This is a genomic window from Spongiibacter tropicus DSM 19543, assembly GCF_000420325.1.
Taxonomy (GTDB): Bacteria; Pseudomonadota; Gammaproteobacteria; order Pseudomonadales; family Spongiibacteraceae; genus Spongiibacter; species Spongiibacter tropicus.
On record NZ_ATUS01000004.1, the window covers coordinates 57,180 to 114,526 of the forward strand.

Here is a 57,347-nt window from a genome sequence, read left to right on the forward strand (position 1 = left end):
TGGCTTGCCTGGTGTGCTTCCTGCTTACTCTCTATTCCCAATGACGGTTAAAGGCTTGGAGAAGCCCTTTCGCGAGGAATACCCTGTGTTGAAAGTTGAGCCGGATCTGGCGCTGGCACGTCGACATCTGGCGAAAGCCAAGGCTGAGCTGGGGCTGGCAGAATGGCCGCCGCTGATGCTGCTGTCGGGAGATAGTCCGCGTGCCCTTCAGGAGGCAGAGTACTACCAGTATCTTTTCAGGCGAGGGCTTGGCCTGGAATTACGTATCGACCAGCAGGTGTTCAAGCAGCGCTTGGAGAAAATGCGGCGTGGGGACTTTGATATTGTTGTGGCGGCGTGGGGGCCTGATTTTGACGACATCATGACCTTTGCCGATTTGTTTGCTTCCTGGAATGACAACAACCGTGGGCGCTATCACAACCCCGAGTACGATAGATTAGTGCGTGCCGCACAGCGCAGCAGCGATGCCAAGCGCCGCTTCGACATTATGGGGCGCCTGCAAGCGTTGATTGTCGATGATGTGCCTATTTTGCCTACCTACGAGAATGCCTCACTGTACGTGCAGCACCCGCAATTGCATGGCGTCAGGCGTGCGGTGTTTGGTGGCGACCCGAGTTTTCGTGACGCCTGGATTGCGCCCTGATGCTGCGGTTTATTCTGCGACGCCTGCTGTCGGGAGCGATCACCATCTGGTTTATCGCCACGGCCACCTTCTTTGCGATGCACGCGGTGCCTGGAGATCCACTGACTCAGGATAAAGCCATGTCGCCTGCGGTAAGGGCGCAGCTAGAGGCGCGTTACGGCTTGGATAAGCCCCTGCCTCAGCAGTATCTGCAATTCATGAGCAATATGCTTCACGGTGATTTCGGCATTTCCTTTACGCAGGAAAATCGCCGGGTAAACGATATCATCCGCGAACACTTTCCCGTCTCGGCGACATTGGGGCTCGCAGCGATCCTGATCGCCCTGGTCGGAGGGGTGGCCGCCGGCAGTGTGGCGGCGCATTTTCGGCAGCGCTGGCCCGATCGTGCCGTGATGTTGCTGGTGGTGGGGGCCATATCGGTCCCCGGTTTTGTGATCGCAGCGCTCGCACAACTGCTGATTGTGCGGTTAAACCAACTGGCGGGCACGACGGTGATTCCCGTTGCCGGCTGGGGAGGCATCGGACATGTCTGGGTGCCTGCGCTGGTGCTGGGGCTGGGTACGCTGGCATACCTCAGTCGGCTCAGTCGCGCGGCCATGCTGGACGTGCTCAGCAGCGACTATATCCTCGCCGCCAGGGCGCGAGGCGTTGCCGGCGCCGGACTGTTCTGGCGACACCAGCTGCGCAATGTCTTGCTGCCAGTGGTGACCGAGCTGGGGCCAGCGGTGGCGGCGATCACTACCGGTGGTTTTGTGGTGGAGCTGGTTTTTGCCATACCGGGGCTGGGCCGCTATTTCGTGCAGGCGGTGCAGCAGCTTGATTACACGGTGATTATGGGTACCACGGTGTTCTACGGTGCCTTTCTGGTGTTGGTCGTGGTGTTAGTGGATATCAGTTATGGCTTGATTGACCCTCGCATACGCTTGGTGGGGGGGCGCGGATGATCCCGGTATTCCGCTTTGCGCCCTGGCAGCCGCCGGTGCCTGGCACCGAACTGTCTCAGCCGACTTCGCAAGTGGCGTTCACGCCCGCGGTTCTGTTGTCGACGTCGATCGTTGTGGCGCTGCTGCTGTTCGTTTGGGCTGGGCCATGGGTGTGGCAATACGACCCCGCCCAGCAATGGTTGTCGCATATTTCTCGGGGGCCGACGCCGGCGATGTCGGCGCTGGTGGTGGACGATACTCGCCCCCCCCGGCTGTCGACCGCGCCGCAGCGCCTGCAAATTGCGGAAAGCACTACCGAACGTGTCGCGCTGCAATGGCCACAGGTGTCTGGGGTCCAGCGTTACCGCCTTTACCGGGCTGGCGCAGAGCAGATTGGTCCGGGACTGCCGCTGTGGGAGGGCAGTGATCGCCATTACGTTGACCGACTGCAACTCAGCTATCGCGTTTATCGCTATACCCTCGCCGATGCCGATACCGGGCTGCTGCTATTTTCGCTGGAAACACGACCAGAGTTTGCCATTTCCGCATTTGAAGCGGCTTTACAGGGGTTGATTCCGGAGGATGCCCGTGGCTTGCCGGAGCGGGTGTTGTTACCGGCGCATCCACTGGGCACCGATGCGCTGGGGCGGGATTTGCTGGCGAGGATGATGGCCGGTGGTCGCAGTTCGTTGTTCGTTGGGATTGTGGCGCCGTTGCTCTACATCGGCTTTGGTTGCGTGTTTGGCGGTTTGGCTGGGTATTTAGGCGGGCGTCTGGACCAATTTGCCATGCGTCTTGCTGACTTTGTCGTCGCCTTGCCGTTCTTGCTTTTCATGATTCTGCTGCGGATCGCGTTCGGGATTGGCCCCGGTGAAAACGGTATTTTACCTCTTATCCTGGCGATGTTGCTGTTGAGCTGGCCGGGAAGCGCGAGATTGGTACGAGGGCAGGTGCTGGCATTGCGAAGCCAGGCGTTTATCGACTCCGCGAGGCTGTCGGGGCGATCGGCGCCATTTATTCTTTATCGCCATATATTACCCAATGTGTTGCCGGTAATTCTGGTGGCGTTTAGCTTTGCCATTCCCTCGGCCATTTTTACCGAGGCGTTCTTGTCGTTTATCGGTATGGGCGTTTCGCCTCCCAGCACCTCCTGGGGCGCCATGTGCAATGACGGTATAAAAACGCTGTTGTCCAATCCCAGGCAGCTATTGCTGCCCGCCATGATGATCAGTATTGCGGTATTGGCCTTCAATACGCTGGGAGACGCACTGCGTGATGCCACTGACCGGCGTAGCGGAGGGGGACGCCTGTGAGCTTGTTATATGTTGACCAGCTGTCTCTGCGTATTGGCGACAATGCCGCGCTGCGAGACGTGTCGTTTTCTCTTCGAGAAGGCGAGTGCCGAGCACTGGTAGGCGAATCAGGTAGCGGCAAGTCGCTGACGGCCCTCTGCCTGCTGGGGCTGGCGCCGCGTGGGTCGCAGCTCTCCGCCAGACAACTGCGGCTGGCGGAAGATATGTTGCCTGCGCAGGGTAGCCGGCAGTGGCAATCCTGGCGAGGGCGGCGTGTGGCGATGATTTTTCAGAACCCGATGACGGCGTTGAACCCAACCCGCACTATTGGCGCTCAGCTTGGCGAAGTCTTTTGCCTGCACCGGGGGATGACCCGGAAACAGGCGAAGCAGGCGTCGATCGCCTTGCTGGAACGTCTTGCGATTCCCCGCGCTGAAGCCCGTCTTTCCAGATATCCCTTCGAATTTTCCGGTGGCATGCTGCAGCGAGTGATGATTGCGCTGGCGGTCGCCTGTCAGCCTCAGTTATTGATTGCCGACGAGCCGACGACGGCGCTGGATGTGACGGTGCAGGCAGAAGTGTTGGCACTGCTCAGGGAAATGCAGCGTGAGCTGGGGACCAGCCTGTTGTTTATCAGTCACGATCTGGGCGTAGTCGCCAATATCGCCGATTCGGTGAGCGTGATGTATGCCGGAGAAACGGTGGAGTCTGCCAGCCTCAAAGCGCTTTTTACCGAACCTGCGCACCCCTATACCACAGCGCTGCGAGCGGCGGTTCCCCAGTTGCACAGCAGCCAGGCAATGCAGGCGATACCCGGCAGCCCGCCGGATTTACGTCAAGCTGTAAAGGGTTGTGCTTTTGCGCCACGCTGCCCACACCGAATGGCAATTTGTGAGGAATCCCCGACCTTTATTCGCACCCCGCAGGGCAGCGTGACGCGTTGTTGGCGTTGGCATTCCGATCATCCAGACAACTGGCGGCTACAGTCATGACCGCGCCACTGCTTTCTTTGCGAAAACTGAGTTGTCATTTTCGGCAGGGCCGTGATTACCTGGCGGCCGTGGATGATGTCAGTCTCGACATATTTGCCGGAGAAGTTCTGGCGCTGGTCGGGGAGAGTGGTTCCGGTAAATCCACGCTGGGCCGTTTGATTGCTGGCCTCGAGGAGCCATCGTTTGGCGAAATGCGGTTTCAAGGTCAGTCTCTGGCCGGGCGGCGTGGACTCAAGCATCAGCGTGGTGCCATTCAAATGGTATTTCAGGATAGTTACGCAAGCCTGGATCCACGTATGCGCATTGTCGACAGTTTGGCGGAGCCCTTGCGCGATGTTCGGCTTCCGCCCGATGCACTGAGAAAGCGGATCGATAGCTGGTTGGATCGCGTTGGTCTGGGGGCACGATTTGCGGACCGCTTTCCCCACGAATTGTCCGGAGGGCAGCGGCAGCGCGCCGGCATTGCGCGGGCATTTATTGCCGAGCCGAAACTGGTGATTTGCGATGAGGCGGTGTCGGCACTGGATGTATCGGTTCAAGCACAGGTTTTGTCCCTGTTGCGCGATATCCAGCGGGATAGTGGAACAGCCATGCTGTTTATTACCCACGATCTGGCCGTACTTCCCAGTTTGGCTGACCGCATTGCCGTGATGTATCTCGGTGAGTTGTTGGAGTTGGGGACGACCGCAGCACTGATTAACGCGCCTATGCACCCTTACACCCGACAGTTGCTGGCCGCGCATCCCGAACCGAACCTGGATGCGCCGTTGGCATTGCCGGTCAGAACCGGCGCCTCGGAGCTGCCTCTGCCGCTGAGTCGCGATCGTGGCTGTCGTTTTGCCAATCGCTGTCCCTATGTCGACGACCCATGCCGTTTGACGCCACCTGTCAGTATTGAGAAGGGCGCCGGGCATTTTGCCGCCTGTCATCGCCTGACTGAGATTGAAGCAGTGGCAGCTTCCGGGGGCTTCGATTAGCATGGATAAAGCACCACGACATGTAAGGAATGCCGACGAATGAATATCAGTATAGAAATCCCGGCCTTGATGGTAATGGCCAGCTCGCTACTCAAGCGTTGCATTCTCGACGCGCAGCGGGTCGAGTCAAAACGCTATTTCAGGGAACTTGAGGCGGGCAACCCCGTACTGCTGAGTGACCTGTCGATGGAGGACGACTCGGTGCTGCGAGTCAGTCTTGAGATGAATGCGTCGGAGTTTTGTGGCCAGCTGAATTACAGCGCGTTTCGAGATCAACTGACGATGCTGATCGACACTTACAGCCGATATTTGAAAGCCGGGCAGGAACCCAAGGTGTTGAGCGACGACAGCGGTGTGCAGCATGTGATCGTTCTGCCCGCAGTCAGCGAGATTCGCGGTCAGCGTAACGCTCTGGTAATGGGGTTTGACCAAAGTCGCCCCGCAAATCTGCGCCTGAAGTTGATGTTTGTAGATGCTGCACAGTTTATGGAAAAGGCCAGCTAGTCGCGTGTTGACAGTGAACACAAATACCGATAGCTTGCCGGGTTTATCGCTATAACTCGCAGTGCGCATGTCGGGATGTAATGCGCACGTACTGGTATGTGAATAACAAGAACGCTAACGAGGGGGCCACCTTGTCTGAGCAGCAACAGCAAATTGCCGAAACAATCAACGCCGCGAGAAAACGGCTGGACCTGGCGACGGATGTCGACCTCCAGCAGTTTTCCAGTCTGGTGGATATGTTTGACTACTGCGTAAGCAGCTATACGAATAACCCTGCCGTGAGCTGTCTGGGGTACACCCTCAGCTACGGCGATCTGGACCGTCTGTCGGCGCAATTTGCCAGCTATCTGCAGCAGCATAGTGGCCTGCAGCCCGGCGATCGCATTGCCATTCAGATGCCCAATATCCTTCAGTATCCGGTAGTGCTGTTCGGTGCATTGCGCGCGGGGATGATCGTGGTTAACACGAACCCGCTATACAGCGAGCGCGAGCTCAAACACCAACTGAACGACTCCGGCGCGAAGGCGGTTGTCGTGCTGGCCAATATCGCAAAAACCGCTGAGGCGGTGGTGCCGGATACTGGCGTGGAAACCGTCATTGTGACGGAAGTGGCCGATCTGCATCCGCCACTGAAGCGCACACTCATTAATGGTGTCTTGCGTCACGTGCGTAAAGAAGTGCCTGCTGTCAGCTTCCGCAAGTCTATCCCGTTGCGTAAAGCGCTGGCGCAGGGCAAATCTGGCAATTACCAAAAAGCACAGCCCAAGGCAGAAGATCTGGCGCTGCTGCAGTACACCGGCGGCACGACTGGTGTGTCGAAAGGAGCCATGATCAGTCACCTGAATTTGATGGCCAATGTGCTGCAAAGTCAGGCGAATTTCACCAGCTACAACCTCGGCATCGGCAAAGAAACCTTTATTGCACCGCTGCCGCTGTATCACATTTACTCTTTCATGCTGGCGTTCCTGGTCATGCTTGAGGGTAACCACTCGGTATTGATTCCCAATCCTCGTGACTTGAACAGCGTTATCAAGGAAATGAAACGCTGGAAGTGGAGCGGCATGAGTGGCATCAATACGCTGTTTGTTCAGCTTTGTAAGCATCCTGAATTTGCCAGTCTGGACTTCTCTGCGCTTAAGGTGACACTGTCGGGCGGTATGGCGCTGACCCACGGGGCTGCCCACGAGTGGAAGAAAATGACCGGTGCGGAAATCTACGAGGGCTATGGTCTGACCGAGACGTCCCCGGTGGTTTCTGTAAACCCCGGCAAGGGCAATCAGGTTGGTACGATTGGTATTCCCTTGCCCGGCACAGATATTCGTCTGGTTGATGACGACGGCAATGACGTGGGCGTGGGTGATCGTGGTGAACTCTGCGTGCGGGGTCCACAGGTCATGATGGGCTACTGGCAGCGTCCTGACGAGACCGACAAGACCATTATCGACGGCTGGCTCCACACGGGTGATGTAGCGGTGGTGCAGGAAGATGGTTTCCTGAAAATCGTCGATCGTAAGAAAGACATGATTTTGGTGTCGGGCTTCAACGTTTATCCCAACGAAATCGAAGACGTGCTCAGCGAGCATCCGAATATTGCTGAGTGTGCAGCGATTGGTGTGCCCGACGAGAAATCTGGCGAAGTCGTTAAAATCTTTGTGGCGCCTAAGGAAGGCAGCATTGATGAAAGCGAACTGAAAGCGTTTTTGCGTGATCGTCTGACGGGCTATAAAATGCCGCGCTATATCGAAGTGCGCGACGAGCTGCCCAAGACCAATGTGGGTAAAGTGCTGCGCCGTACACTTCGCGACGAGGAACTGGCCAAGCGCGCTGCCAAATAACGCAGCACAATGCATTGTAAGGGCGCCCAGGTGGCGCCCTTTTTCGTTTCAGGAAGTTATGTCTGTCATTGATTGGAAAGCACTGAACACGCGCATAGCCCAAGCGTGCTATCGCCCGGACCAGTTTGCCCTGAAGCGCAAGTTGGCGCAGTTACAGCGCCGAAAAGATGAACATATTGAGGCTCCCCTCAACGCACTGTGTGAGCGCATTGAGGCCTCTGTACAGCGCCTCAGCGAGCGTCGGGCGCGATTGCCGTCTGTCAGCTATCCTGATTTGCCGGTCAGCGAGCGGCTGGATGATATCCGTGAGGCTATTGCCAGTCATCAAGTGGTGGTGATTGCCGGAGAAACCGGTTCTGGGAAAACCACGCAGCTGCCCAAGCTTTGTCTGGAAATGGGTAGAGGCGTGAATGGCATGATTGCGCATACTCAGCCGCGCCGCCTGGCGGCACGTACTGTGGCACAGCGTATCGCCGATGAGTTGCAAACCCCGCTGGGTGAGGCCGTGGGTTATCAGGTGCGCTTCCAGGACCAAAGCTCGGCGAACAGCTATATCAAATTGATGACCGATGGGATTTTGCTGGCAGAGATTGCCAAGGATCGTTTCCTCAATAATTACGACACTGTCATTATCGACGAGGCCCACGAGCGCAGCCTGAACATCGACTTTCTCCTGGGGTATTTGAAAACCCTGCTGCCCAAACGTCCTGATCTCAAAGTCATCATTACGTCTGCCACGATCGACGTGGAGCGCTTTTCGGCGCATTTCGATAATGCGCCAGTGATTGAAGTATCTGGGCGCAGCTTTCCTGTGGAATACCGCTACCGGCCGCTGGAGGAGCTGACGCAGGATCAGGACTTGGGTATTGCTGTTGAGTTGGTGCTCAGGGAATTGATGGCGGAGGGTGCGCAGCGCAGCGGCGATACGCTGGTGTTTTTGAGCGGTGAGCGCGATATTCGCGAGGTCGCCAAACATTTGCGCCACGCGCAACTTCCCGGGGCTGAAGTGCTGCCCTTGTATGCGCGACTCAGCAATGCTGAGCAGCAGCGCATCTTTGACCTCAATGGTCGCCGCGGCTGGCGTGTGGTGTTGGCTACGAACGTTGCGGAAACCTCGCTGACAGTGCCGGGCATCCGCTATGTCATTGATGCCGGGACGGCGCGCATCAGTCGCTACAGTGTTCGCAGCAAGGTGCAGCGCCTTCCGATTGAGCCGATTTCCCAGGCCAGTGCGAACCAGCGGGCCGGGCGCTGTGGGCGGGTTGCCGAGGGGATTGCCTATCGGCTGTATAGCGAAGAGGACTTTGAGCGGCGGCCGTTGTTTACCGAGCCAGAGATTCAGCGGACAAACCTCGCGGCGGTGATTTTGCAGATGCTGCAGCTGGGTTTGGGCGATATTCGCCGGTTTCCCTTCGTGGATGCACCAGATGGGCGGCTGATTCGCGATGGTTTTGCATCGCTGGCAGAACTGGGCGCGGTCGATGGTGAGCGCATGACGACGCTAGGGCGTGCGCTGGCTCGTTTCCCTGTCGATCCGCGTATTGCCCGCCTGATTATGGCGGCTGCTGAGCGTCACTGCTTGCGCGAAATGTTGATTATCGCCAGCGCGCTGAGTATTCAAGACCCCCGCGATCGGCCGGCGGATAAACAACAAGCAGCGGACGAAAAACATCGCCGATTCTGGCAGGACGGGTCTGACTTCCTCGCGTATCTGGCACTGTGGGATTACGCCGAAGAACAGCGCCAGAGCTTAACAGCCAATCAATGGCGGCGCCTGTGTCAGAAGGAGTTTTTGAGCTGGTCGCGTATGCGGGAGTGGCGCGAGGTACACTACCAGCTGGTGTTGATGTGTCGACAGCTCACGTTGACGATGAACAAAGACGCGGCCGACTACGAAAGCCTGCACCGGGCCTTGCTGACCGGGTTTCTTGGGCAAATTGCCTTCAAAACCGAAAACCGGGAATACCTTGGTGCGCGCAATCGTAAATTGCGGATTTTTCCCGGCTCATCACAGGCGAAAAAATCTCCCAAGTGGATAGTGGCCGCCGAGTTGGCGGAAACCTCCCAGCTGTTCGCCCGCTGTGTTGGGAAAATCGAGCCAGAGTGGGTGTTTGGCATTAACGACAGCCTGCTCAAACGCCAGTATTCAGAGCCTCACTGGCATAGTCGCAGCGGCAGGGTGATGGCGTATGAACGTACGCTGCTTTACGGCTTGGCACTGCGCGAGCGTCACCGGGTGCACTATGGGCCCATTGACCCGGTTATCAGCCGGGAAATTCTGATTCGGCAGGGGTTGGTAGAAGGGCGCTATCGGGGCAGTGCTGAATTTTTCAAACACAATCAGGCGCTGCGCCGCGACATTCTCGATATGGAGGACAAGGCTCGTCGGCGAGACATGCTGATTTCCGACGAGGAGTTTTATGCTTTCTATGATGAGCGGCTTCCTGTAGGCATTACGACGGGGAAGCAGCTGGAGTCTTGGCTGAAAAAATCCGCCGCGGATACCTCGCTGAGAATGTCGATGGCCCAGATGATGCGCAGCGATGCGGGTGTCGATGGGGCGCAGTTCCCCGATCAAATTTCCTGCGGCGATTATCAATTGAAGCTGAGTTACCACTTTGCGCCCGGTCACGCCGACGACGGTGTCTCGGTCTCGGTGCCGCTGGGCCTGCTGGCGAAAGTGCCTGAGGGACGGTTTGACTGGCTGGTTCCCGGGTTGTTGCGGGATAAATGTATTGCTCTGGTCAAGGCGCTGCCCAAGGCACAGCGCAAGCAGTTGGTCCCGGTGCCAGACTATGTGGATCGCGCACTCACACGGTTGGCGCCCAGTGACGACGCTCTTTTACCGGCGCTGGCGGCACGACTCGAGCAGATCAGTGAGGCGCGTATCGATGTGGCGAGTTGGGCAATGGCGCCGGTCGATGACTTTTATCGCATGAATATTATTGTGCTCGATGACGCCGGCAGGCGTTTGGCGGGTGGACGTGATATTCGCGCATTGAGAGAGCAATTGGCTGTCGAGGTGCAGAAGAGTATTGCAGAGGAGAGCCAGGGCGGCTTCGAACCGCGGCGGTATCGCGAGTGGGTGTTTGATCAGCTGCCGGTAGAGCATCAATTCCGGCAGGCCGGTGCCACGTTGACAGCGTATCCGTGCCTGCGCGACTTGGGTGACGAGGTCGAGCTGGGGCTTGCCGAAACCCTGGAAGAGGCTGAGCTGCAAAGCGAGAGGGGAGTGCTGCGCTTGTTGCTATTGCGCCTGCCGTCGCAGTGCAAGGCGGCAAGGACTACGCTGTTTCGCGATAATACGGCCCAGTTGCAGTTCGCGGCCTGCGGTGTACAGCGCAGGGACTGGATTGAAGCCGGTTTATTGCTGACAGCGCGACAGGTATTTCTGGCGGGGGACAGCGTGCTGCCGAGAACTGCCGAGCAGTTTGATGCCTGTTGGCAGGCGGGAAGGGCCGGGTTTGTTCCTCAGCTGGAGCTGACCTCGGCAATGCTTTCCGACATTTTGGCCGCCCAGGCGGATATTCGCCGGCGTCTGAAAAAACTCAACAGCCTGAGCTGGTTTCACAGTATTACGGATATTCAGCAACAGCTCGATGGCTTGTTCCCGGATGACTTTATGACGCGCGCGGCACCGGAAAATCTGGCGAATTACCCGCGTTACCTCGCGGCCATTCAGGAACGTATCGACAAACTCGACGGGCATTATCAACGCGATCGACAATGCACCCTGACGATTGCGCCCATGCAGGATGCGCTCAATGACGTACTGAGCGCCTCGCCAGGGCTGTGGCGCCAGTCGGCCTTATTGCGTGACTACCGCTGGATGCTTGAGGAATTTCGCGTGTCACTGTTTGCCCAGCGTTTGGGGACGTCTCAGCCGGTGTCCGAGAAGCGTTTAAAGCAACAGTGGCAGGCGGTGACTAAGGCGTTGGGCCTGCCACAGCGCTAAGCGTTTGTGGCATGGGAGGTGTCGATGAGGTGGTGTGTTTGCGCCGGGCTTTAGGTATAGTGGCGAGGTCTGAGTCATGGGAAAACATGTGAACATGTCACTGCCTAAAAGGCTGGTACTTCTGCTGTGCTGCTGCATACCGTTATTGGGGCAGGCCGCTGAAGAGTACGGCAACGATCCCCGAGATCCCTGGGAAGGTTTCAATCGCGCTGTCTTTGAGTTCAATGACGTTGCCGATCGCTACGTGGCTGCGCCGGTTGCGCGCACCTACAAAAAAGTGACGCCAGACCTGGTCGATCAGGGTATCGAAAACGTGTTCAACAACGTCGGTGAGGTTAAAAACTTTGCCAACGACCTGTTGCAGGGTAAGCCGGGTGATGCTCTGGTTGATTTCAGCCGCTTTCTGATCAATACCACCGTCGGCGTGCTGGGAATTTTTGATGTGGCTGGGAAAATCGGACTTGAGCGACAGTCTGAGGATTTTGGTCAGACCCTGGCACACTGGGGGGTCGATTCTGGCCCTTATCTGGTCTTGCCCTTTCTAGGCCCTAGCACGGTTCGCGACGGTCCCTCCCGTCTGGCCGATGGCTATGTATCCCCCTTGCGTGAAGTCGAGCCCTTTACGGCTGACCTGGGGCTGATGTTGCTCGATCTGGTGCAAACCCGGGCCAAGCTCCTGGGTAGTGAAGACCTGATGAGCGGTGACCGATACACCTTCATGAAAGATGCCTACATGCAGCGGCGGGAGTTCCTGATCAACGACGGCGAGCTGCAAGACAGCTTTGGTGATGAAGACTTTGAGTCTTTTGATTTCTAAGCCAAGAGGGCGGCTGTGAATCCTACACAAGCTTGTTGCTTGCCACGCTGTGCGAGGGTGAGTAAAACAGCGAAATGAGCAGACCACTTCGCCATCGGCTGTTACTGATACAACAGGCCGATGATATTCACCAGCAGTTGCTGGGCGCCCTTGAGGCGCTGCAGGTAGAAGTGCTGTGTGTCACCGATAACCGGCAGGCCCTGTTAGCATTTCGCGAGGAAGATATCGATATCGTGATGATTGATATCGATTTGCCCGGCGGCCGCGGTATTGACCTGTTGGACGAGATGGCGGCGGACCCCCGTGAGCTTCCACTGATTGGCGTGTCCCGCCGTAACAGTCTTGCAGATGTTCTTGCGGCAGTTCGTCATGGCGCTACCGACTACCTGTTGTTGCCTCCCGAAAGCCACGATGTGATCCGGCATGCGATGGAGCGCGCGGTAGAGCGCTGTGAATTGAAACGCGAGAACCTCGCGTACCGGCAAAAGCTGGAAAACGCGAACCGCGAGTTGCTGGAAAGCCTTACCCACCTTCAGCAGGACCAGCAGGCCGGTAAGCATGTTCAGCAGTTACTGCTGCCCGATACCCCCAAAGACATCGAAAACTATCGCTTTTGCCACTTTATCCTGCCGTCGCTCTACCTGAGTGGCGACTTTGTGGATTATTTTCTGGTCGGCGAGGATCACGCGGCCTTTTTTGTTGCCGATGTATCCGGCCACGGTGCCAGTTCTGCGTTTGTGACGGTGTTTCTGAAAAACCTGTTTGCGCGCAAGCGCAGTGATTTTCTGCACCGGGGCTCAACGGCCATTCTGTCGCCGGCAAAAATGCTGGCGATAGCCAATCGCGAGCTGCTGGAAATGGGTATCGGCAAGCACGTGACCCTGTGTGTCGGCGTGGTCGACCTGAAGTGTAACCAGCTTTGTTACTCGGTAGCGGGCCATCTGCCGGCGCCGGTGCTGAGTGTCGATGGTCATGCCACCTTCCTGCCGGATCATGACATGCCGGTAGGGCTGTTTGCAGAGGCGAGCTTCACTGATCACATGATCAGCTTCCCGCCGGGTGCCGTGCTCACGCTGTTCTCTGATGGTATATTAGAGGTGTTGCAGCGAGACAGCCTGGCGGAAAAAGAGCAGGCCTTGCTGGACTTGCTCAGTCGTGGACAGTGCTCCTCGACCGAGTTGGCAGAGTCCTTTGGGCTGACGGAGTTGAAAGAAGCTCCCGATGATATTGCGATTTTAGTGGTTTGCAGGTTATAGGCGTATGCAGCCCGGAAAAATTCTGGTGGCCGAACAGGATGGCGCCTACGTCATCAAGTTGATTGGTGATGTGCGCCTGACGCTGTGCACAACACTGGACGAGTTCTTCGATGAAATGCTCGGCAGCTGTGGCTTTGCCAGCGTGGTGGTAGATCTTGCCGATGCCAGCAATATTGACAGCACCACGCTGGGGCTGTTGGCGAAGCTGGCGATAAAAGCCAAGCAGCGTTTCGCTTACGTTCCTGTCATCCTCTCCACCAACCCTGACATCACGCGTGTTCTCGACAGCATGGGCTTCGACCGGGTGTTTCAGATCCGTGAAGAGCCATTGCTCGATGATGAGGATTTGGGAGAACTGCCAGCCCTGCCGGACAGTGAAGACGGCGTGCGCAAGCGGGTCTTGGAAGCCCACCGTATCCTGATGGGCCTGAACGAGGGGAACCGGGCTAAATTCCGCGAGCTGGTTTCTCTTCTTGAAGGGCAGTGTTACTGAGCGTTTGCAGACCGTCTTACTGGTTGTTTTCGCTGATATTCATGGCGTCGCACACCATTAGTTTGGCGCGGATGAATTCGCGGTGGGGCAGATAGATCAGTTCGGCAATTTTGCGAATCACATGCTCTTCGTATTTGTCGATACGGCCGTCCTCTGCGGCGACTTCCCACAAGGCTTTGACCAGACTGAATTTCTCATCGTTGCTGCAGTTGTCGTTAATGTAGCGCGTGAAAGGGTACAGTGAGGTGGTGTCTTTGCCTTGTTCCTGAGTACGGGCCATGAAGGCTTCGATCTCGCCGCTTTCCAGGTGGAAATGGTTCACCATCAGCTCACGAATTTTCTCCAGCTCAGCGTCATCCTGCTGGTAATCAGATTTGCTGACCTCAAGCAGCAGCGAGGCCGCCGCCAGTTGCAGTGACATATTGTCGTCCTGCTTTGCCGGGTCGTCGTCGCTCAGCAGGTTTTTCAGAAACTCAAACATCGCCCCATTCCTTCAGCAGGGTTTCCAGTTTTCCCTGATCGGCGGCAAAGGCGCGGATGCCTTCAGCCAGCTTTTCTGTTGCCATCGCATCTTCGTTCATCGCCCAGCGAAACGCGGATTCGTTCAGATCCAGCTTGTCGAGGTTTGGGAAATCCGCGTCGGCGGAGAGTCGCTGTGGCAATTCACCGCTATCTGCATCCAGTTCTTCCAGCAGTGCCGGACTGATCGTCAGCCGGTCGCAGCCTGCCAGTGCTTCAATTTCGCCGATATTCCGGAAGCTGGCACCCATGACAATGGTTTTGTAACTGTGTTGCTTGTAATAGGCATAGATAGCCGAAACTGAGCGTACGCCGGGATCCTCATCTGCGCTGGCGGGACTGTGGCCGCGTGCGACATGCCAGTCGAGAATTCGGCCGACAAAGGGTGAGATCAATGTGGCGCCAGCCTCTGCACAGGCGGCGGCCTGGGCAAGACTGAACAGCAAAGTCAGATTGCACTCAATGCCGGCTTTTTCCAGCTCAGCGGCGGCCTGAATACCTTCCCAGGTGGAGGCGATTTTGATCAGCAGCTTGTCTCTGGACACGCCAGCCTGTTCATACAGCGCTACAATCTGGTGGGCTTCTTCTATGGTTGCACGGGTATCGAACGACAGGCGAGCGTCCACTTCGGTGGATACCTTGCCCGGCACCAGTTCGGTAATTTCGCGGCCAATGGCTACCGCTAGGCGGGTACAGGCGCGTTTCAGGGCGATGGCATGGCGCTCACTGCGCAATTCTTCAGCGACCACTTGGTCGATCAGTTCGCGATACTGGGGCAGTTGAGCGGCTTTCAGAATCAGTGAGGGGTTGGTGGTGGCGTCGCGGGGAGTGAAGCGGCGAATCGCTTCAATGTCACCGGTGTCGGCCACGACGTCGGTCATGGCGCGGAGCTGTGCTAACTTGCTTTGCATTCCTGTGAGTCCTGTTCTTTTCGTTCCAGCTGCCGTTCGGCGAGCCGTTGCGCCGCCAGTTCAGTGATGGCCAGCGCTTCTTGCAGTACTTCAATGCCTGCTTCTTTGTGGTGTGCCTGTTGACTGATATGGCGGCGGAATTGTTTACCCCCCGGCTGCCCATTAAACAGGCCCAGCATATGCCGACTGATATGGTGGAGTCGGGTTCCGCGGCCAAGTTCCCCTTCGATATAGGGGTAGAGGGATTCTACGACCTCAACGCGTGACAGGCGGCGGGGTGATTCCCCATAAATGCGGGCATCCACCTCCAGCAGTGAATAGGGGCTGTGGTAAATACTGCGTCCCAACATACTGCCATCGACCTGTGACAATTGCGATAGCGCGTCGTCAATGCTCTCTATGCCGCCATTGATAATGACTTCCAGTGCCGGGAAATCGCGCTTCAGGCGATACACCATATTGTAATCGAGCGGCGGAATTTCACGGTTTTCTTTGGGGCTGAGGCCCTGCAGCCAAGCCTTGCGGGCGTGGACAATCACCGTGTTGCAGCCGGCGTCATGAATGCTGCCAACAAAATCGCGCAGCGGGCCGTAGCCTTCCTGGTCGTCGATGCCGATGCGGTGTTTGACGGTAATCGGCAGGGAGACGGCGTCCTGCATGGCTTTGACACAGTCGGCCACCAGTGCCGGGCGAGCCATCAGGCAGGCGCCAAAAAATCCGTTCTGGACGCGGTCCGAAGGGCAGCCGCAGTTGAGGTTAACTTCGTCGTAGCCCCACCGTTCGGCCAGCTTCACTGACGCGGCCAGTGCCGCTGGATCACTGCCACCCAGCTGCAGGGCCAAAGGGTGCTCGATGTCGCTGAAGTTGAGGTGACGTTCGGCGTCGCCGTGGAGCAGGGCACCGGTGGTGACCATTTCGGTATAGAGTACCGCGCGTCGGCTCAGTTGCCGCCAGAACACGCGACAATGTCGGTCAGACCAATCAAGCATTGGCGCAGCGCAGAAACGCCTGTCGAGCGCAGCGTGGCTTGATGGGGAGGCGGCTAAGTCGGTGGTGCTCATCGGGTCCGGTGGCTCTCAACGTTAAGGCTTGCTGTTATGGACTGCGCTCCGATTGTGGCGCGCAGTTGCCGGGGCAAGTTTATCAGGAAACCGGACAGGGCGTTCAGACCCTTGCGGAAGGCGGGCAGCTTAGAAAGGTACTCAATCTCAAGACAAATACCCAAGAGGAGATGATGTTTTACCGTGCTCCCCCGTATAATGTCGCCTCGCGCTGCGGTTGTCTGCAGCCATGACGTTAAACTGACAAGGTAAGAAGCTTTTCATGACTGTCCGCACCCGCATTGCTCCATCTCCCACCGGTGATCCACACGTAGGTACGGCGTATATCGCCCTGTTTAACTACTGTTTTGCCAAGAGTCAGGGCGGTCAGTTCCTGCTGCGGATCGAAGATACCGACCAGCAGCGCTCTACCGCAGCATCGGAGCAGGCCATTCTCGACTCTCTGCGTTGGCTTGGGCTGGATTGGGACGAGGGTCCTGATGTGGGCGGTAGCTGCGGCCCATACCGTCAAAGTGAGCGCAGTGACATTTATCGTGAGCACTGCGAGCAACTTATTGCCAAGGGGCTGGCATTTCGATGCTACCGCACTCCAGAGGAGTTGGATGCCCTGCGGGAGAGCCGTCGCGAGTCGGGGCTGCATACCGCACTGAAGCCGTCCGACCTGAAGCTGAGCGACGAAGAAGTGCAGCGCCGTGACGCGGCGGGGGCGCCCTATGTTATCCGTATGATCGTGCCTGAAGGCGAGGGGCGCTGTGAAGTTGAAGACATGCTGCGCGGTAGCATCGAACTGGACTGGGGGCAGGTTGATGCGCAAATTCTGCTGAAATCCGACGGGCTGCCCACATATCATCTGGCCAATGTGGTTGACGATCACCTGATGGGGATTACCCATGTATTGCGCGGCGAGGAATGGATTAACTCGGCGCCCAAGCACAAGCTGCTGTACGAATATTTCGGCTGGGAAATGCCGGTGCTTTGCCACTTGCCGCTGCTGCGCAACCCGGACAAGAGCAAGCTCAGTAAGCGCAAAAATCCAACCAGCATTCTTTACTACCAACGCATGGGGTTCCTGCCGGAGGCGCTGCTGAATTATCTGGGGCGTATGGGTTGGAGCATGCCCGATGAACGCGAGAAATTCAGTCTGCAGACCATGATCGAGCACTTCGATATTCAGCGTGTCAGTCTCGGCGGACCGATTTTCGATGTGGAAAAGCTGCGTTGGTTGAATGGCCTCTGGCTGCGGGAAGATTTGGACGATGAGCAGCTTGTTCAGCGCTTGCAGGACTGGGCGCTGAACAAAGACATGCTGATGGCGCTGCTGCCGCATCTGAAACAGCGCATTGAGGTCTTCACGGATATTGCGCCGCTTGCGGCCTTCTTCCTGTCGGGCATGCTGCCGATCAGCAAGGACAGCTTCGCCGGCAGTGCGCTCAGCGAGGAAGAATTGGCGGAGATGCTGCAATGCTGTTTGTGGCGCTTGGAAGCCGAGCAGGACTGGCAGCGGGATGCGCTATTCAATGATCTAAAGGCGCTCGCGACGGGGCTAGAGATCCGGATGAAGGACTTCATGCCGCCGTTGTTTATCGCGATTGCCGGCACCACTGCGTCGGTATCGGTGGTGGATTCGATGGAAATTCTGGGGCCAGATATCAGTCGTGCACGCTTGCGGCACGCTGTTGAGGTGCTGGGTGGAGTGGGCAAAAAGCGGCTGAAAAAACTTGAAAAACGCTACCAGGCGGCGCTCAGTAGCCATAGCTAAGCTGCTGTGCATAAAGGTTTTTCGGCATACGCGGCGCGGCGATTAAAAAAATGCGCTTTTTTCTCGGCGGCGTGTTGACAAGGTTAGGGGCGAACCTTAATATGCGCAGCCTCTTTCGGGGCTATAGCTCAGCTGGGAGAGCGCTTGCATGGCATGCAAGAGGTCGGCGGTTCGATCCCGCCTAGCTCCACCAAACAAAAAACCGCCTACTAGGCGGTTTTTTTTTTGCCTGCGTTTTATCCTTTCTGCACGGAAGCGATTTTTTGCTGCTCAAGCCCTTGAGGCACTGCTAAACTGCCTCCATATAACAGCACTGGAATGTCGCGAAGCGATATTCAATAAGAGCGGAGTACAGAGATCGTGTCGACTATTTCCATCAGCCAGAGCCACGTAAAAAGCGAAGACGATGTGCGCGAGATGCTTGAGTCACTGGCTGAAAAGCTCAAGCATGAGTATGACGTCACGGCGCAGTGGCTCAGTGACCGTGAGCTGGAGCTGAAGCGCAGCGGCATAGAAGGGCGTTTAACGATGCTGAGCGGAGAGGTCAAAGTGGATCTTCGTCTGGGTATGCTAATGAGCCCGTTTAAGTCGAAAATCCGCGATGAGCTGTCCAGGGCAATGGCTGAAAAACTGGCCTGAGTGCGGCAATTCGTCGCATTTATCACAGCCCGGGAAATATTTTCAGATCTCGTACTCTAAGCAGCATCCATGTGTTTCGAGGAGATCGGAAAGCCAATGGCGTTTGTTAAGCGATTTTACAGAGCCGTGTCCCTATATCCACTGCTACTGCTTTTAGCGGGCATGCTTGCCAGTGCGTCCAGTCACGCACTGTTACCGGCGGCGATGAGCAACGGCGACCCCATGCCCAGTCTGGCCCCTATGCTGAAAAGCGTGAACCCGGCGGTGGTGAATATCTCGACATATACCACTCGAAGTGTTCAGCAAAATCCGCTACTTAACGACCCTTTCTTTCGTCATTTCTTCAATGTTCCCGAGCAGCAGATGCGCCCTCGCCAGCGCCGTACGCAGAGCGCGGGTTCGGGCGTTATTATCGATGCGGGTGCAGGAACTGTACTCACTAACCATCATGTCATTGATGGTGCGGACGAGATCACCGTAGCGCTTGAAGACGGCCGCAGTTTCAAAGCGGAGCTGATTGGCTCAGATCCCGATGTCGATATTGCGGTGCTGAAAATCGAGGCCAAGAACCTCAGCGAAGTCGAGCTGGCAGATTCTGACAAGTTACAGGTCGGCGACTTTGTGGTGGCGATCGGCAATCCCTTCGGTCTGGGGCAAACCGTGACAACCGGTATTGTGAGCGCCCTTGGTCGAACCGGTCTTGGGATTGAAGGCTACGAGAATTTTATTCAGACAGATGCATCCATTAACCCCGGTAATTCTGGTGGCGCTTTGGTGAACCTGCGGGGTGAGCTGGTCGGTGTGAATACGGCCATTCTGGCGCCATCGGGCGGTAATGTGGGGATCGGCTTCGCGATTCCTGCCAATATGGCCATGGCTAGCATTGAGCAGATTCTCACTCACGGTGAGGTGCGTCGCGGTCAGCTCGGCGTCATCATTCAGGATCTTACCTCTGAGCTGGCCGAGGCCTTTGATATCAAACCCGGTCAGCGCGGAGCGGTGGTGGCTGAAGTGCAGGAGGATTCCGCAGCGGATAAGGCCGGCATTAAAGCCGGGGATGTTGTTGTGGAAGTTGATGGCAAGGCCGTGCTGAGTTCCGCGCAACTCCGCAATGCGATTGGTCTGCGCCGTGTTGGTGACAAGGTGAAGCTCACATTGCTGCGCGATGGTAAGGAAAAAACCGTCAAAGCGACTCTGGAGTCGGCGAAGAAGCAGGTAGAGGCCGATCAGCGGGCGGTGCATCCACTGCTGGACGGTGTTGGCTTGAAAAACTCGGACGACAACAAGGGTGTGGTGGTTACCGAGGTTAAGGTCGATTCGCCGGCGGTCGGTAAGCTTCAGCCTGGCGATTTACTCGTATCTGTCAACCAGCGCCGTGTTCGCAGCGTATCGGAATTGCAGGCTGCCGCCGGGACGAATGCAGACGGGATGTTATTGCGAGTGATTCGCGGTCGCTTCGCCAGTTGGGTAGTATTGAAGAAATAGTCACAATGACTGCCGCGTTCGCGTGGCAGCCTATCGGAGGCTCGTATGATGAGCGTGTACCACCGTTATTTTCGCAGTCTGTCGCTGATCTGCGCTGCGTTGTTGCTGCAGGCCTGTGCCGGGCTGCCCGTGAGCCAGGATTACGATACCAGCTATGACTTCAGCGCGGTGACGAGTTTTGCGTGGTTGCCCCCCAAAACACCGCGCGAGGAGTTGAGCAGCAAACCGTTTGACGAACTGACACATCGCCGGTTTGTCGAGGCGATCGCTCAGAATCTGGGGCAGCGCGGTCTGCAGCAGGTGGAGCCTGAAAATGCCAGTGTGCTGATCAGCTATCACCTCAGTTCTGAAGACAAGATTAAAGTGGACAGCTTCGGTTCGTGGTACAGCCATTTTGGCTACTACCCCTGCTATCACTGCGGGTTTTACCCCGGCTTCAACTACCATCATTTCCACGACAATGACCTTTGGGTGCGGGAATATACCGAGGACGAAGTCATTATTGATATGGTGGACCCGGTCAGCAAGCGGTTGATTTGGCGGGGGAGTGTGGCACGTAACCAGCCAACAATGGCGACGCCGATGGAGCGAGATCTATACGTTACTGAAACGGTGAATGCCATCCTGGCGAAATTTCCGCCAGGATCTGTATCGCCTTGATTTAGGTGGGAAAGCCCTTGCAACACCGAGGCCTTTCCACCACAATAGCGCCCCGCGATTGGCCGCGCTGATCGCTGTTTTATGGTGACCCCTCCGGTCCCCTCGCAACGATAGATAGCAAACCCCGCCAGGCCCGGAAGGGAGCAACGGTAGTTATCGACTCGTGTGCCGGGGTGTGGCTGGTTGGGTCGCCACCCATCTTTCTCTATCTTCGTGATTCCCCACTGATTTTCTGCATGAGCCGTATGTTTATGTCCATGCGGGGCTGGTGTATCCTTGGCGCTTGCTTTGAAGAGAGTCCCCAATGAGCTATCAGGTTCTGGCTAGAAAATGGCGCCCCAAGAGTTTCCGGGAAATGGCCGGTCAGAGTCATGTGCTCAAAGCCCTTATCAATGCGCTGGATCACGACCGTCTTCATCATGCCTACCTGTTTACCGGCACACGCGGTGTCGGTAAAACCACCATCGCACGTATTCTTGCCCGCTGTTTGAATTGTGAGCAGGGCGTGAGCTCCGAACCCTGCGGCCAGTGTCAGGCCTGCGTGGCGATCAATGAGGGGCGCTTTGTCGACTTGATAGAGGTCGATGCGGCCTCGCGCACCAAGGTGGAAGATACCCGTGAGCTGCTGGATAACGTTCAGTACACGCCGACTCAGGGTCGCTACAAGGTGTATCTCATCGATGAGGTTCACATGCTCAGTGCCAGCAGTTTCAATGCGCTGCTGAAAACGCTCGAAGAGCCGCCGCCGCATGTCAAATTCCTGTTGGCGACGACAGACCCGCAAAAGATTCCTGCGACAATTCTCTCTCGTTGCCTGCAGTTCAGCCTGAAAAACCTCAGTCCCGAGCGCGTGGTGGACTATCTCAAGCAGATTCTCGAAAAAGAGATGATTGCCTACGATGACGCCGCGCTGTGGCTGCTGGGACGCGCTGCTGATGGCAGTATGCGCGATGCTCTCAGCTTGACAGATCAGGCGATTGCCTTTGGCTCTGGCAAGCTGGGCGAAGACGATGTTCGCCAGATGCTGGGCACTATTGACCACGCGGCGGTACATCGCATTGTTCGTGCGCTTTCCCAGCATGATGGTGCACAATTGCTGGCCATTGTTGCCGATCTGGCGGAATTGGGTGTTGATTTCGCCGGTGTGGCCAGCGAGCTGCTGGTGGTACTCCATCGTTTGGCGATTGCCCAGACGGTGCCGGAAGGCTTGGACAACAGTCTGGGCGATCGCCAAGCACTGCTTGAACTGGCGCAAACGCTCAGTGCCGAAGAGGTGCAGTTTTACTACCAGATGGCCCTCCAGGGGCGTCGTGATCTGGGTTTGGCGCCAGAGCTTAGGGGCGGCCTGGAAATGTTGCTGTTGCGGCTGCTGGCCTTTAAGCCCGAAGGTGTAATGGCGCCGCCAGTGCACAGACTGCCCGCGTCTACCAGTCATGAGGGAGGCGAGACGGCTCCTGAAAAAAAGCCATTAGCGGCTGACTCAGGTGGCGAGCAATCGCCGCCTGAAACAGAGGCTGTGGCAGATCTGTCTGCCAGCGAGCGTGCAAGCCGGTTACAAGCTGACGTGTCAGAGTCCGCTGAAGCGGTGTCGACGCCGACCACCTCGGCGCCGAAGGCAGTACCGGCTCCGGAGCCCACCGTTGATACAGAGCCAGAGGTCGCGCCGACGACCGCCATGGCGAGTGGCGGGACGCAGCACTCGGCGGATGTGGGTGGTGAGGCGCCCCTGCCGGATGATTACGCCAACTGGGCGAATTATGCCGAGCAAGCCCCGGATTCACAGCCTGATTCGCGGATTGCGCCGGAGCCGCAGCTCGCACAATCGTCTGAACCGACACCTGTCACCGCGTCCCCGGCGAAGGCCGCGCTGGATGTGCTGGCCTCTCAGCATGTCCCGGAGCCAGTGCAGGATTCCGCGGCAGCAACGCCCTCAGCACAGCCCCGTGGTTCTGAACACCCGGCCGCAACTGATATCGGTGAGAAAATCTCCTTGGACGAGCTGGACGCCCGCTGTTGGCGCGAGCGCTTTGAGGCATTCCCTCTGCCCGGTATGCTGGGCAGTATTGCTGCACATTGCCAGATACATGAGCGTCTGGACTCCCGGCTGAGCTTTATCATCGGGGAGGCAAACGCCACCTTGCTGAACGACCGACAGGTCGAACGTCTTCAGGAACAACTTAGCGAGTACTTCGGCCAGCCGCTGAAAGTGACGGTAGAGCTGGGAGAGCCGCAGGAAGAGACGCCCGCGCAGTATCGCGCCAGGTTGCTGAGTGAGCAGTTAGCTGCGGCGCGGGTGGCCATCGAGTCTGATCCATTGGTGCTGCAGATTATTGAAGAATTTGGTGCGGAGCTGGAGCCCGAGTCGCTCAGCCTGCCGGGCCAGCGTGGGAGAGAGTGATGAAAGCCGACTTGAACGATTTGATGAAGAAAGCTGCCGAGATGCAGGAGAAGATGCAGAAGGCGCAAGAAGAGATGGCTAACCGTGAGGTGCTCGGTGAATCGGGCGCCGGTTTGGTGAAAGTCACAATGACCGGGCGTCACGATGTGCGCCGGGTAGAAATTGATCCCAGTTTGCTCACCGAAGACAAGGAAATTCTCGAAGACCTGCTGGCGGCCGCCGTCAATGACGCGGTACGCAAAGTCGAGGAGAGTAGCAAGAGTGAGCTGGGCGATATGCTGTCGGGCATGGGCATGCCCGGCGGATTCAAGATGCCTTTCTGATGGCCAATTTTAGCCCACTGATAGATGAGTTGATAGAGGCGCTGCGTTGTCTGCCCGGCGTCGGGCCAAAGTCTGCGCAGCGCATCAGTTTTCAGTTGCTTGAGCGCAATCGTGGCGGCGCCCAACGCCTCTCTCTGGCGCTGCAGAAAGCGGTTGACGAAGTGGGTCACTGCCGCAGCTGTCGCACATTGACGGAAGATGCTGAGTGCCGAATCTGCCGTGATCCCCGCCGTGACCAGCAGACAATCTGTGTGGTCGAGTCACCCGCGGATGTACTGGCTTTTGAACAGGGCGGTGACTATCGCGGACTGTATTTTGTGCTGATGGGACGGTTGTCGCCCATTGACGGCATCGGTCCCGAGGAGATCGGTATCGATCGCCTGGTTGAACGTGTACAGGCACTGTCGGTCAAGGAATTGATCCTGGCAACCAATCCCACCGTTGAGGGCGAGGCGACCGCTTTCTATATCGCCGAAGAAATGCGACGTCTTGGTGTCGCCGTCAGTCGCATCGCGCACGGTGTGCCACTGGGTGGTGAGCTTGAGTACGTCGATAGCGGCACCTTGTCCCACGCTCTGAAGGGGCGTCAACGCTTTGACTGATTCAACCGTATATATCGAAAAACAGGCAGATTTGAATGCCGCGTGTGAAGCGTGGCGGCGCAGCAGTTTTGTCGTGATGGACACCGAATTTATCCGTCGCGATACCTTTTACCCGATAGCCGGTCTGATTCAGGTGGGTGTGCAGGGACAGGTCTACCTGATTGACCCGCTGGGCATCGACGATTGGGGGCATTTTAGAACGCTGCTGGAAGACCCCGCGGTGGTCAAAGTCCTGCATTCCTGCAGTGAAGACCTGGAAGTCTTTGATCGTCTCTGTGGTGCTATCCCATCGCCCTTGTTGGATACTCAGATCGGTGCCGGGCTGGCGGGAGTCGGTGAGGGGCTGAGCTACCAGAAGCTGGTGGCGCACTATCTGGATATTGAGGTCGACAAGGGTGAGACTCGCTCCGACTGGCTGCAGCGCCCCTTGACTCAGAGCCAATGCCACTACGCCGCGCTCGACGTGGAATATCTTCAGCGTATCTACCCGATGCTGCGCGACCGCTTGGCCTCGCTGGGGCGTTTGGACTGGTGGCAGGAAGACAGTGAGCGAATGATTGCCCAGGCGAAAGCCCCCGCGCCGCCAGAGGAATACTACCTCCGTAATAAATCCTTGTGGAAGCTCAAAGGCCGTCAGCGCTTGGCGCTTAAGGTAGTGTGCGCCTGGCGTGAGGAAGAGGCGCGTCGGAGAGATATGCCTCGCGGACGGATTTTCAAAGATCCGGTCTGTTTTGAGCTGGCGCGCTGTCTGCCGGAGAGCCGGGGAGAACTGTCGCGAATCAAGGACCTGTCACCGGGGAGTATCCGCCGCTACGGCGACACGCTGATAGCCTTGCTGGACGAGGTTCGCGACGCACCGGAAAGCGCTATTCCAGCCGCTGGCGATCGCCCGCTGACATCAGCACAGAAAGCGGATTTGGGGCGACTGCGCCAGCGTGGCGACGATATCGCGCAGCAGCTGGCAATGCCTGCTGGCTTATTGTGTCGCCGTCGCGACCTGGAAGCGCTGGTGCGCGAAGGACGGGTGCCGGAAAGTATGGGAATATGGCGGCAGTCGCTGCTGGCGGAGCCGTTGCTGGCGGCACTGGAGGAAGAATAATGCGTCGAATCTGCAGCATATATCGCAGTGCCAAGCGTGAGGGTATGTACCTCTACGTCGATAAGGCAGAGGGCTTGGAGCGGGTGCCGGAAGCCTTGATGGTGAAGTTTGGACAGGCTGAGCACGCTATGACGCTGCTTATTGATGAAGGGCGAAAGTTGGCTCGGGCCGATGCGGCGAAGGTGTTGCAGGATATCGCCGATAACGGATTTTACCTTCAGCTACCGCCGGTTGACGAGCCTGCGCTCAACCCACGGGAAGACCGTTGATTGCCCGTCGACAGCAGCCTTTCTGGGAGTATAAAACGCTCGCAGAACTGAGCGATCAGGAGTGGGAGGCGCTGTGTGACGGTTGTGGACGCTGCTGCTTGCACAAGCTGGAGGACGAGGATAGTGGCGAGCTGGCATTTACCAATGTGGCCTGCCGTTTGCTCGATCTCAAGAGTGGCCGTTGCGGCGACTATAGCCACCGGCAGCAGCGCGTGCCGGGTTGTGTCAATCTTCGCAAAGAGCTTGCCGACGTCGCCTACAGCTTGCCGAGTAGCTGCGCCTACCGCCGTATGCATGAGGGCAGGGGGCTGGCTGAATGGCACCCGCTGCGCAGCGGCGATGAGCGCGCCATGCGAGCGTTGGGCATTTCGGTGGGTGGCCGCTGTATCAGTGAGAGCGAGGTCGCGGAAGCGGACTTCGAAAACCACATTATTCATTGGATTGATTAGGGAATCGTATGATCGATCAAAACGACTATGCCCTGGCGTGGCAGGTCTACCTCGGTGTCGGGGTGATTGCTCTGTTGCTTTGGTTGCTGCTGTTGCGCGCCTACCGGCTGACGGGGCTCAAACTGTGGGCCTTGCTGGCGGTGGCGGCACTGGTATTGCTGCCGAGTCATCACCCTGATGTGGCTGGCCTGTGGATGCCGGCCACCATTGGCGCCTTACTGAGCCTGATGACTGGCGGTATCGAGTCGGCGATGGCGTCTTTGATTATTATCGGTGCCGGGCAGATTGCCGCACTGGTTCTGGCGATTACCTGGACGCTGATTGCGGCAAAGAAAGCGCCGTCAACTCCGACTAAGCCCACGCCAGCGAGCAGTGAACGGGTGGAGCCGCAGCTCTAGCGTTTGATTTATTGCACTGAGCTGCTTCCCGTGTTGCCGCTGCACTTGCTGTCAGCCCACGTGGCAAGTAGGCTTCGCGGTGATGTGATTTACGTGAAGAGGTTTGAAACAGGGCGTACCCGCCTTCGAATCTCATGTTGAACGACGACCCGGACGCACCGGGTCAGCCGAGCAGGATACATTGATGAAATTTACCGGTACGGATTCCTACGTCGCTACCGACGACCTGAGTATGGCTGTTAATGCAGCCGTGACCTTGCAGCGTCCGCTGTTGATCAAGGGGGAGCCCGGCACGGGTAAAACCCTGCTGGCCGAGCAGGTGGCATCAGCACTGGGAATGAGGCTGATTCAATGGCATATCAAATCCACCACGAAAGCCCAGCAGGGCTTGTATGAATACGACGCGGTATCACGCCTGCGGGATTCGCAGCTCGGCGATGACCGGGTTCACGATATTGCCAACTACATTAAGCGCGGCAAACTGTGGGAAGCCTTCGATGCCGATGAGCAGGTGGTGCTGCTGATTGATGAAATCGACAAGGCAGATATCGAATTCCCCAACGACCTGCTGGTCGAGCTGGACCGTATGGAGTTCTTTGTCTACGAAACCAGCGAAACGGTAAAAGCTAAGCATCGTCCCATCATTATCATCACCAGTAATAATGAGAAAGAACTGCCTGACGCATTCCTGCGTCGCTGTTTCTTCCACTTTATTAACTTCCCCGACCGGGAAACCATGGAGAAAATCGTCGACGTGCATTACCCAACGATTTCCCGTGATCTGGTGCAGGAAGCGCTGGAAGTGTTCTTTGATGTACGCAAAATTCCGGGCCTGAAGAAAAAGCCGTCCACGTCTGAGCTGATCGATTGGTTGAAGCTGTTGATGGCCGATGATATTCCCGCAGAAATTTTCAAAAACCGCGACGCCAGCAAGGCCATTCCGCCACTCTATGGTGCGCTGCTGAAAAACGAGCAGGATGTTCATCTGCTGGAGCGCCTGGCGTTTATGCATCGCCGCGAGAACCGCTAAGCCATGTTGGTGCAATTCTTCTACGGCCTGCGTAATGCGGGGGTGCCGGTCAGCATTCGAGAACTGCTGGACCTGATGGCCGGGCTGGAAGCGCGTTTGGCGTTTATGGACGTCGATGAGTTTTACCAGCTTGCCCGCGTGTGCATGGTCAAGGATGAGAAATACTACGACCGCTTCGACAAGGCCTTTGCGGCTTATTTTAACGAGCTGTCAACGCTGGACGACGTGATCGAGGCGCTGATTCCCGACGACTGGCTGCGCACTGAGTTTCTCAAGCAGTTGAGCGACGAGGAAAAAGCCAAGATCGAGTCTCTGGGCGGTCTCGATAAGTTGATCGAGGAATTCAAAAAGCGGCTGGAAGAGCAGAAGGAACGGCACGAAGGCGGCAATAAGTGGATTGGCACCGGAGGAACATCACCCTTTGGTCACGGTGGCTATAATCCCGAAGGCATCCGTATCGGCGGCGAGAGCCGCAACAAAAAGGCGGTTAAGGTTTGGGAAAAGCGCGACTTCAAAGATCTGGACGATTCGGTCGAGCTGGGCACGCGGAATATCAAAATTGCCTTGCGTCGCCTTCGCAAATTTGCCCGCAGTGGCGCGGCTGAAGAGCTGGATATCGATGACACCATTTCGTCCACTGCGCGCAACGCGGGGCTACTGGATTTAAAAATGGTGCCCGAGCGGCACAATGCGGTCAAAGTGCTGCTGTTCTTTGATGTTGGCGGTTCCATGGATCCGCATATTCGCGTTTGTGAAGAACTGTTCTCCGCCGCACGCACCGAGTTCAAGCATATGGAGTATTTTTACTTCCATAACTTCCTGTACGAATCGGTGTGGAACAATAATATTCGCCGCCACAGTGAGCGAATTCCCTTGCTGGATGTACTGCATAAATACAGCAGCGATTACAAAATCATCTTCGTAGGCGACGCTGCCATGTCTCCCTACGAAATTCTCCAGCCAGGCGGCAGTGTCGAGCATTGGAACGACGAAGCGGGCGAAGTGTGGATGCGTCGCCTGCGAGACACCTACGACAAGGTGGTGTGGCTCAATCCGGTGCCCCCGGAAGACTGGAGCTGGACCCATTCCATTGGCCTTACCGAAGAGCTGATGGAAGGGCATATGTACCCCATGACACTGGCGGGTCTGGAAGAGGCCATGGCTTATCTGGCCCGCTGAGGCCTCAGCCGCGTGCGGCGGCTGAGAATGCCAGCAGTGCGGCTGTCACCGCGACATTGAGCGACTCGATGCCATTGGCCATCGGAATTTGCAGTCGGGCGTCGCTGATCTCCAGTGTCTCCCTGCTGACACCCTCGGTTTCATTCCCCAGAACAAAGATCCGACTCTTACCCGGTGACAGCTCAAACAGTGAGTGTTGCGCGTGGGAAGACAGGCACAGCACTTCAGCGCCATCCTCTTGCAATCGTCGTAGTTCGGGCAGCAGGCGGTCGCAGTGGTAGAGCGGGCAGTTAAATACGGCACCGGCGCTGGCCTTGATGACCAGCGGTGACAGGCTGGTGCCACCCTTGCGGGGCACAATCAGGCCGTCGATGCCACTGGCCGCCACTGAGCGGATAATCATGCCGAGATTCTGCGGATTACTCACGCCATCTAAGGCGATGTAGCAGGGTGACCCTTGCTGCAAGGTTTCGGCGGTGATTGCGGTGGTCGGATGGTAGTCTGCCAGCTCCAAATCGGCGGCAACCCCCTGGTCCTGTTTGCCATTCTTGGAGATTCTCGACAATGCCTTGCGGTCGTGCCAGGCGAGCTGGATCCCTTTCTTTTCTGCCAGTGCAAGAATTTCTGCAACAATACCGTCTTTGCGGTTGCTGTCGGCCAAGTGGAGTTTGTACACCCTGAGGCGCGGATTCTGTAGTGCCTCGAGGACGGGTTTACGTCCGTAAATAGTCAGAAGTTGCTGGAAAAACTGCTTTTTCTCAAGGTATTGCTGGCGATCGTCGCTCATTGCCTGTGGGGTGCTCATTCAGCGTGGTGGCCGGGAAAGCCCAGTGTTGCCCGGGCAGCCTCAGTAATCCGCTCTGCGGCATGCTGCAGGCGTTGCGCAACGGCAAGTATATCCTCGGCGCTAATGGGGTTGCTAATGCTGCCCGCTGAAATAACGAGCTCTGGCTCCTCTCCGTCGCCAAATACCGGGACAGCGATATTGGCAACGTGATACCGCCGACCTTTTTCTATGCGGTCCAAGTGGTAATTGCTTTCGCAGAGCTGTTCCCGATAGCGGCGAGCATGATCTGCCACTTCCTCAAGGCTCCAGTTTTCCTTGGGCTTGGCCAGTTCCTGTTCAAAGCGCCGCTCCGCATCACTAATCAGCGTGACCTCAAAGCCCCGCGCTCGAATGCCAATCACGGAAATGCGCAGTCGCTTATCCAGCTCCTCGTCCCACTCTCCGAGATGGGCCTGTGCCGCATGCAGCCATTGGTTGAGCTTGCCGGCGGATGACCAAGCAATAAAGCAGGCGCCCAGGGGGGCAATGGCCGGTAACCTCAGTCCTTGCTGGTAAGGGAAGTGTAATGGTTGAGGGATGCCGTAGTTGGCCAGCAAGACCAGTTGTTCTCCACTGCGCCCCAATACGCCACAGCCCAATTTCAGTTCCCGTCCGAGGGCTTCCAGTTCAGGTCTTGCGAATTCCAGTACCGGGAACTGTGCGAATGCGGCAATGCCTGCCGCCGCAATGCTTGGACCGAGGCGGTAGGCCTTGCTGCGGGGGTCCTGGGCGAGAAAACCGTATCGGGCCATGGTGCTGAGGATGGCGTGACATGTGGCTTTGTTCAGCCCCAGTATCCGCGTTAGCTCGGTGAGGCCAAAGGCTTTACTGGGGTGGCTCATGAACAAGTCCATAATCGCCAGCACACGAGCAGTGGGTTTTGAAAACACGGGAAGGGGCCCTTTTGGTTAACGGATCTGTCGCTATTTTACGGAATATTCAGGCTGAGGCACGTGCAGTTTTCGTTTGATCTTGGTGCGCTGCATTCTGCAGAGAAATAAAATGGTGCACAAATGATTTGTGTTGGCCTGTAATTTGCTTTGTTTCGGTGCGGAATGATGGGTTGCGTGCGTTGTTATTGCGCAATGCTCATCCTGCTTTCATGAGTTGAATTTATAACATTATGAAAATAAAGGAAAAAGTTATCCTGTTAAGTGCGCCTTATCAGGGCCTCCGGGGAATTGGGCAAGGGGCCATTTATTCTGCGGGTGCTTTATTGTGGTGCATGGTAATAAAAAGGTGCGATTTTACTGCACATGCGTTTTAGGAGAACCGGATGAGAACACCGCTTTCACGATTTACGCCTGCTTTTGTAGCGTTTTTTTGTGCGCTGGCTGCAGGGCCGAGCCATGCCGATAGCCTGAGTGGCGCGAATACCGCATGGATTCTGACCTCGACGGCCCTGGTATTGTTTATGACGCTGCCTGGGCTGGCGCTGTTTTACGGTGGCCTGGTTCGAAGTAAGAATATTCTCAGCGTGCTGATGCAATGTTTCAGTATTACCTGTGTGGCCTCGCTGCTCTGGTTTGCCGTCGCTTATAGCATGGCCTTCAGTGATGGCAATGGCTTTGTTGGCGGGCTGAGTAAAGCGCTGTTGGCGGGTATCGGCGAGGACACTCTCAGTGGCGACATTCCCGAGACGGTGTTTGTCATGTTCCAGATGACCTTTGCGATTATTACCCCGGCGCTGATCGTCGGCGGTTTTGCGGAACGCATTCGCTTCTCCGCAGTGATGATGTTTTCGGCGCTTTGGTTGCTGGCGGTTTACGCCCCGGTTACTCACTGGGTCTGGGGTGGCGGTTGGCTGGGGCAGATGGGCTTGCTCGATTTTGCCGGTGGCACTGTTGTCCATATTACCGCAGGTGTTGCGGCACTGGTTGCCGCTATGGTGCTTGGGCCGCGTAATGGCTTCGGCCAAATGGCCTTGCCACCGCACAATCTGACCATGACTTTCACCGGGGCTGGCATGCTGTGGGTTGGCTGGTTTGGTTTCAATGCCGGCAGTGCACTGGCCGCCAACGGGGATGCAGGCATGGCCATGCTGGTTACCCACCTCTCGGCAGCCACTGGCTGTTTGACCTGGTCGTTTATTGAATGGCTGCGCTTTGGCAAGCCCAGCGCGCTGGGCGCTGTCACCGGAATGGTGGCGGGGCTTGGCACCATCACTCCCGCGTCGGGCTATGTGGGGCCAGCAGGTGCGGTCGTGATCGGTCTTAGTGCGGGCATCGTCTGCTTCTATTGTACCCTTTGGCTCAAGCAGGTCCTGAAAATTGATGATTCGCTGGATGTATTTCCGGTACACGGTGTTGGCGGTATTCTCGGTACTTTCCTGGCTGGGATTTTTGCCAGCGCGGAGCTTGGCGTATTCAGCGGTCAGGGTCTGGCAGACGGCGTCAGCATCGCTCAGCAGTTGAAGGTGCAGTTGATTGGCATTGGCGCCACGCTGGCCTATACGGCAATTGTCAGCTTTATCTTGTTTAAACTGGTGGACGTTGTCATCGGTTTGCGTGTCAGCGCTGACGAAGAATCGGAAGGTCTGGACCTGACAGGCCATAACGAGGTGGGGTACGATCTTTAAGTCGTCATCTGCATCGTTGAGAGCCCGGCGTTTGCCGGGCTTTTTTGTTTCTGGAGCCCTGAATGCGAGCGTTTATTCTGTATGGCACTTCTGCCTGCCACCTCTGTGAATTGGCGGAGGCGGTGCTGGCCAATGTGCTGGCTGTGCAGCCAGACTGGCAGATTGAACTGATTGATATTGCTGATCGCGACGAGTGGATTGCGCAGTACGGAACGCGAATTCCGATATTTGCCGAGGGAGAGCGTGAGCTCGACTGGCCCTTTGATGAGGCTGCCGTGCTGGCCTTTGCCGGAGATGCGTTGTGAACGTGTCCGCATTGTGGCGTTACCCAGTGAAATCGCTGACTGGAAACAGTGAGCGGACGATGACGCTGGATCGACGGGGACCGGCAGGTGATCGTCGCTGGATGCTGGTGGATGAGCGGGGGCATTTTCTGACCCAACGGCAATTGCCGTCAATGTGTCGGCTTCACGCCGAGGAGCAGGCTGGCGGCGTGTTGCTGCGTCATCTCGACCGCGGTGAGAGCATCTGGCTTGAGAAGCCCTGCGGAGCTAAGCCCGTGCGAGTGGTGGTGTGGGAGGATAGCTGTGAGGCCTTGGATGCGGGGGAGGCCGCCGCGCAACGTCTGTCGGCATGGTTGGGGCAGCCGGTGAGACTCTGCTATCAGCCCGACGACAGTGAGCGACAGATTGACTTGACCTATGCGCGAGCGGGTGATCAGCTCAGTTTTGCCGATGGTTTTCCGTTTCTGCTGTGCACTGAAGCGAGTTTGCGGCTGTTGGAAGATGCCTATGGTGATGTCCTGGCGATGCAGCGGTTCAGGCCCAATATTGTGGTCGCCGGGACAACCCCGTTTGCTGAGTTGACGTGGCGCCGCTTGCGTATTGGTGATGTGGACTTCGACGTGGTCAAACCCTGTACGCGCTGCGTGATTCCCAGTCTCGATCCGGGAACCGGTGAGCGGCAGCGGGCAGTGTCACTGCTATTGCGTGACCATTGTAAACACGAGGACAAGATCGTCTTTGGTCAGAACCTGATTCACCGCAGCCTTGGCGAGATTCGCTGCGGTGATCCGGTTAGTGTTCTGGCGTAATCCCGGGCTCAGTTGAACTCGTCAACAGGACTGATACGGCGCTCGTGATTAGCCAGAATGGGCTTGGAAAGTTCCAGCTTTTCGCCGTACACCACACTGAATGCCAGCACATTCTTAATGTAGTCGCGGGTTTCGCCATAGGGCAGGTTTTCTATCCAGATGTCTGCCGGCATGTTGCCATTCTGGCGCATCAACACCCTTTCAACCCTCGAAGGACCGGCGTTGTACGCTGCGGTAGCCAAAATTCGATTTCCGCTGAAGCGCTTGAGTAGTTGACCAAGATAAAAGCCACCCATCGCGATATTGGTATCGGCGTCGAGCAGTTCGCTGCGTGAGGGTGTCGGTCGGCCCATCTGCCTGGCCAGTGTGCGTGCGGTGCCGGGCATAATTTGCATGACGCCGCGCGCACCAACGGGAGATCGCGCATCCTCGGCAAAAGCACTTTCCTGTCTGGCAATTGCATAAATCCATTTAGGATCAATTTCTTCGCGTGCTGCGGTTTGCATGAACTGCTCGCGATAGGCCATCGGGAAACGCAGCTCCAGGTCGTCCCATTCCCCCGCGCGAATAGCCGTGACAATAGCCTGGTGAGGCCACTGCCATTCCAGGGCTAATTGCCCCGCGGCGATTTTTTCGGCGGTATTGAGGCTGCGCATGGCGTAGTTCCATTCCAGTCTTGCCGTGTTCAGTTCACCCTGCCAGAACAGCTCTCGAGCGCGGATAACAGCGCTGTGCTGCCGGACTTCATCCAGCAGAGCGACATCCAGATTGCGGCGCTCCCCGAGCCGGTACTGCTGGTTGAGCAAATCGGCCGCCATGAAGCTGTAGTAGCCTCGCTGCGTAGCGAGGGTTCGCAGTATCTGGCTGGCATTTTCGGTCAGTCGTTGCTGTTTTTCCGTTTCGGCTCTGGCCCACCAGTATTGCCAATCCGGTTCAGCGCGTAGCTTGGCAGGCAGCAGGGCGATAAAGCGTTGAGCCGCTTCCCAGTCCCGGTCTTTCAGGGCGAGACGAATACGCCATTCGGTAAGGTAGGGATCTTCAAATGCAGGGTCATTTGCATTGATCCAGTCACGGGCGTAGTCCATGTCGCCGGCAATAATCTGCCGGGCAAACGCATCGCGAAGGGCGTAGTTTTGCTCGTTAGTAAAACCCAATTCCCGATCAAGCTGGTGCCACAGCGTATTGGCTTCTTCGAACTTGTTCTTGGCCAGGCGGCGCAGGCTCAGCAGCGCAAGGCGGCGGTTGTCATCCGTCGGCGCCATAGTAAAACCGCGTTGGTAAAGCAGGGCCGGGTTCTCTAATAGCTGGATTTCAGCGTCGCTGCCGGGAACTTTGCGCAACAGGTAAATAGCAAGGCTGTGCTGCCCGGCTTCAATGGCTAGCTGTGCGCGCTGCCAATGTTGTTGCCGGTATTCGGCGGTGGACAGGCTACTCAGCCATTGTTTTAGGGCGGGGTCGCAGGCGTCGGGGAGGGAACGGCCGGTCTGCCAGAGGGCTTCCGTTTCGGCGTTGGCGGTGCGGGTATCTCCTTGCTTGTAAAGGGCGCGCAGGTAATCGCAGCGCATAAACGACGGCGGATCCTGTCGGTAGTAGCGGACAAACTGTGCCCACTCACCGCGACGGCGGAGCTGGTAGAGCCAGGCAATACGAATGCGTTGACCAACAATCGTGTCGCGGTACTGCTGGAGGTAAACGTCGATAGTGCCGTGGGAGAGCTCGCTGATCTGTGCTTTGATCAGTTCCAGTTCCAGATAAGGGTAGAGGGCATATTGGTGCAATGCCGGGAGCAGGGCTTCTGCCTGCTCGCTGCGGCCGCGACTGATATTCTCCATGGCTTCGCGGTATAATTGCCGCTCCTTCGCCAGACTTTCAGCGTCGGCATGGGCCAGCGGCACTGCGACATAACACAGCGCAATGCTGAAGATTGTCGACAAGCAGGCGCGAATGATCATCCTTTTAACCCTGTAGGCGTGCAAAAACGTTCGGTTGATCCGATTCTCAAGACTAATATCCACGGAATTCACTATATGCCTTTACTCCGCGGCACTCAATTGCAGCACAGCATTGGGCAGCAGATTGTGCTCGACAACGCAGAAATCCAACTCGATGCCGGTGACCGGGTCTGCCTGGTGGGACGCAACGGCAGCGGTAAATCTACCTTGCTGCGAATGATAGATGGCAGTTTAGCGCCGGATTCGGGAGAACTCTGGCGCCAGCCGGGCATTCGCATCGCGCGGATGGAGCAAAATCTGGATTTTGCCTCGGCGGATGACAGTGTTTACGACGTGGTCGCGGACGGTCTCGCAGAAATTGGTGGCCTGCTGAAGCGCTACCACCACCTCACGCTTCAGGAAATGGATGAGGCTGCACTTCGCGAGCTGGAGAGTCTGCAAAAGCAAATTGAGACGCTCGATGGCTGGCGTTTTCAGCAGCGTATTGAGTCCACCTTAAGCCGCTTGGAGTTGGCGCCTGAACTGGCCATTTCCTCGCTGTCGGGAGGCTGGTTGCGGCGAGTATCGCTGGCACGTGCCTTGGTTGGCGAGCCGGATATTCTGCTGTTGGACGAACCCACGAACCATCTGGATGTAGAGGGAATCCTCTGGCTGGAGCAATGTGTGAGGGGTTTTGCCGGTTGTGTTCTGTTTGTGACGCACGACCGGGCGCTGATCGAATCGCTGGCGAATCGTATTATTGAACTGGATCGCGGAGCACTGAAAAACTATCCCGGCAGTTATCAGCGTTATCTGGAGCAGCGCGAGCACGACCTGGCGGTGGAGGCTGAGCAAAACGCGCTGTTCGATAAGCGCTTGGCTCAGGAGGAAACCTGGATTCGGCAGGGTATCAAGGCCCGCCGCACCCGCAACGAGGGTCGAGTCCGCGCCCTGGAACAGATGCGCCGCGAGCGCGCCCAACGCCGGGAGCAGCAGGGACAGGCGAGCCTGACGGTGAATGTCGGCAACCAGACGGGAAAAATGGTTGCTGAGTTAACGGATGTCAGTTATCGGGTTGCCGACAAAACGCTGGTTAAAAACTTTAACCTGCTGATTAGTCGCGGCGACAAGCTGGCATTGATTGGGCCCAACGGCGCTGGAAAAACGACCCTGCTTCGGCTGGTCCTCGGTGAGCTGGCGCCTCAGGAGGGGAGTGTGCGTCAGGGCAGTAATCTCCAGGTGGCTTACTTTGATCAGTTGCGGGATCGGCTGGATCCGGATGCGCGTGTTGTGGATATCGTCGGCCAGGGTCGCGAATCGGTCACGATCAATGGGCGGGATCGCCACATTATGTCTTATCTCGGCGACTTCCTGTTTTCACCGGAACGCGCCCGCAGTCATTTCGGTGTGCTGTCGGGCGGCGAACGCGCCCGAGTGCAGCTGGCCTGCCTGTTTACTCAGCCGGCTAACGTACTGGTGATGGATGAGCCGACCAACGATCTGGATATGGAAACACTGGAGCTGCTGGAAAGCCTGCTGGTGGAGTTTTCTGGCACCGTCTTGCTGGTCAGCCACGACCGGGCCTTTGTCGACAGCGTGGCGAGCAGTTGTTTGTTGTTTGAAGGCAATGGCCAGATCAGTGAGCACATCGGCGGTTACCGGGAAGTCGCTGCTTATCAGGCCCGGCAGGCCAAACAGCAACTGGGCACTGAAAAGAGCGCGGTGTCTGAGCAGAGCAGTACTGGTCCCAGGGCAGACGCGCCGGTAAAGACCGCGCCACGCAAGAAGTTGAGTTATAAAGATCAGCGGGAGTTGGATGCCTTACCAGAGCGTATTGAGACGCTGGAGGCGGAGTTGGAGTCGCTGGCAGAACTCAGCGCAAGTGCTGAGTTTTACCAGCAGGATGCCGACAGCATTGCCGATACCATGGCAAAGATGACCGCTTTGCAGGAAGAGCTGGACAGCAGCATGGAGCGCTGGTTAGCGCTCTCTGAATAAGCCGCTAGTCGTGCTCGCTACTGACGCGCACTGCGAGCACGTCGCATTTGGCGCCGTGTAGCACCGCATTGGCGGTGGACCCCAGCAGAAGTGCCAGTCCTTTGCGGCCGTGACTGCCGACAATAATCAGATCGCAGTCCAGCTCTTTGCATAGGTCGTGAATCTGGGCCTCGGGACGCCCGGTAAGCAGGTGAATCTTGTCGTCGGGGATGTCAAACTGCCCGGCGTATTTTTTCAGCGTCTCTTCGGCCTGTTGTTGAAGCTCTTCCTGAATGCCGGAAAAGTCCATGGGAATATCGCCGCCATATGCCAGGCTCAATGGTTCTACAACGTGAATCAGGTGAAGTTCGGCTTGGTGTTGCCGAGCCATTGCCGCCGCGCGCTTGACGACGGGAATGGCTTCGTCGGAAATGTCGACGGCGGTGAGAATACGCTGGTAATTGGCCATACAGCCTCCTTAAATCTAGCCAGTCGAAAAAAGGCTATTAACAACTATGCAGTTCGTGCTGTCCAGTGTGAGGCAGTTTTTTGAGGATAACCATGTTCTGGATCATCGCTTCGCTGGTTTTGGCATTCATGCTGGCCCCAATTCTCTGGATTGTGCCCAGCCCTCGGCAGCGCCGACAAATGCGTTTGCGCGAGCGTGCTCGGGAATTGGGCATTACCGTACAAATCGCCACATTCCCGCAAACCCGGCGCCAGCGAGTGAGAAAGGAAGAGGAATATCAGGGCTTGGCTTACTGCATGGCCTTGCCCAAGGCGCGTGCAGCAGAACGTTGGCGATTCTGGCTGGATGCAGCCGCTCGGGAGGGCGAGGAATTTACACCACCTGCCGCCATAGCGGCTGCGATGCAGCGCGTGGCTGGTGAACTGCCGAATGATTGCCGGGTCGTGGAAGCCGGAGGGCGAATGCTGCGGGTCTGGTGGCGCGAAGCCAATGCCGAGGTAGCAACCGTTGAGGCATTGGCGGATTTGATGAACCGAATGATCGACGAGGATTTTGCCGATGAACAGTGAATCGACGCTGGCGCCAGGCCGCTATCGCCACTATAAAGGAGGGGAGTACCGGGTTTACGGTGTGGCCCGTCACAGTGAAACTGAAGAGCAGTTGGTTGTTTACCGCCCACTTTATGGCGATGGTGACTTGTGGGTCCGCCCATTGTCCATGTTTACGGAAGCCGTGGAAATTGCAGGCAATACGCAGCCTCGATTTGCGTTGCTGGAAGCGGAAACGGCGGACATTGGTCACAACATCTCCTGATTGGCAGCGGGCTCGGCCTTGACCCATAGGGGTTGAACACTTATATATGTCGCCTCGCACGCTGGCGCGTCACACATTCGCATTTCGCAGATTAAGGGAAACATGGGCAAATCACTGGTAATTGTGGAGTCACCGGCCAAGGCCAAAACGATCAATAAGTATCTGGGATCGGATTTTGTGGTGAAATCCAGCGTTGGCCATATCCGCGATCTGCCCACCAGCGGTAGCGGCAGCAGCTCGGTTGATCCCAAGGAGCGCGCGAAAGCGGCTGCCTTGACCCGTAAAATGTCACCGGAAGAGAAAGCGCAGCATAAAAAGAAGAAGGCGCGTGAACAGCTGGTTGCACGAATGGGCGTTGATCCCGAGCATGGCTGGGAGGCGCGCTATGAAATTCTGCCCGGCAAGGAAAAGGTGGTCAGCGAACTGAAGAAATTGGCTGAAAAGGCCGACACCATCTACCTCGCGACGGACCTTGACCGCGAAGGAGAGGCCATTGCCTGGCATTTGCGTGAAGCCATTGGTGGTGATCAGACTCGCTACAAGCGAGTGGTGTTTAACGAAATTACCAAAAAGGCGATTCAGGACGCCTTTTCTCAGCCTACCGAACTCGATATCAACCGTGTGAACGCCCAGCAGGCGCGCCGTTTCCTCGACCGGGTGGTCGGGTATATGGTCTCGCCACTGTTGTGGGCAAAAATCGCTCGAGGGCTGAGCGCGGGACGGGTGCAATCAGTGGCCGTTCGTCTGATTGTTGAGCGCGAGAAAGAGATTCGGGCCTTTGTTCCCGAGGAATACTGGCAAATTCACACTGATAACAGCGCCGAGGCCGGCAGTCTGCGCCTGGAGGTGAAGAAGCAGGGCGATAATGCCTTCCGTCCCGGCAATGAGCAAAGTGCCATGGCGGCGGTCGAGGCCTTGCAAAAAGCCGATTACGCGGTAACCGGGCGCGAAGATAAACCCACGCGCAGCAAACCGGGAGCTCCCTTCATTACCTCCACCTTGCAACAGGCCGCCAGTACCCGCCTGGGCTTTGGTGTGAAGAAAACCATGATGCTGGCGCAGCGGCTCTACGAAGCTGGCTACATCACTTACATGCGTACAGACTCGACAAATTTGAGCAACGATGCCGTTGCCGCTTGCCGGGACTATATCAGTGAGCATTTTTCCGATCGTTACCTGCCGGACCAACCGCAGCGCTACTCCAGTAAAGAGGGGGCTCAGGAAGCTCACGAGGCGATTCGTCCCTCAGACGTCAACGTCGAGCCCACTCAGCTCTCGGGCATGGAGCGGGACGCAGAGCGCTTGTATACCCTGATCTGGCGGCAGTTTGTGGCTTGTCAGATGGCGCCTGCGGAATTCACCAGTACGTCGATTATCGTTAAGGCGGGCGACTTTGAATTGCGTACCCGCGGGCGCGTCGTTCGATTTGACGGCTTTATGAAAGTGCAGCCTCCCGCGGCCAGTAAAAAGGAAGAAGATCAGGAGTTGCCCGATGTGAAGGTGGGTGACGCATTGCAGTTGGTCAAGGTTGACCCCAGCCAGCACTTCACCAAACCGGCACCGCGCTATACCGAAGCGGCCCTTGTCAAAGAGCTGGAAAAACGCGGTATAGGTCGTCCGTCAACCTATGCGGCGATTATTTCCACGATTCAGGATCGCGGTTACGTCAAGGTGGAAAACCGTCGCTTCTATGCAGAGAAGATGGGCGATATCGTCACCGACCGTCTCGTTGAAAGTTTCAGTAACCTCCTCGATTACAGTTTTACCGCACGCATGGAAGAGTCGCTGGACAGCGTCGCTTCCGGTGATCGTAACTGGAAAGCGCTGCTGGACGACTTTTACACGGCGTTCACGGAAAGCCTGGAAAAGGCCGGAGATGACGACGGTGGCATGCGCAGCAATCAGCCTACCGAAACAGATATCTCCTGTCCGAAGTGCGGTCGCAATATGCAAATTCGTACGGCGAGTACCGGCGTGTTTCTGGGCTGCTCGGGCTATTCACTGCCGCCAAAGGAGCGTTGCAAACAGACCATCAATCTCGTTCCTGGCGAGGAATTTGTGCGCATCGATGCGGATGACGACGAGGCGGAATCCCGCGTACTGCGCAGTATGCATCGTTGCAAGATCTGTAACACGGCAATGGAAAGCTACTTGATCGATGAGCAGCGCAAGCTGCACATCTGTGGCAACAACCCGGATTGCAGTGGCTACGAGGTCGAGCGCGGCACCTTCAAAGTGAAGGGCTATGACGGTCCGGTCATCGAGTGTGATAAATGCGGGGCCGATATGCAGCTGAAAACCGGCCGTTTCGGCAAGTATTTTGGCTGTACCAATGAGAACTGCAAGAATACCCGCAAATTGCTGCGCAATGGGGAGGCCGCGCCGCCGAAAATGGACCCTGTGTCCATGCCCGAATTGCGCTGTGAAAAAGTGGATGATCACTACGTGTTGCGCGATGGGGCGTCAGGGCTGTTCCTCGCCGCCAGCGGTTTCCCCAAGAATCGGGAGACCCGGGCGCCTCTGGTAAAAGAAATCCTCCCTCATCAGGCGGAAATTGACCCCAAATACAACTTCCTGTTCTCGGCGCCTGCTGAGGACGACGAAGGTCGCGATACGGTGATTCGCTACAGCCGTAAGACGAAAGAGCAGTACGTACAGTCAGAAGTTGAGGGAAAACCCAGCGGTTGGTCAGCCTTTTATGAAGGCGGGAAATGGGTGGCGAGAGTCAAAGCGAAAAAGACCAGCCGTAAGACATCAGACAAATAGGGCGGGACAGCATGTCGTCAGAAACCTACCGAGGGCAATGCAACCTCCATCTGTTTCTTGCCCGACAGTATTTGAACCAACTGACCGAGGGCAGTCGGGAAGAGTGGGGAGGGCATTTCCATCGGGCTTGTCTTGAATCCTGTCTCTGGCAACTGCGGCTGGCTTACGAGAGCCATTTAGCGGATTTGCTATTCCAGCAACCCCGGTTTCAGCAGGCGATTCCTATCGGTCGTTATTCGGCCCGCGTCCTCTCATCAGGTGAGCATCCGCCGGAAATAGCGGAACTGGCTGACAGGGAAAGCCATGACGCGCGACTCAAATGGGTATTGGAATACGCGTTTATCAATGCGCCCTCTGCGGTGCAGGCATCTTCCGGCGCACTTATTGCTTCTTCTCGCGGTGAGGATGACTCGCTGCAACGGAGCTGGGAGGCCCTGGAGTTCCTGAGTGATACCGTGAACCGGCATCGGGCGACGCTGCAGGAATACTGATTGGCCGGAGATAGGCTGCCTTTGTTACACTACCGGTCAACCCCGTTGTTCGGGCAAGATCGACTCAAGGGATATTCTGTGCTGTCTTATTTAGAACTGGTTGAATTGGCAAATGGCGATATTGTGCTGCAGCGCTCTGAGGGCGATGAGCAGCCGTTGGTGACCATTCGCTTTTCTGATGAGACCCGCAAGCAGATTCCGGGCTCATGCCTGGAGCTGGCCAGGGTTATGGTGCAGGCGGGGCTGGAAGCCGCGCAGATCATCAGCGATGACGTGGAAGATGATGTCGATGATGATGAAGACGCCATTGACGGCGTGTTGCCTCAATCTAAAACCGTGCATTGAGCACGGTTTCCTTTCTGTATACGTTCAATTAATCCTGTAAGTGGATTACCAGACATTCGGCCTGACCTGCCTTTGCAGCTTGGGTTAGCAGTTGTCGCTCGGCAGCTCCCAGTGAGCCTTTCAGTAACACCGCGACGGTGTGGCTCTTTCCGCGCTCAAGGGCACGAGCAGCGATATTGCAGAGGCTGCCTTCATTTACAACGACTTGCAGGATGCGCTGTCCTCGTTCAGGGCTGTTGGCGTCCAGTAGCGGTTTGACCGGCCGATCTGCAACCCAGCAAAGCCAGCGCGGATCGGTGCTCCCGCAGAGCTGGCCCAGCATGGCGGACAGCAGAGTGCGCGACAGTTGCGCCTGGCTGCTAAGGGTGATTTCCGTAATGTGCGCGTTGTCAGCCGGGTGCTGCTGATCAAAAAGAGGGCGTTGTTCAAAAGCCATGTTCAGTTTCCTCGACGCAATACGCCTACGCTCAGGCCTTCGATAGCAAAGTCCTGTTCACGCAGGTCAACTTCAATGGGGGCGTAGTCCGGGTTTTCCGCAATTAACAGCAAGCGGTGGTTACTTTTCTCTTTCTGCAGGCGCTTAACGGTAACTTCGTCACCGATTCTCGCGACAATAATCTGCCCGTTATGGGCAACGGGAGTGCGGTGAACGGCGAGGAGGTCGTTCTCGAAGATGCCCGCATTGATCATGCTGTCACCGCGAACACGAAGGAAATAGTCTGCAGCCGGGGTAAACAAATTTGGCGAGATGGCGCAGTGATCTTCGATGTGCTCCTCCGCGAGGATAGGGCTACCTGCTGCCACTTGACCCACAATGGGGATGCCGAGTTCTTCCGGAAGACGGATGCCACGAGAAGCGCCGGGAATGATTTCAATGGCGCCTTTTCTCGCCAGTGCCTTGAGATGTTCTTCCGCCGCATTGGGCGAGCGGAACCCCAGCTCCTTGGCAATATCTGCCCGCGTCGGAGGGTAGCCTGTGTCTTCAATATGGCTTTTGATAAGTTCGAGAACCTGAGCTTGTCTGGCAGTTAGCTTTTCCATAATCGCGGTCTGGTTATCTATACAGTAACTGTGAGTATATACAGTATTTTATCCAGTGCAAGCGCTGCCCTGTATTTTCTGAAGCGAGGGTATGGTGTGAAGAGGCCCGCCCCAGTAAAGCCGTGGGCGGGCAGAGGGGGGAGAGGGTTTCAGTAGTCGTCAAAAAGGCCGTTGACGACGTCAGTTTCTATTTCGTGTAAGGGGTTGCAGAGTTGTTCCGGTATTAAGCCGTCGCCCCAGTCGCGGTAGTCGTCGTCGCTGAGCTCAAAGGCATTACGCCAGTCCTCGGGTTCTTCGATACTCTGCAGGGCGAGCTGTCGCCAACTCTCCAGATCATATTCGCAAATCTCGCCATCAATCATTTGCACTTCGATGGTGTGTTCCCGGTCGTCGATCGCAACGACTTCAAACTGCTGGTCAGTTTCAAGGTCTTTGTACCAGCTGCCAACTTGAGGAGCTATGCTCGCCATAACGCTTGCCTCCTTTCTTCGACTTTTGCACCAAGCTATCACTTCCCCTTGGGGTGTCCAGTCGGTATTTGCGCGTCGATAACCGTGGTTTCTCCTTAGTGAATTATTGGATGCATGGCGAAATCCAAGCGCTTTCAGAGGGATGGCTACCTAAGTTAAACTGCTTTTCCCATTTTGACCGCGCTTTTTTAGTGCAGCCAGCTATAACGGACGCGGTCATAACAAATAATCTGTCTAGCGCGGAGGAACTGCGGTGCTGTCTCAGGACTGGCTAAAGGGTGTGGAGTTTTCTAATTACCCATGGCTTACAGAAGTCTTTATCGTCGTCTTGATCATGCTGACGGCCAACTTATTCGTCGGACGACTGCTCAATAAGCTGGCGGAGAAATTTGCCAGAACGCACAACCTCTGGGACGACGCCTTGTTGCTGGCGTCTCGCAAGCCACTAATTCTGATGATTTGGGTCGTTGGTGCCAGTCACGTACTGGAGATTATTGGCGAAAGTACGGATGCGGATATCTTTTCGGCGCTACAGCCCTTCCGCGCGGTAGCGGTAATGGCGATTCTTGGCTGGTTTTTGGTCAAGCTGGTTCGAGAGATAGAAACAGGGATTCTGTCGCGGGAATATGGCGACGACGATGAGCCCATCGACCAGACAACCGTCATGGCGCTCGGCAAGCTGGTGCGCAGCGCGGTGATTATCGTCGTAGTGCTGATGATTCTGCAGAACCTTGGCTACAGTATCTCCGGGGTGTTGGCCTTTGGGGGTATCGGCGGGATCGCGGTGGGCTTTGCCGCCAAGGATTTGCTGGCGAATTTCTTCGGTGGGTTGATGGTGTATCTCGATCGCCCGTTTTCTGTCGGAGACTGGATTCGGTCCCCCGACAAGAATATTGAGGGGACAGTGGAAAATATCGGCTGGCGGCAAACCCGCATACGGACCTTTGATCAGCGTCCGCTTTATGTGCCGAATGCCACCTTCACGCAGATTTCGGTTGAAAATCCCTCGCGCATGTTGAACCGCCGCATATATGAAACTATCGGTGTGCGCTATGACGATGCGAAGCATATTCCGGCGATTATCAGCAAGGTCCGGGAAATGCTGGCCAACCACCCCGAAATTGATACCCGCAAGACACTGATCGTCAATTTCAACAGCTTTAATGCGTCTTCACTCGATTTCTTTGTGTATACCTTCACAAAGACGACGCAGTGGGTGAAATACCATGAAATTAAGCAGGACATCCTGCTGAACATTCTCGAGATTGTTCATGAGCTGGGGGCCGATGTGGCTTACCCAACCAGTACTATCAAAATGGACCCGGTACAAATAGAGCGTGTTGCTCGCGATGGCAGCGAAGCAGGAGACATTGAGAATGCCTAAAACGATTGCGGTGATCGGTGGAACGGGCTTGTGCGATTGGCCCGGCGCGGAGTTGTTGGGTACCCGCGAGGTGGAGACTGCCTACGGTGCCCCGAGCGCGCCGATTCATCAGATGAGATACAAGGGCGCGGAATTTCTGTTTCTGCCCCGTCACGGTGTGGGGCACTCGCTGCCGCCGCACGCGATCAACTACCGGGCCAATATTCAAGCGCTGAAAGACGCCGGTGCGGGTGAGATTATTGCAGTGAACGCAGTGGGTGGCATCAGTGAGCGCTTTGTTGCGGGGGTAATTGCCTTGCCGGAGCAGATTAATGATTACACTTGGGGGCGCGAGCACACGTTCTACGATGGCCGGGATGGCAATGTCCAACACATCGATTTTAGTTACCCCTATTGCGAAGAGTTACGCCTGCGATTGTGTGCCGCAGCCCAGACGGCGGATATTGATGTCGAGCCCTATGGTACCTATGCGGTAACACAGGGGCCGCGCCTGGAAACGGCGGCGGAAATTCAACGCTTGGCGCGAGACGGCAATGATATGGTGGGGATGACAGCCATGCCTGAGGCTGCGCTTGCCAGAGAGGCCGGGCTGGATTATGCCTCGGTGTGTCTGGTGGTTAATCCGGGTGCCGGATTGAGCGACACCCTGATTACGATGGAAGATATTCAGGCCGTTATCGATACCGGCATGCTGCAGGTCAAATCACTGCTGGCTCAGTGTATCCTCAGCCACGGTTGAAGTTTGGGGCTTGCTGATCATGATCAGCAGGCCAAACAGCGGGTTATCGATATAGTGAAGCTCATCGCTGCGCATGCGGCGTTCTTCACTCATCACTACGATCCGTTCTACCGGCTCGGCGCCTACCGGAATGACCGGTTGGCTGGGCGCGTTATCTTCAATACTCATGTCTGTGCCAGGGAATTCCACCAGTGCCTCCTGCGGGGGGAGGGTGTCTTCCTGCGGGATCTCCACTTCCTCGTCAATCGGCTGATGGCGGTTGGGCCGTCTGGGCAAGTAGTAATTGCCCTGCTGGTAGCCAAAGCGCGAAAGCCAGAGTTGTGGCTCGGCATACAGATAGCGCTCCAGCGCGATACGAACATAGCCTTCCAACTCATAGTGCTCGCCGTAGCGCTCCCCCCCTTGAATAAGAACCGCCGGTGCGCGTTTTCTGGGCTCTAAATCCTGTATCCAGCTCAGTTGGGTCAGTATGCGATAACGCGATGACAGCTTTAGAGAGCGCAGGGCCTTGGCAAACTGTGGGTGGTTGGTGCCGACACGGCTGAGGTTCGCTTCCCCTTGGTTGTTCAGCCGGACCCAGTCGTGGGGGTAGCGCAGGTGAAGATTGTCTGGCCAGACCTCGGCCTGTTGTGCGGCAGGATCGGTGTTGGCATAAACCACCAGATCGATCTGATAGCGCCCGTCGGGCTGAGCCAGCGCGCCCGCACTGAGCAGTGTGGCGAACAGGAGGGCGAAGAAGCGTTGGCGATGCATAGTGGGAATCTCTTTCCTTGTCACGAGAGGCGCTCGGCCTATGTTGTACTGGGTGCAAGCAGATCAAGCAAGCGTTCCACTGCCTCAATGCGCTGTTCTGCGGCCTCCGTCTGCTCTTTAAAGCGCAGCGCATTGGCGCCGTCGAGCTGGTAGCGTGCAGCATTTTTCTGCACCAGTTGCACAATGTTGATGGGCTCAACCTTTGTGTCGTCGGCAAACTCTATACGACCGCCCGCGCCGGATGCCTCGATTTTACTCAGGCCTATGGCGATAGCGCGCAACCGCAATTCAGCACAGCGGAACAGGTGTTTACAGGGCTCCGGCAACAGCCCGAACCGGTCGATCATTTCTACTTGCAGCTCCCGCAATTCGTCGCGGCTGTCGGCGCTGGCGACGCGCTTGTACAGCATCAGTCGCTCCTGGACATCCGGCAGATAATCATCGGGAATGAGGGCCGGAATACGCAGATTGACTTCAGTATGATCGCTCTGGTTGGACTCAAGGTCGACGGTTTTCCCGTCTTTAATGGCTTTCACCGCGCGATCCAGCATTTCCATATACAAGCTGAAACCGATGGAGTGAATCTGTCCGCTCTGGCCTTCTCCCAGCAGTTCCCCGGCGCCGCGAATTTCCATGTCGTGGGTAGCCAGTGTGAAGCCTGCGCCAAGGTCGTCTGCTTCGCTGATTGCCGTGAGGCGTTTTTCGGCGTCGCGGGTCAGTTGCTTCTGTGGTGGCGTCAGCAAATAGGCGTAGGCTTGGTGGTGGGAGCGACCGACGCGTCCCCGCAACTGGTGCAGTTGCGCCAGGCCAAATTTGTCGGCGCGCTCGATAATAATGGTGTTGGCATTCGGAACGTCGATGCCGGTTTCGATAATCGTCGAGCACAGCAGCACATTGTGCCGCTTGTGATAGAAGTCGCTCATCACCTGCTCAAGCTCGCGCTCGCGCATTTGGCCGTGGCCGATGCCAATGCGTAGATCGGGCAGCAGCGCCTGCAGGTCACGGGCGGTTTTCTCGATGGTTTTGACTTCATTGTGCAGGTAATACACCTGACCGCCGCGTAATACCTCTCGGAGAATGGCCTCTTTGATCAGTGCCTCATCGCGTTCGCGTACAAAGGTTTTTACCGACAGGCGCCGCGCGGGCGGCGTGGCAATGATCGAAAGGTCGCGAATGCCCGACATGGACATATTCAGTGTGCGGGGAATCGGGGTGGCCGTCAGGGTCAGCACATCGACTTCGGCACGAAGATTTTTCAATGCTTCTTTCTGGCGAACGCCAAAGCGGTGCTCTTCGTCGATGATCACCAATCCGAGATTGGCATAGCGAATGTCGCTGCTCAGCAGTTTGTGCGTGCCGATCAGGATATCAATCTTGCCTGCCTGCAAATCCTTGATCACGGCCTGTTGCTCGGCCGCGGTGCGGAAGCGCGACAGTACTTCTATTTTGAAGGGCCAGTCTGCAAAGCGGTCTCGGAAGGATTCGTAGTGCTGTTGAGCGAGCAGGGTGGTGGGGACCAGAATTGCCACCTGGCTGCTGTTCTGTACCGCAATAAAGGCGGCGCGCACCGCGACTTCCGTTTTGCCGAAGCCCACGTCGCCACAGACTAATCGGTCCATGGGTTGTTCGGAGCGCAAGTCTCTCAGAACAGCGTCGATAGCAGCTTGCTGATCCGGTGTTTCCTCGAAAGGGAAGGCGTCGGCAAATTGCTGATAGTCGTTATCAATGTCGAAGGCTCGGCCTTTGCGCGCTTCGCGCCGGGCATAGATGTCCAGCAATTCTGCCGCCACATCGCGAATTTTCTCTGCGGCTTTGCGTTTGCTGCGACTCCACTGGTCACTGCCCAGTTTGTGGAGCGGCGCGAGTTCGTCGTCGGCGCCGGTGTAGCGGCTGATCAACTGCAGGGCTGATACCGGTACATAGAGCTTGGCGCCGTCAGCATATTCCAGGGTCAGGAATTCATTGCTTTCATTGTCCACATCCAGGCGCTGCAAACCCAGATATCGCCCCACGCCGTGATCGGCGTGCACAACAGGGGCGCCGATACGGAGTTCGGCGAGATTTCTAACCACCGCTTCCGCATTGCCGGTGGTTTTGCGTCGCCGGCGACTCTGCGCGACGCGTCGGCCGAAGAGCTGAGCTTCGGCAACCACGGCAAACGGTGTTGGCTGGCTGAATGCCAGGCTGTCTTCAAGGGCGGCGGTGGTAATGGCCAGCGCTTGAGTGCCGTCGGCAAAGTCCCGCCAGCAATCGACCGTGGCGGGATGAAGATGATTGCGTTTGAGCAGGTCGATCAGGGCTTCGCGGCGGCCGGCAGATTCGGCGCAGAGCAAAATGCGATGGGTTTCCGCATAGGCGCGGAGCGCGCGTATCGGATCGCTGGCGCGCGCGTCAACATCCAGTGGCGGCAGCGTCTCGCTGGCCAGGTTCAGCTCCGGACGACTGCTTGCCTCGTGGCTCAGGCGCAGTCGTGGATAGGTTTTTAGCGCGGCGAATAATTCCGGTACCGGAATGAATAGCTCGGCGGGGCTGAGCACGGGGCGCTGGGTGTCGCCACTGCGCTGCTCATAGCGGTGGTGAATATCTTGCCAGTAGTGCTCTGCGGCGGCTTCAATACCGTCGGCGCGCAACACGGCAATGCTCTCGGGCAGGTAGTCAAACAGGCTGCCGCACTGCTCAAAGAACAGTGGCAAGTAGTATTCGACCCCGGCGGGGGCAATGCCGCTGCTCACGTCCTGATAGACCGGACATTTTCGATGGTCCACATTGAAGCGCTCATGCCAGCGGCGCCGGAACCCCGCAATACCGTCGTCGTCCAGCGGAAATTCGCGGCCGGGGAGCAGGTCGATGCGCGTTACCTGTTCCAGGCTGCGTTGGTTCTCGGGGTCGAAGCTGCGCAGGCTGTCGATCTCGTCGTCCAGCAGGTCGAGGCGGTAGGGCAGTGGGCTGCCCATGGGGAAGATGTCCAGCACCGCGCCGCGAAGGGCGTATTCGCCGTGCTGATAGACGGTGTTGACGTTGTTATAGCCGCGTTTTTCCAGGTCCCGTCGGAAATCCGCCAGGTCGAGCTGCTGCCCTCGCGTCAATTGGAGGCTGCGACCGTTGACGTAGTCGGTGGGGGCAATACGCTGCATTAAAGACGTGATGGGGGCGATGACAATGCCCTGCTGCAGCGAGCTGATCTCAGTAAGGCAGCGCAGCCGCTCAGAGATAATGTCTTCATGGGGAGAGAAATTGTCGTACGGCAGGGTTTCCCAGTCAGGCAGCAACTTGATATCCAGACCATCCGCGTAAAACTGCAGCGCCTGCTCCAGTCGGTATGCCTCGGCGGTGCTCGACGCGATCATCAGCAGGGGCTGCTCCAGCTGCTGCGCCAAGCGGCTGGCGACCAGGGCCTGACTGCCGGGCGGAATGCCGCCGAGGTTGAGGCTTTGTTGCGGGCTGAGCTGAAGAGAGTCGGGCAGTGCTATCACAGGTACAGTCGTCGGTGATGGGAAGGGCGGGCATTGTAACGTGCAGAGGCTTTTCCTCGTAACCCCGAGGATGGCGTCAAAATGCGCGTAAATCGTTCGACATTGGTAGCAGTTGGCCTTGCAGAGCCTTGATAAGCGCCCCTCGAATAAAGATAATACGCGCTCCAATTTTCCCCCTCCGACAGCAAAGGGTACCCGCCGTGACAGAGAGAAGACGAGAGCGTCCTGATGATTACTTCGCCGACTGGAAAGAGCGCGAAGCATTGGCCGAGGGGATGATTCCCCTGATCGGTAAGCTCTACCGCAACAACAACGTCAAAACCTACATCTACGGAAAGAATCTGGTCAATCTGTCAGTGCTGGATATCATGCAAGCGCACCGCTTTGTGCGTCAGGTCGAGCAAAACGAACTGTCGGAGTTTGAAACCTTTCCGGTGATTCAGGCGCTGGCTGCACTGGACCTGGGTACGGCCCATATTGATGCTGGCCGTATTGCGGTTGCCTACGAGGCCGAAGGCAAGCCGGCTGGGAAGTCGGTTGATGAATTTGTCCGCAGTCAGGTTGCCGATCTGGTCGGTGGTGACAAAGAACTGACCCGTCCACCCCGCGATGTGGTGCTGTATGGCTTTGGCCGTATCGGTCGTTTGATGGCGCGCCTGTTGGTCGAGAAAGCCGGCGGCGGTGACAACCTGCGCCTGCGCGCGGTGGTTGTACGCCAGGGCGGTGCTGAAAATGATCTGGTCAAGCGCGCCTCGCTGCTGCGCCGCGACTCGGTTCACGGTCCTTTCAATGGCACCATTCGTGTCGATGAAGAGCGCCAGTCTTTTGTGGCCAACGGTGTGGAAGTGAAGGTGATCTACGCCAACAGCCCCGAGGAAGTGGATTACACCCAATACGGCATCAACGATGCCATCCTGGTTGATAACACCGGCAAATGGCGCGACAGCGAAGGTCTGTCGATCCATCTGTCTCGCCCCGGCATTTCTAAAGTGATTCTGACGGCGCCCGGCAAAGGTGATATGAAGAATATCGTTGCCGGCGTCAATAATGAGCAGATTCTCGACAGCGATACCATTATTTCTGCCGCCAGCTGTACCACTAACGCCATCGCGCCGCCGCTGAAAGTGCTGGACGACCGTTTTGGTATTGAGAGTGGTCACGTTGAGACGGTTCACTCGTACACCAATGACCAGAACCTGATCGACAACTACCACAAGGGCAACCGTCGTGGTCGCAGTGCACCGCTGAACATGGTTATCTCTGAAACCGGTGCGGCCAAAGCGGTAGGTAAAGTGTTGCCACAAATGCTGGGCAAATTGAGCGGCAATGCGATCCGAGTGCCGACGCCCAACGTTTCGCTGGCCATTCTGTCGCTCAATCTGAAAACCGCAACAACGGTTGAAGAGCTGAATGAGCATATGCGTCAGGCGGCGCTGCACTCTCCGCTGCGCAAGCAAATTGACTACTCGAACTCGCCGGAAGTGGTTTCCAGTGATTTCGTCGGCTCGCGTCACGCCTGTGTGTTTGACAGTGAAGCCACTATTGTTAATGGCACTCACGCCATCCTCTACTGCTGGTACGACAACGAGTTCGGTTACAGCTGTCAGGTACACCGGATCCTCGAGCAGATGGCCGGGGTCAAGTACGCGGTGTACCCCGCCGAATAAGTCGCGCCAACGGCCAGTTTCGCATTGCGTTGCTGGCCGTTTTGCATAGAGGACTGGCCGCATCGGCCAGTTTCGCCGTGACAGCCGATAGCCGGAGTCTATATACTTGCGGCAATTTTTTTAGTGGGTGGCGCTGATCATCCACCGCCGGTGTGCCCGTCTGCCCCGGATTCGCAGAATTTTATTTTTCGCGTTCAACCATAAGAGTGTCAGAGAGTCTTATGATCAAAATCTCCAGGGGCTTAGATGTGCCCATATCCGGCGCGCCTGAACAGCGCATCGAGCCAGGGCCAAAAGCCCGCTCGGTGGCGTTGATCGGCTTCGATTATGTCGGCATGAAGCCGACAATGGCGGTAAAAGTGGGTGATCGGGTGAAAACCGGTCAACTGCTTTTTACCGACAAGAAGACCGAAGGCGTACGTTACACCGCTCCAGCAACCGGTGTGGTTTCTGCCATTAACCGCGGTGAAAAGCGGGTGCTGCAATCGGTCGTGATCGATGTTGAAGATGACGAGTTCGAGAGCTTTGCCAGCTATTCTGCTGCAGAACTGTCGGGGCTGAGCCGCGATCAGGTTGCCGAAAATCTTCAGCAATCCGGTCTGTGGACGGCATTGCGCACGCGTCCTTTCAGCAAAGTGCCTGCACTGGATGCCAAGCCTGCTGCGATCTTCGTGACAGCCATCGACACGCATCCGCTGGCGGCAGATCCCGCAGTGGTGATTGCCGAAGCCGCAGAAGACTTCAGCCACGGTTTGGAAGTGCTGTGCAAGCTGACCGATGGCAAAGTCCACCTCTGTGTGGCGCCAGGCAGCAATGTGCCCGCGCTGGATAACAGCCAGCTCCACGTGACCGAGTTTGCGGGTGGACACCCTGCGGGCCTGGTCGGCACGCACATGCATTTTCTCGAAGGCGCCAGCCTCAACAAGCAGCTGGTTTCTGTCGGCTATCAAGATGTGATTGCCATTGGTCGTTTGTTCACCACAGGTAAACTCAGCACTGAGCGTGTGGTTGCACTCGCCGGCCCGCAAGTAGAGCAGCCGCGGCTGCTGCGCACCCGTCTGGGCGCCAGCCTGGAAGAGCTTTGCGCCGGGCAGCTTAAAGCGGGTGAGAATCGCTTGATCTCCGGTTCTATCCTGGGCGGTCGCACGGCGCGCGGCGCTCTCGCGTATCTGGGGCGCTACCACAATCAGGTCAGCGTGCTGCTGGAAGGCGTGCAGCGTGAATTCATGGGTTGGTTGTCGCCGGGAGCGAACAAGCACTCGACACTGCGTATTTATCTCTCGCAGTTCATGAAGAAGGCGCTGCCGTATACCACCAATACCAATGGCAGTGAGCGGGCGATGGTGCCCGTGGGCGCTTACGAGCGCGTGATGCCCTTGGACATCCTGCCGACTCAGTTGCTGCGCGCACTGATTGTGGGTGACACGCAGATGGCTCAAGACTTGGGCTGTCTGGAGTTGGATGAAGAAGATTTGGCGCTGTGTACCTATGTTTGCCCTGGCAAATATGAATACGGCCCGATTCTCCGTGACAATCTCAGCCGCATCGAGAAGGAGGGGTAAATCATGGGTCTGCGATCACTGTTAGACAATCTTGAGCCGCATTTCGAAAAAGGCGGCCGCTTTGAAAAGTGGTATGCGCTGTATGAAGCAGTAGACACCATTTTTTATTCACCGGGTTCTGTGACCAAAACCACGGCACACGTTCGCGATGGCGTTGATCTCAAGCGCATCATGATCACCGTGTGGTTCTGTGCCTTCCCAGCGATGTTCTTCGGTATGTGGAACATCGGCTTTCAGGCCAATACCATCATGGCTGAGGCCGGACTTGCCGCCGGTGAGGGCTGGCGTCACGTTATGATCGGCATGTTTGCCGGATACGATCCCAGCAGTCTTTGGGATAACTTCTGGCATGGCTTCTGGTTCTTTATCCCCGTTTACGCCGTAACCTTTGTGGTCGGCGGCTTCTGGGAAGTGCTGTTCGCCATGAAGCGCGGGCACGAAGTGAACGAGGGCTTCTTCGTTACCTCCATTCTGTTCGCCCTGATTTGCCCGCCATCGATTCCCTTGTGGCAAGTGGCGCTGGGTATCAGTTTCGGCGTTGTTGTGGGTAAAGAAGTCTTTGGCGGTACGGGCAAAAACTTCCTCAACCCCGCGCTGACTGGACGTGCGTTCCTGTTCTTCGCTTACCCTGCACAACTGTCGGGTGATGCGGTGTGGACCGCAGTAGATGGCTACACCGGCGCCACAGCGCTGTCGGTCGCGGCTAGCGAAGGCATGGCCGCACTGCAGCAAAACCTGACCTGGTTCGACGCTTTCACCGGCAATATGCATGGCTCCATGGGTGAAGTTTCTACTATCGCTATTTTGATCGGTGGTGCGGTGCTGCTGTGGACCGGCATTGCCTCCTGGCGCATTGTGCTGGGTGTGTTCAGTGGCATGGTTGCTTTGTCGCTGCTGTTCAACTCCGTTGGCGGTGAAAACCCCATGATGGCGATGCCCTGGTACTGGCACTTTGTGCTGGGCGGCTTTGCTTTCGGGATGATCTTTATGGCGACTGATCCTGTGTCAGCAGCTATGACGAACACCGGCAAATTTATATTTGGTCTGTTGATTGGTGCCATGGTGGTACTGATTCGCGTGGTTAACCCGGCCTTCCCAGAGGGCATGATGCTGGCGATTCTGTTCGGCAACTTGTTCGCGCCCCTGATTGACCACTTCGTGGTTCAGGCAAATATCAAACGGAGGTTGGCACGTGGCTAATAACGACAGTATTCAAAAAACGCTGCTGGTCGCGGTAACACTCTGTATTGTCTGCGCACTGGTAGTTTCTTCGGCAGCGGTGCTGCTCAAGCCGGCTCAGGTTGCCAACAAAGCGCTGGATCGCAAAGCGAATATTCTTGCAGCAGCGGGAATGTTGAGTGCCGACGAAAGTGTAGAGAAGCAATTTGAGAAGGTAACGACTCGCATTGTGAATCTGCAAACAGGCAAATTCAGCGATCAATACAGCCCGGACGGCTTTGAGCAGTCTCAGATTGCCAAAGATCCGGCGACTTCCATCGCTCTGGGCGAAGACGACACCGCCAAGATCAAGCGTCGCGAGAATTTCGCGGTGGTGTATATGGTCGAGCATGACGGTGAGCTGGATAAGATCATTCTGCCGGTTCGCGGTGCAGGTCTGTGGTCGACACTCTACGGTTTCCTGGCTTTGGAAAACGACCTGAATACCGTAGCGGGTCTCGGCTTTTACGAGCATGGCGAAACCCCCGGACTGGGTGGCGAAGTCGACAATCCCAAATGGAAAGCACTTTGGCCCGGTAAGGAAGTTTACGACGACGGCCAAGTCGCCATTGAGCTGATCAAGGGCAGTGTTGATGCATCGACGCGCAATGCTGAAAACAAAGTGGATGGCTTGAGCGGTGCAACACTGACCAGCCGCGGCGTGAGTAACCTGGTTCAATTCTGGATGGGCGACAATGGCTACAAGCTCTTCCTGAAAAATCTGCGTGCAGGGGAGGCCTAAGTTATGGCGACGTTAAAAGAGGCATTGACCTCACCGGTATTTAAGAACAACCCGATTGCATTGCAGATTCTGGGGATTTGTAGTGCGCTTGCGGTGACCTCCAGCATGAAGGTCACTGTGGTCATGTGTATTTCGGTAATTCTGGTAACCGCGTTTTCCAGTTTTGCGGTCTCGCTGATCCGTAACCACATTCCCGGTGCGATCCGGATCATCGTGCAGATGGTCATTATCGCTTCGCTGGTTATCGTGGTTGATCAGGTGCTGAAAGCCTACGCGTTTGCGATCAGCAAGCAGCTGTCGGTGTTTGTCGGCCTGATTATCACCAACTGTATTGTCATGGGGCGCGCCGAGGGCTTCGCGATGAAGAACCCGCCAGTGGCGAGCTTTATCGACGGCATCGGCAACGGCCTCGGCTACAGTGTGGTCCTCCTGTCTGTGGCGTTCTTCCGTGAACTGTTCGGTTCCGGCAAGCTGTTCGGCATCGAAATTCTGCCGCTGGTTACCGATGGTGGCTGGTACGTGCCCAACGGCCTGCTGTTGTTGCCGCCGAGCGCGTTCTTCCTGATTGGTTTCTTCATCTGGGTTCTGCGCAGCGTGAAGACCGAGCAGGTCGAGAAGGAAGAATTCAAAATCGCCAAAAATACCCGCAGTGTTAAGGAGGCCTTCTGATGGAGCACTATATCAGCCTGTTCGTCAGGTCGGTCTTTATCGAGAATATGGCCTTGGCCTTCTTCCTCGGTATGTGTACGTTCCTGGCGATCTCTAAAAAGATTCAAGCCGCTATTGGTCTGGGTATCGCGGTTATCGTGGTACTGGCGCTGACCGTGCCGGTCAACAACCTGATCTACAACTACCTGCTGCGCGACGGCGCGCTGGCCTGGGCGGGATATCCGGATGTGGATCTCAGCTTCCTCGGGCTGCTGAGTTACATCGGCGTTATCGCGGCGATCGTACAGATCATGGAAATGTTCCTCGACAAGTTCGTGCCCGCGCTTTACAGCGCCTTGGGCGTGTTCTTGCCGCTGATCACCGTAAACTGCGCCATCATGGGTGGTTCGCTGTTTATGGTTGAGCGTGACTACAACCTTGCCGAGTCCGTGGTATACGGCGCCGGGGCAGGTACCGGCTGGGCGCTGGCGATCACTGCACTGGCAGGTATCCGCGAGAAGCTGAAGTACAGCGACGTGCCGGAAGGTCTGCGTGGTCTGGGCATTACCTTTATTACCGTCGGTCTGATGTCGCTGGGCTTCATGTCCTTCGGCGGCATCGATCTGTAACCGAGACAAATAACTGGAGGCGTTTTAATGAATACAGTGGTTGTTCTCGGTGTGACAATGTTTACCGCGATCGTACTGTCGCTGGTAGCTGTCATCCTGATTGCCCGCTCTCGTCTGGTGAGTAGCGGCAATGTCACGATCGAGATAAATGGCGAAAAAACCATCAGCGTCCCCGCTGGTGACAAACTGCTGGGCACCCTGGCCAATCAGGGCATCTTCCTGGCATCAGCCTGTGGTGGTGGCGGTAGCTGCGCCCAGTGCAAGTGTATCGTTACCGATGGCGGCGGCTCGATGCTGGCGACAGAAGAAGCGCATTTCTCGCCCCGTGAAGCCCGCGAAGGCTGGCGTCTGTCCTGTCAGACACCGGTTAAGCAGGACATGGTGATCGAGGTTCCTGAGGATGTATTTGGTGTTAAGCAGTGGGAGTGTACGGTTCAATCCAACCCCAATGTGGCAACGTTCATCAAGGAGCTGACGCTGAAACTGCCGGAAGGCGAGAATGTCGATTTCCGCGCGGGTGGTTACGTGCAGCTGGAGTGTCCTCCGCATCACGTTAAGTACTCTGACTTTGATATTCCGGAAGAATACCGCGGCGACTGGGAGCGCTTTGGTTTCTTTAACGTTGAGTCCAAAGTCAATGAGACGGTGATCCGTGCTTACTCCATGGCCAACTATCCGGAAGAGAAGGGCATTGTGAAGTTCAATATTCGTGCTGCGACACCGCCGCCGAATAATCTGTCACTGCCTGCCGGTCAGATGTCATCCTGGGTCTTCAATCTGAAGCCCGGTGACAAAGTGAAGGTCTATGGCCCCTTCGGTGAGTTCTTCGCGAAAGAAACTGAAGCGGAGATGGTTTTCATCGGTGGTGGTGCGGGTATGGCGCCTATGCGCTCGCACATCTTTGACCAGCTCAAGCGTCTTAACTCTACGCGCAAAATCTCGTTCTGGTACGGTGCGCGCTCATTGCGCGAAGCGTTCTACCAGGATGAGTACGACCAACTGGCGGCAGAGAATGACAATTTTGAATGGCATCTCGCCCTGTCTGACCCGCAGCCGGAAGACAACTGGACGGGCATGACCGGCTTTATCCACAATGTGTTGTATGAAAATTACCTCAAGGACCATCCGGCCCCCGAGGATTGTGAGTACTACATGTGTGGGCCGCCGATGATGAACGCTGCGGTTATCAAAATGCTGGAAGACTTGGGTGTTGAACCGGAGAATATTCTGCTTGATGATTTCGGTGGCTGATTTACGCCGCTCA

Annotated in this window: 55 protein-coding genes, 1 tRNA gene and 1 other RNA gene (2 of these 57 cut by a window edge); 45 read left to right on the top strand and 12 right to left on the bottom strand. The window is 56.7% G+C overall.

What is annotated here, in order from left to right:
* The 11 genes from G411_RS0115100 to G411_RS0115150 form a co-directional block, all read left to right on the top strand.
* Positions 1–643, top strand: the 3' end of a protein-coding gene (locus G411_RS0115100) for a peptide ABC transporter substrate-binding protein (protein ID WP_022960056.1). 971 nt of this gene lie to the left of the window's left edge; the window shows 643 of its 1,614 coding nt (coding positions 972–1,614); its start codon lies off the left edge, out of view; the stop codon is at positions 641–643.
* Positions 643–1,587 (top strand): ABC transporter permease, encoded by a 945-nt coding sequence (locus G411_RS0115105; protein WP_022960057.1) that lies wholly within the window; start codon positions 643–645, stop codon positions 1,585–1,587. Before G411_RS0115100 ends, G411_RS0115105 begins: the two co-directional genes overlap by 1 nt.
* Complete coding sequence (locus G411_RS21630; protein ID WP_022960058.1) at positions 1,584–2,879, top strand: ABC transporter permease; 1,296 nt, start codon at positions 1,584–1,586, stop codon at positions 2,877–2,879. Before G411_RS0115105 ends, G411_RS21630 begins: the two co-directional genes overlap by 4 nt.
* Complete coding sequence (locus G411_RS20760) at positions 2,876–3,850, top strand: ABC transporter ATP-binding protein (RefSeq protein ID WP_022960059.1); 975 nt, start codon at positions 2,876–2,878, stop codon at positions 3,848–3,850. Before G411_RS21630 ends, G411_RS20760 begins: the two co-directional genes overlap by 4 nt.
* Positions 3,847–4,827, top strand: a complete 981-nt coding sequence (locus G411_RS20765; protein WP_022960060.1) for an oligopeptide/dipeptide ABC transporter ATP-binding protein — start codon at positions 3,847–3,849, stop codon at positions 4,825–4,827. The genes G411_RS20760 and G411_RS20765 overlap by 4 nt, the downstream gene beginning before the upstream one ends.
* Before the next feature lie 39 nt (positions 4,828–4,866).
* Positions 4,867–5,331 (top strand): hypothetical protein, encoded by a 465-nt coding sequence (locus G411_RS0115125; protein ID WP_022960061.1) that lies wholly within the window; start codon positions 4,867–4,869, stop codon positions 5,329–5,331.
* An 80-nt stretch (positions 5,332–5,411) separates the two neighbouring features.
* Entirely contained in the window at positions 5,412–7,166 is a 1,755-nt protein-coding gene (locus tag G411_RS0115130; RefSeq protein ID WP_022960062.1) for an AMP-binding protein, read from the top strand.
* 58 nt (positions 7,167–7,224) lie between these two features.
* Positions 7,225–11,121, top strand: coding sequence for an ATP-dependent RNA helicase HrpA (gene hrpA, locus G411_RS0115135; protein ID WP_022960063.1), 3,897 nt, complete (start codon positions 7,225–7,227; stop codon positions 11,119–11,121).
* A 94-nt stretch (positions 11,122–11,215) separates the two neighbouring features.
* Positions 11,216–11,938: an MlaA family lipoprotein gene (locus tag G411_RS0115140; protein ID WP_037509746.1), complete on the top strand. Its 723-nt coding sequence runs from the start codon at positions 11,216–11,218 to the stop codon at positions 11,936–11,938.
* Between the two features lie 74 nt (positions 11,939–12,012).
* On the top strand, positions 12,013–13,194 hold the full coding sequence (locus G411_RS0115145) for a PP2C family protein-serine/threonine phosphatase (RefSeq protein ID WP_022960065.1): 1,182 nt from the start codon (positions 12,013–12,015) through the stop codon (positions 13,192–13,194).
* Positions 13,195–13,198: 4 nt separating this feature from the next.
* On the top strand, positions 13,199–13,687 hold the full coding sequence (locus G411_RS0115150) for an STAS domain-containing protein (RefSeq protein ID WP_022960066.1): 489 nt from the start codon (positions 13,199–13,201) through the stop codon (positions 13,685–13,687).
* 16 nt (positions 13,688–13,703) lie between these two features.
* Here the strand turns inward: G411_RS0115150 and G411_RS20770 are convergent, their stop codons facing one another.
* From G411_RS20770 to dusA, 3 genes are read right to left on the bottom strand one after another with little or no spacing between them, the layout of a single operon-like run.
* Entirely contained in the window at positions 13,704–14,168 is a 465-nt protein-coding gene (locus G411_RS20770; RefSeq protein ID WP_022960067.1) for a tellurite resistance TerB family protein, read from the bottom strand.
* Positions 14,161–15,117 carry a transaldolase gene (gene tal, locus G411_RS0115160; RefSeq protein WP_022960068.1) on the bottom strand — a complete coding sequence of 319 codons (957 nt, stop codon included), beginning with the start codon at positions 15,115–15,117 and terminating at the stop codon, positions 14,161–14,163. The genes G411_RS20770 and tal overlap by 8 nt, the downstream gene beginning before the upstream one ends.
* Positions 15,102–16,178 carry a tRNA dihydrouridine(20/20a) synthase DusA gene (dusA, locus tag G411_RS0115165; RefSeq protein ID WP_084495594.1) on the bottom strand — a complete coding sequence of 359 codons (1,077 nt, stop codon included), beginning with the start codon at positions 16,176–16,178 and terminating at the stop codon, positions 15,102–15,104. Before dusA ends, tal begins: the two co-directional genes overlap by 16 nt.
* A gap of 262 nt (positions 16,179–16,440) precedes the next feature.
* Here dusA and gltX point away from each other — a divergent pair, with 262 nt between their 5' ends.
* The 15 genes from gltX (at position 16,441) to G411_RS0115235 (ending at position 28,468) form a co-directional block, all read left to right on the top strand.
* Complete coding sequence (gltX, locus tag G411_RS0115170; protein WP_022960070.1) at positions 16,441–17,937, top strand: glutamate--tRNA ligase; 1,497 nt, start codon at positions 16,441–16,443, stop codon at positions 17,935–17,937.
* A 117-nt stretch (positions 17,938–18,054) separates the two neighbouring features.
* Positions 18,055–18,130 (top strand) — tRNA-Ala (locus G411_RS0115175).
* Between the two features lie 167 nt (positions 18,131–18,297).
* Positions 18,298–18,576, top strand: a complete 279-nt coding sequence (locus G411_RS0115180) for a polyhydroxyalkanoic acid system family protein (protein ID WP_022960071.1) — start codon at positions 18,298–18,300, stop codon at positions 18,574–18,576.
* A 96-nt stretch (positions 18,577–18,672) separates the two neighbouring features.
* Positions 18,673–20,061 carry a DegQ family serine endoprotease gene (locus G411_RS0115185; RefSeq protein ID WP_022960072.1) on the top strand — a complete coding sequence of 463 codons (1,389 nt, stop codon included), beginning with the start codon at positions 18,673–18,675 and terminating at the stop codon, positions 20,059–20,061.
* Positions 20,062–20,106: 45 nt separating this feature from the next.
* A complete protein-coding gene (locus G411_RS0115190; protein ID WP_022960073.1) occupies positions 20,107–20,721 on the top strand; it encodes a DUF4136 domain-containing protein in 615 nt (204 codons plus the stop codon).
* Positions 20,722–20,812: 91 nt separating this feature from the next.
* Positions 20,813–20,909, top strand: an RNA gene (gene ffs, locus G411_RS21910) — signal recognition particle sRNA small type.
* A 116-nt stretch (positions 20,910–21,025) separates the two neighbouring features.
* Complete coding sequence (gene dnaX, locus G411_RS0115195; RefSeq protein ID WP_022960074.1) at positions 21,026–23,119, top strand: DNA polymerase III subunit gamma/tau; 2,094 nt, start codon at positions 21,026–21,028, stop codon at positions 23,117–23,119.
* A complete protein-coding gene (locus G411_RS0115200) occupies positions 23,119–23,442 on the top strand; it encodes a YbaB/EbfC family nucleoid-associated protein (RefSeq protein WP_022960075.1) in 324 nt (107 codons plus the stop codon). The genes dnaX and G411_RS0115200 overlap by 1 nt, the downstream gene beginning before the upstream one ends.
* On the top strand, positions 23,442–24,044 hold the full coding sequence (recR, locus tag G411_RS0115205; RefSeq protein ID WP_022960076.1) for a recombination mediator RecR: 603 nt from the start codon (positions 23,442–23,444) through the stop codon (positions 24,042–24,044). The genes G411_RS0115200 and recR overlap by 1 nt, the downstream gene beginning before the upstream one ends.
* Entirely contained in the window at positions 24,037–25,143 is a 1,107-nt protein-coding gene (rnd, locus tag G411_RS0115210) for a ribonuclease D (protein WP_022960077.1), read from the top strand. Before recR ends, rnd begins: the two co-directional genes overlap by 8 nt.
* Positions 25,143–25,412, top strand: coding sequence for a YcgL domain-containing protein (locus tag G411_RS0115215; RefSeq protein WP_022960078.1), 270 nt, complete (start codon positions 25,143–25,145; stop codon positions 25,410–25,412). Before rnd ends, G411_RS0115215 begins: the two co-directional genes overlap by 1 nt.
* On the top strand, positions 25,409–25,861 hold the full coding sequence (locus G411_RS0115220; RefSeq protein WP_022960079.1) for a YcgN family cysteine cluster protein: 453 nt from the start codon (positions 25,409–25,411) through the stop codon (positions 25,859–25,861). The genes G411_RS0115215 and G411_RS0115220 overlap by 4 nt, the downstream gene beginning before the upstream one ends.
* Positions 25,862–25,869: 8 nt before the next feature.
* A complete protein-coding gene (locus tag G411_RS0115225; RefSeq protein WP_022960080.1) occupies positions 25,870–26,259 on the top strand; it encodes a hypothetical protein in 390 nt (129 codons plus the stop codon).
* Positions 26,260–26,443: 184 nt separating this feature from the next.
* A complete protein-coding gene (locus tag G411_RS0115230; RefSeq protein WP_022960081.1) occupies positions 26,444–27,289 on the top strand; it encodes an AAA family ATPase in 846 nt (281 codons plus the stop codon).
* Between the two features lie 3 nt (positions 27,290–27,292).
* Positions 27,293–28,468, top strand: a complete 1,176-nt coding sequence (locus G411_RS0115235; RefSeq protein ID WP_022960082.1) for a vWA domain-containing protein — start codon at positions 27,293–27,295, stop codon at positions 28,466–28,468.
* 4 nt (positions 28,469–28,472) lie between these two features.
* Here G411_RS0115235 and G411_RS0115240 read toward each other — a convergent pair whose 3' ends face one another.
* Both G411_RS0115240 and G411_RS21635 read right to left on the bottom strand, forming a co-directional pair.
* Positions 28,473–29,273 carry a TrmH family RNA methyltransferase gene (locus tag G411_RS0115240; protein WP_022960083.1) on the bottom strand — a complete coding sequence of 267 codons (801 nt, stop codon included), beginning with the start codon at positions 29,271–29,273 and terminating at the stop codon, positions 28,473–28,475.
* Positions 29,270–30,184, bottom strand: a complete 915-nt coding sequence (locus G411_RS21635; RefSeq protein ID WP_157581358.1) for a helix-turn-helix domain-containing protein — start codon at positions 30,182–30,184, stop codon at positions 29,270–29,272. Before G411_RS21635 ends, G411_RS0115240 begins: the two co-directional genes overlap by 4 nt.
* Positions 30,185–30,570: 386 nt before the next feature.
* On the opposite strand from G411_RS21635, the gene G411_RS0115250 reads away from it, so the two are divergent.
* From G411_RS0115250 to G411_RS0115260, 3 genes are all read left to right on the top strand, one after another.
* Positions 30,571–31,872 (top strand): ammonium transporter, encoded by a 1,302-nt coding sequence (locus G411_RS0115250; protein ID WP_022960085.1) that lies wholly within the window; start codon positions 30,571–30,573, stop codon positions 31,870–31,872.
* A 62-nt stretch (positions 31,873–31,934) separates the two neighbouring features.
* Entirely contained in the window at positions 31,935–32,177 is a 243-nt protein-coding gene (locus tag G411_RS0115255; RefSeq protein ID WP_022960086.1) for a glutaredoxin family protein, read from the top strand.
* Positions 32,174–32,965 carry an MOSC domain-containing protein gene (locus G411_RS0115260; RefSeq protein ID WP_022960087.1) on the top strand — a complete coding sequence of 264 codons (792 nt, stop codon included), beginning with the start codon at positions 32,174–32,176 and terminating at the stop codon, positions 32,963–32,965. Before G411_RS0115255 ends, G411_RS0115260 begins: the two co-directional genes overlap by 4 nt.
* 8 nt (positions 32,966–32,973) lie before the next feature.
* Here G411_RS0115260 and G411_RS0115265 read toward each other — a convergent pair whose 3' ends face one another.
* Positions 32,974–34,917, bottom strand: a complete 1,944-nt coding sequence (locus G411_RS0115265) for a transglycosylase SLT domain-containing protein (protein ID WP_022960088.1) — start codon at positions 34,915–34,917, stop codon at positions 32,974–32,976.
* Positions 34,918–34,992: 75 nt separating this feature from the next.
* Between G411_RS0115265 and G411_RS0115270 the strand changes: the two genes are divergently transcribed.
* The gene (locus G411_RS0115270; protein ID WP_022960089.1) at positions 34,993–36,894 is read left to right on the top strand and encodes an ATP-binding cassette domain-containing protein; all 1,902 of its coding nucleotides are present in this window, start codon (positions 34,993–34,995) and stop codon (positions 36,892–36,894) included.
* Between the two features lie 4 nt (positions 36,895–36,898).
* Here G411_RS0115270 and G411_RS0115275 read toward each other — a convergent pair whose 3' ends face one another.
* Positions 36,899–37,342 carry a universal stress protein gene (locus G411_RS0115275; protein WP_022960090.1) on the bottom strand — a complete coding sequence of 148 codons (444 nt, stop codon included), beginning with the start codon at positions 37,340–37,342 and terminating at the stop codon, positions 36,899–36,901.
* Between the two features lie 92 nt (positions 37,343–37,434).
* Here G411_RS0115275 and G411_RS0115280 point away from each other — a divergent pair, with 92 nt between their 5' ends.
* From G411_RS0115280 to G411_RS20785, 5 genes are all read left to right on the top strand, one after another.
* Positions 37,435–37,911 (top strand): hypothetical protein, encoded by a 477-nt coding sequence (locus tag G411_RS0115280; protein WP_022960091.1) that lies wholly within the window; start codon positions 37,435–37,437, stop codon positions 37,909–37,911.
* Entirely contained in the window at positions 37,901–38,155 is a 255-nt protein-coding gene (locus G411_RS0115285; RefSeq protein WP_022960092.1) for a DUF1653 domain-containing protein, read from the top strand. Before G411_RS0115280 ends, G411_RS0115285 begins: the two co-directional genes overlap by 11 nt.
* A gap of 102 nt (positions 38,156–38,257) precedes the next feature.
* Entirely contained in the window at positions 38,258–40,921 is a 2,664-nt protein-coding gene (gene topA, locus G411_RS20780; RefSeq protein WP_022960093.1) for a type I DNA topoisomerase, read from the top strand.
* 11 nt (positions 40,922–40,932) lie between these two features.
* Positions 40,933–41,412, top strand: a complete 480-nt coding sequence (locus G411_RS0115295; protein WP_022960094.1) for a hypothetical protein — start codon at positions 40,933–40,935, stop codon at positions 41,410–41,412.
* Positions 41,413–41,490: 78 nt separating this feature from the next.
* The gene (locus G411_RS20785; RefSeq protein ID WP_022960095.1) at positions 41,491–41,757 is read left to right on the top strand and encodes a hypothetical protein; all 267 of its coding nucleotides are present in this window, start codon (positions 41,491–41,493) and stop codon (positions 41,755–41,757) included.
* Between the two features lie 28 nt (positions 41,758–41,785).
* Here the strand turns inward: G411_RS20785 and G411_RS0115305 are convergent, their stop codons facing one another.
* The 3 genes from G411_RS0115305 to G411_RS0115315 form a co-directional block, all read right to left on the bottom strand.
* The gene (locus G411_RS0115305) at positions 41,786–42,193 is read right to left on the bottom strand and encodes a hypothetical protein (RefSeq protein WP_022960096.1); all 408 of its coding nucleotides are present in this window, start codon (positions 42,191–42,193) and stop codon (positions 41,786–41,788) included.
* 2 nt (positions 42,194–42,195) lie between these two features.
* The gene (lexA, locus tag G411_RS0115310) at positions 42,196–42,798 is read right to left on the bottom strand and encodes a transcriptional repressor LexA (RefSeq protein ID WP_028968499.1); all 603 of its coding nucleotides are present in this window, start codon (positions 42,796–42,798) and stop codon (positions 42,196–42,198) included.
* Positions 42,799–42,947: 149 nt separating this feature from the next.
* Positions 42,948–43,268, bottom strand: coding sequence for a DUF6763 family protein (locus tag G411_RS0115315; protein WP_022960097.1), 321 nt, complete (start codon positions 43,266–43,268; stop codon positions 42,948–42,950).
* A gap of 334 nt (positions 43,269–43,602) precedes the next feature.
* Between G411_RS0115315 and G411_RS20790 the strand changes: the two genes are divergently transcribed.
* Positions 43,603–44,652: a mechanosensitive ion channel family protein gene (locus G411_RS20790; RefSeq protein ID WP_084495622.1), complete on the top strand. Its 1,050-nt coding sequence runs from the start codon at positions 43,603–43,605 to the stop codon at positions 44,650–44,652.
* The gene (locus tag G411_RS0115325) at positions 44,645–45,391 is read left to right on the top strand and encodes an S-methyl-5'-thioinosine phosphorylase (protein ID WP_022960099.1); all 747 of its coding nucleotides are present in this window, start codon (positions 44,645–44,647) and stop codon (positions 45,389–45,391) included. The genes G411_RS20790 and G411_RS0115325 overlap by 8 nt, the downstream gene beginning before the upstream one ends.
* Here the strand turns inward: G411_RS0115325 and G411_RS0115330 are convergent.
* Both G411_RS0115330 and mfd read right to left on the bottom strand, forming a co-directional pair.
* Positions 45,356–46,144, bottom strand: a complete 789-nt coding sequence (locus G411_RS0115330; protein WP_022960100.1) for a CsiV family protein — start codon at positions 46,142–46,144, stop codon at positions 45,356–45,358. The two genes, G411_RS0115325 and G411_RS0115330, sit on opposite strands and share 36 nt — an antisense overlap.
* Positions 46,145–46,182: 38 nt before the next feature.
* Positions 46,183–49,617 carry a transcription-repair coupling factor gene (gene mfd / locus G411_RS0115335; RefSeq protein WP_022960101.1) on the bottom strand — a complete coding sequence of 1,145 codons (3,435 nt, stop codon included), beginning with the start codon at positions 49,615–49,617 and terminating at the stop codon, positions 46,183–46,185.
* A gap of 200 nt (positions 49,618–49,817) precedes the next feature.
* On the opposite strand from mfd, the gene G411_RS0115340 reads away from it, so the two are divergent.
* The 8 genes from G411_RS0115340 to G411_RS0115385 form a co-directional block, all read left to right on the top strand.
* Positions 49,818–51,284 (top strand): glyceraldehyde-3-phosphate dehydrogenase, encoded by a 1,467-nt coding sequence (locus tag G411_RS0115340; RefSeq protein WP_028968500.1) that lies wholly within the window; start codon positions 49,818–49,820, stop codon positions 51,282–51,284.
* 221 nt (positions 51,285–51,505) lie between these two features.
* Entirely contained in the window at positions 51,506–52,846 is a 1,341-nt protein-coding gene (locus G411_RS0115345; RefSeq protein ID WP_022960103.1) for a Na(+)-translocating NADH-quinone reductase subunit A, read from the top strand.
* Positions 52,847–52,849: 3 nt separating this feature from the next.
* On the top strand, positions 52,850–54,046 hold the full coding sequence (locus G411_RS0115350; protein WP_022960104.1) for an NADH:ubiquinone reductase (Na(+)-transporting) subunit B: 1,197 nt from the start codon (positions 52,850–52,852) through the stop codon (positions 54,044–54,046).
* Positions 54,039–54,806, top strand: coding sequence for a Na(+)-translocating NADH-quinone reductase subunit C (locus tag G411_RS20795; RefSeq protein ID WP_022960105.1), 768 nt, complete (start codon positions 54,039–54,041; stop codon positions 54,804–54,806). Before G411_RS0115350 ends, G411_RS20795 begins: the two co-directional genes overlap by 8 nt.
* Positions 54,807–54,809: 3 nt before the next feature.
* Positions 54,810–55,475 (top strand): NADH:ubiquinone reductase (Na(+)-transporting) subunit D, encoded by a 666-nt coding sequence (locus G411_RS0115370; RefSeq protein WP_022960106.1) that lies wholly within the window; start codon positions 54,810–54,812, stop codon positions 55,473–55,475.
* Positions 55,475–56,083, top strand: coding sequence for an NADH:ubiquinone reductase (Na(+)-transporting) subunit E (nqrE, locus tag G411_RS0115375; RefSeq protein WP_022960107.1), 609 nt, complete (start codon positions 55,475–55,477; stop codon positions 56,081–56,083). Before G411_RS0115370 ends, nqrE begins: the two co-directional genes overlap by 1 nt.
* 27 nt (positions 56,084–56,110) lie before the next feature.
* Positions 56,111–57,334, top strand: coding sequence for an NADH:ubiquinone reductase (Na(+)-transporting) subunit F (nqrF, locus tag G411_RS0115380; protein ID WP_022960108.1), 1,224 nt, complete (start codon positions 56,111–56,113; stop codon positions 57,332–57,334).
* A protein-coding gene (locus tag G411_RS0115385) for an FAD:protein FMN transferase (RefSeq protein ID WP_084495599.1) crosses the window boundary here: on the top strand, positions 57,318–57,347 show its 5' end (the start). 1,020 nt of this gene lie beyond the right edge of the window; only the first 30 of its 1,050 coding nucleotides appear in the window; the start codon lies at positions 57,318–57,320; its stop codon lies beyond the right edge, outside the window. The genes nqrF and G411_RS0115385 overlap by 17 nt, the downstream gene beginning before the upstream one ends.

Bases quoted from the DNA above. Each gene is read 5' to 3' on its own strand.
- G411_RS0115350 (WP_022960104.1), top strand. From the start codon at position 52,850: ATGGGTCTGCGATCACTGTTAGACAATCTTGAGCCGCATTTCGAAAAA.
- dnaX (WP_022960074.1), top strand. From the start codon at position 21,026: ATGAGCTATCAGGTTCTGGCTAGAAAATGGCGCCCCAAGAGTTTCCGG.
- G411_RS20770 (WP_022960067.1), bottom strand. From the start codon at position 14,168: ATGTTTGAGTTTCTGAAAAACCTGCTGAGCGACGACGACCCGGCAAAG.
- nqrF (WP_022960108.1), top strand. From the start codon at position 56,111: ATGAATACAGTGGTTGTTCTCGGTGTGACAATGTTTACCGCGATCGTA.
- G411_RS0115240 (WP_022960083.1), bottom strand. From the start codon at position 29,273: ATGAGCACCCCACAGGCAATGAGCGACGATCGCCAGCAATACCTTGAG.
- tal (WP_022960068.1), bottom strand. From the start codon at position 15,117: ATGCAAAGCAAGTTAGCACAGCTCCGCGCCATGACCGACGTCGTGGCC.
- G411_RS20790 (WP_084495622.1), top strand. From the start codon at position 43,603: ATGCTGACGGCCAACTTATTCGTCGGACGACTGCTCAATAAGCTGGCG.
- G411_RS0115315 (WP_022960097.1), bottom strand. From the start codon at position 43,268: ATGGCGAGCATAGCTCCTCAAGTTGGCAGCTGGTACAAAGACCTTGAA.
- G411_RS0115345 (WP_022960103.1), top strand. From the start codon at position 51,506: ATGATCAAAATCTCCAGGGGCTTAGATGTGCCCATATCCGGCGCGCCT.
- G411_RS0115145 (WP_022960065.1), top strand. From the start codon at position 12,013: ATGAGCAGACCACTTCGCCATCGGCTGTTACTGATACAACAGGCCGAT.
- hrpA (WP_022960063.1), top strand. From the start codon at position 7,225: ATGTCTGTCATTGATTGGAAAGCACTGAACACGCGCATAGCCCAAGCG.
- G411_RS0115305 (WP_022960096.1), bottom strand. From the start codon at position 42,193: ATGGCTTTTGAACAACGCCCTCTTTTTGATCAGCAGCACCCGGCTGAC.
- G411_RS0115225 (WP_022960080.1), top strand. From the start codon at position 25,870: ATGATCGATCAAAACGACTATGCCCTGGCGTGGCAGGTCTACCTCGGT.
- G411_RS0115150 (WP_022960066.1), top strand. From the start codon at position 13,199: ATGCAGCCCGGAAAAATTCTGGTGGCCGAACAGGATGGCGCCTACGTC.
- G411_RS0115370 (WP_022960106.1), top strand. From the start codon at position 54,810: ATGGCGACGTTAAAAGAGGCATTGACCTCACCGGTATTTAAGAACAAC.
- G411_RS0115295 (WP_022960094.1), top strand. From the start codon at position 40,933: ATGTCGTCAGAAACCTACCGAGGGCAATGCAACCTCCATCTGTTTCTT.
- G411_RS0115275 (WP_022960090.1), bottom strand. From the start codon at position 37,342: ATGGCCAATTACCAGCGTATTCTCACCGCCGTCGACATTTCCGACGAA.
- G411_RS21630 (WP_022960058.1), top strand. From the start codon at position 1,584: ATGATCCCGGTATTCCGCTTTGCGCCCTGGCAGCCGCCGGTGCCTGGC.
- G411_RS0115280 (WP_022960091.1), top strand. From the start codon at position 37,435: ATGTTCTGGATCATCGCTTCGCTGGTTTTGGCATTCATGCTGGCCCCA.
- G411_RS0115235 (WP_022960082.1), top strand. From the start codon at position 27,293: ATGTTGGTGCAATTCTTCTACGGCCTGCGTAATGCGGGGGTGCCGGTC.
- G411_RS0115330 (WP_022960100.1), bottom strand. From the start codon at position 46,144: ATGCATCGCCAACGCTTCTTCGCCCTCCTGTTCGCCACACTGCTCAGT.
- recR (WP_022960076.1), top strand. From the start codon at position 23,442: ATGGCCAATTTTAGCCCACTGATAGATGAGTTGATAGAGGCGCTGCGT.
- lexA (WP_028968499.1), bottom strand. From the start codon at position 42,798: ATGGAAAAGCTAACTGCCAGACAAGCTCAGGTTCTCGAACTTATCAAA.
- G411_RS0115230 (WP_022960081.1), top strand. From the start codon at position 26,444: ATGAAATTTACCGGTACGGATTCCTACGTCGCTACCGACGACCTGAGT.
- G411_RS20765 (WP_022960060.1), top strand. From the start codon at position 3,847: ATGACCGCGCCACTGCTTTCTTTGCGAAAACTGAGTTGTCATTTTCGG.
- G411_RS0115190 (WP_022960073.1), top strand. From the start codon at position 20,107: ATGATGAGCGTGTACCACCGTTATTTTCGCAGTCTGTCGCTGATCTGC.
- G411_RS0115325 (WP_022960099.1), top strand. From the start codon at position 44,645: ATGCCTAAAACGATTGCGGTGATCGGTGGAACGGGCTTGTGCGATTGG.
- G411_RS0115200 (WP_022960075.1), top strand. From the start codon at position 23,119: ATGAAAGCCGACTTGAACGATTTGATGAAGAAAGCTGCCGAGATGCAG.
- G411_RS0115215 (WP_022960078.1), top strand. From the start codon at position 25,143: ATGCGTCGAATCTGCAGCATATATCGCAGTGCCAAGCGTGAGGGTATG.
- G411_RS0115285 (WP_022960092.1), top strand. From the start codon at position 37,901: ATGAACAGTGAATCGACGCTGGCGCCAGGCCGCTATCGCCACTATAAA.
- G411_RS0115250 (WP_022960085.1), top strand. From the start codon at position 30,571: ATGAGAACACCGCTTTCACGATTTACGCCTGCTTTTGTAGCGTTTTTT.
- G411_RS0115105 (WP_022960057.1), top strand. From the start codon at position 643: ATGCTGCGGTTTATTCTGCGACGCCTGCTGTCGGGAGCGATCACCATC.
- G411_RS0115130 (WP_022960062.1), top strand. From the start codon at position 5,412: ATGCGCACGTACTGGTATGTGAATAACAAGAACGCTAACGAGGGGGCC.
- G411_RS0115270 (WP_022960089.1), top strand. From the start codon at position 34,993: ATGCCTTTACTCCGCGGCACTCAATTGCAGCACAGCATTGGGCAGCAG.
- G411_RS0115125 (WP_022960061.1), top strand. From the start codon at position 4,867: ATGAATATCAGTATAGAAATCCCGGCCTTGATGGTAATGGCCAGCTCG.
- nqrE (WP_022960107.1), top strand. From the start codon at position 55,475: ATGGAGCACTATATCAGCCTGTTCGTCAGGTCGGTCTTTATCGAGAAT.
- G411_RS0115265 (WP_022960088.1), bottom strand. From the start codon at position 34,917: ATGATCATTCGCGCCTGCTTGTCGACAATCTTCAGCATTGCGCTGTGT.
- G411_RS0115255 (WP_022960086.1), top strand. From the start codon at position 31,935: ATGCGAGCGTTTATTCTGTATGGCACTTCTGCCTGCCACCTCTGTGAA.
- G411_RS0115140 (WP_037509746.1), top strand. From the start codon at position 11,216: ATGTCACTGCCTAAAAGGCTGGTACTTCTGCTGTGCTGCTGCATACCG.
- topA (WP_022960093.1), top strand. From the start codon at position 38,258: ATGGGCAAATCACTGGTAATTGTGGAGTCACCGGCCAAGGCCAAAACG.
- G411_RS0115185 (WP_022960072.1), top strand. From the start codon at position 18,673: ATGGCGTTTGTTAAGCGATTTTACAGAGCCGTGTCCCTATATCCACTG.
- dusA (WP_084495594.1), bottom strand. From the start codon at position 16,178: ATGAGCACCACCGACTTAGCCGCCTCCCCATCAAGCCACGCTGCGCTC.
- gltX (WP_022960070.1), top strand. From the start codon at position 16,441: ATGACTGTCCGCACCCGCATTGCTCCATCTCCCACCGGTGATCCACAC.